Source organism: Alsobacter sp. P4_H11 (assembly GCF_056400925.1).
On the sequence record NZ_JBFUKI010000015.1, the window covers coordinates 53633 to 105451 of the forward strand.

The 51819-nt window shown below is 67.4% G+C and carries 69 protein-coding genes, 1 tRNA gene and 1 pseudogene (2 of these 71 only partly in view); 16 read left to right on the forward strand and 55 right to left on the reverse strand.

What is annotated here, in order from left to right; translation table 11 throughout:
- The 6 genes from AC1DSZ_RS22000 to AC1DSZ_RS22025 form a co-directional block, all read right to left on the reverse strand.
- A protein-coding gene (locus AC1DSZ_RS22000; protein WP_476840464.1) for a DnaJ domain-containing protein crosses the window boundary here: on the reverse strand, positions 1–102 show its 5' portion. Its footprint begins 615 nt before the window's first position; the window shows 102 of its 717 coding nt (coding positions 1–102); it begins with the start codon at positions 100–102; its stop codon lies off the left edge, out of view.
- 5 nt (positions 103–107) lie between these two features.
- The gene (locus tag AC1DSZ_RS22005; RefSeq protein ID WP_476840465.1) at positions 108–833 is read right to left on the reverse strand and encodes a vWA domain-containing protein; all 726 of its coding nucleotides are present in this window, start codon (positions 831–833) and stop codon (positions 108–110) included.
- Between the two features lie 77 nt (positions 834–910).
- Positions 911–1192, reverse strand: coding sequence for a hypothetical protein (locus AC1DSZ_RS22010; protein WP_476840466.1), 282 nt, complete (start codon positions 1190–1192; stop codon positions 911–913).
- Between the two features lie 95 nt (positions 1193–1287).
- A complete protein-coding gene (locus AC1DSZ_RS22015; RefSeq protein WP_476840467.1) occupies positions 1288–1725 on the reverse strand; it encodes a DUF1489 family protein in 438 nt (145 codons plus the stop codon).
- A 91-nt stretch (positions 1726–1816) separates the two neighbouring features.
- Complete coding sequence (locus AC1DSZ_RS22020; RefSeq protein WP_476840468.1) at positions 1817–3784, reverse strand: acetyl/propionyl/methylcrotonyl-CoA carboxylase subunit alpha; 1968 nt, start codon at positions 3782–3784, stop codon at positions 1817–1819.
- A gap of 20 nt (positions 3785–3804) precedes the next feature.
- Positions 3805–5412 (reverse strand): carboxyl transferase domain-containing protein, encoded by a 1608-nt coding sequence (locus AC1DSZ_RS22025; protein WP_476840469.1) that lies wholly within the window; start codon positions 5410–5412, stop codon positions 3805–3807.
- A 180-nt stretch (positions 5413–5592) separates the two neighbouring features.
- Here AC1DSZ_RS22025 and AC1DSZ_RS22030 point away from each other — a divergent pair, with 180 nt between their 5' ends.
- Positions 5593–5826: a hypothetical protein gene (locus tag AC1DSZ_RS22030; protein ID WP_476840470.1), complete on the forward strand. Its 234-nt coding sequence runs from the start codon at positions 5593–5595 to the stop codon at positions 5824–5826.
- Positions 5827–5844: 18 nt separating this feature from the next.
- Here the strand turns inward: AC1DSZ_RS22030 and AC1DSZ_RS22035 are convergent, their stop codons facing one another.
- Positions 5845–6258, reverse strand: coding sequence for a rhodanese-like domain-containing protein (locus AC1DSZ_RS22035; RefSeq protein WP_476840471.1), 414 nt, complete (start codon positions 6256–6258; stop codon positions 5845–5847).
- Between the two features lie 144 nt (positions 6259–6402).
- Here AC1DSZ_RS22035 and AC1DSZ_RS22040 point away from each other — a divergent pair, with 144 nt between their 5' ends.
- Both AC1DSZ_RS22040 and AC1DSZ_RS22045 read left to right on the forward strand, forming a co-directional pair.
- The gene (locus AC1DSZ_RS22040; RefSeq protein WP_476840472.1) at positions 6403–7101 is read left to right on the forward strand and encodes a DUF599 domain-containing protein; all 699 of its coding nucleotides are present in this window, start codon (positions 6403–6405) and stop codon (positions 7099–7101) included.
- Positions 7102–7132: 31 nt separating this feature from the next.
- Entirely contained in the window at positions 7133–7423 is a 291-nt protein-coding gene (locus tag AC1DSZ_RS22045; protein ID WP_476840473.1) for a DUF3253 domain-containing protein, read from the forward strand.
- A 12-nt stretch (positions 7424–7435) separates the two neighbouring features.
- Here AC1DSZ_RS22045 and AC1DSZ_RS22050 read toward each other — a convergent pair whose 3' ends face one another.
- From AC1DSZ_RS22050 to mgtE, 5 genes are all read right to left on the reverse strand, one after another.
- Positions 7436–8224, reverse strand: a complete 789-nt coding sequence (locus tag AC1DSZ_RS22050) for a YdcF family protein (RefSeq protein ID WP_476840474.1) — start codon at positions 8222–8224, stop codon at positions 7436–7438.
- A 33-nt stretch (positions 8225–8257) separates the two neighbouring features.
- A complete protein-coding gene (locus AC1DSZ_RS22055; RefSeq protein WP_476840475.1) occupies positions 8258–8968 on the reverse strand; it encodes a ribonuclease activity regulator RraA in 711 nt (236 codons plus the stop codon).
- A 104-nt stretch (positions 8969–9072) separates the two neighbouring features.
- Positions 9073–9906 carry an aldo/keto reductase gene (locus AC1DSZ_RS22060; RefSeq protein ID WP_476840476.1) on the reverse strand — a complete coding sequence of 278 codons (834 nt, stop codon included), beginning with the start codon at positions 9904–9906 and terminating at the stop codon, positions 9073–9075.
- Positions 9907–10305: 399 nt separating this feature from the next.
- On the reverse strand, positions 10306–11220 hold the full coding sequence (locus AC1DSZ_RS22065) for a glycoside hydrolase family 25 protein (protein ID WP_476840477.1): 915 nt from the start codon (positions 11218–11220) through the stop codon (positions 10306–10308).
- Positions 11221–11314: 94 nt separating this feature from the next.
- A complete protein-coding gene (mgtE, locus tag AC1DSZ_RS22070) occupies positions 11315–12724 on the reverse strand; it encodes a magnesium transporter (protein WP_476840478.1) in 1410 nt (469 codons plus the stop codon).
- A 149-nt stretch (positions 12725–12873) separates the two neighbouring features.
- Here mgtE and AC1DSZ_RS22075 point away from each other — a divergent pair, with 149 nt between their 5' ends.
- Positions 12874–13737 (forward strand): polysaccharide deacetylase family protein, encoded by an 864-nt coding sequence (locus AC1DSZ_RS22075; protein ID WP_476840479.1) that lies wholly within the window; start codon positions 12874–12876, stop codon positions 13735–13737.
- A 76-nt stretch (positions 13738–13813) separates the two neighbouring features.
- Here the strand turns inward: AC1DSZ_RS22075 and AC1DSZ_RS22080 are convergent.
- Both AC1DSZ_RS22080 and AC1DSZ_RS22085 read right to left on the reverse strand, forming a co-directional pair.
- Positions 13814–13900, reverse strand: a tRNA-Leu gene (locus AC1DSZ_RS22080).
- A gap of 119 nt (positions 13901–14019) precedes the next feature.
- Positions 14020–14274, reverse strand: a complete 255-nt coding sequence (locus tag AC1DSZ_RS22085) for a FliM/FliN family flagellar motor switch protein (RefSeq protein ID WP_476840480.1) — start codon at positions 14272–14274, stop codon at positions 14020–14022.
- Between the two features lie 151 nt (positions 14275–14425).
- Here AC1DSZ_RS22085 and lipB point away from each other — a divergent pair, with 151 nt between their 5' ends.
- The 5 genes from lipB (at position 14426) to AC1DSZ_RS22110 (ending at position 18791) form a co-directional block, all read left to right on the forward strand.
- A complete protein-coding gene (gene lipB, locus AC1DSZ_RS22090) occupies positions 14426–15139 on the forward strand; it encodes a lipoyl(octanoyl) transferase LipB (RefSeq protein ID WP_476840481.1) in 714 nt (237 codons plus the stop codon).
- Positions 15140–15341: 202 nt separating this feature from the next.
- Positions 15342–17426: an excinuclease ABC subunit UvrC gene (uvrC, locus tag AC1DSZ_RS22095; RefSeq protein WP_476840482.1), complete on the forward strand. Its 2085-nt coding sequence runs from the start codon at positions 15342–15344 to the stop codon at positions 17424–17426.
- Between the two features lie 37 nt (positions 17427–17463).
- On the forward strand, positions 17464–18060 hold the full coding sequence (gene pgsA / locus AC1DSZ_RS22100; protein WP_476840483.1) for a CDP-diacylglycerol--glycerol-3-phosphate 3-phosphatidyltransferase: 597 nt from the start codon (positions 17464–17466) through the stop codon (positions 18058–18060).
- Between the two features lie 10 nt (positions 18061–18070).
- A complete protein-coding gene (moaD, locus tag AC1DSZ_RS22105) occupies positions 18071–18322 on the forward strand; it encodes a molybdopterin converting factor subunit 1 (RefSeq protein WP_476840484.1) in 252 nt (83 codons plus the stop codon).
- A gap of 1 nt (position 18323) precedes the next feature.
- Entirely contained in the window at positions 18324–18791 is a 468-nt protein-coding gene (locus AC1DSZ_RS22110; protein WP_476840485.1) for a molybdenum cofactor biosynthesis protein MoaE, read from the forward strand.
- Between the two features lie 57 nt (positions 18792–18848).
- Here AC1DSZ_RS22110 and AC1DSZ_RS22115 read toward each other — a convergent pair whose 3' ends face one another.
- A complete protein-coding gene (locus AC1DSZ_RS22115) occupies positions 18849–19724 on the reverse strand; it encodes an S-methyl-5'-thioadenosine phosphorylase (RefSeq protein WP_476840486.1) in 876 nt (291 codons plus the stop codon).
- Between the two features lie 12 nt (positions 19725–19736).
- Entirely contained in the window at positions 19737–20216 is a 480-nt protein-coding gene (locus AC1DSZ_RS22120) for a methyltransferase family protein (protein ID WP_476840487.1), read from the reverse strand.
- 116 nt (positions 20217–20332) lie between these two features.
- Here AC1DSZ_RS22120 and AC1DSZ_RS22125 point away from each other — a divergent pair, with 116 nt between their 5' ends.
- The 4 genes from AC1DSZ_RS22125 to AC1DSZ_RS22140 all read left to right on the forward strand — a co-directional run bounded on the left by AC1DSZ_RS22125 (position 20333) and on the right by AC1DSZ_RS22140 (position 23055).
- Entirely contained in the window at positions 20333–21505 is a 1173-nt protein-coding gene (locus tag AC1DSZ_RS22125) for an isovaleryl-CoA dehydrogenase (protein WP_476840488.1), read from the forward strand.
- Positions 21506–21536: 31 nt separating this feature from the next.
- Entirely contained in the window at positions 21537–22157 is a 621-nt protein-coding gene (locus AC1DSZ_RS22130; RefSeq protein ID WP_476840489.1) for a glutathione S-transferase family protein, read from the forward strand.
- Positions 22158–22307: 150 nt separating this feature from the next.
- Positions 22308–22733 carry a hypothetical protein gene (locus tag AC1DSZ_RS22135; protein ID WP_476840490.1) on the forward strand — a complete coding sequence of 142 codons (426 nt, stop codon included), beginning with the start codon at positions 22308–22310 and terminating at the stop codon, positions 22731–22733.
- A 67-nt stretch (positions 22734–22800) separates the two neighbouring features.
- Complete coding sequence (locus tag AC1DSZ_RS22140) at positions 22801–23055, forward strand: hypothetical protein (RefSeq protein ID WP_476840491.1); 255 nt, start codon at positions 22801–22803, stop codon at positions 23053–23055.
- Positions 23056–23097: 42 nt separating this feature from the next.
- Here the strand turns inward: AC1DSZ_RS22140 and AC1DSZ_RS22145 are convergent, their stop codons facing one another.
- The 3 genes from AC1DSZ_RS22145 to AC1DSZ_RS22155 form a co-directional block, all read right to left on the reverse strand.
- The gene (locus AC1DSZ_RS22145) at positions 23098–23559 is read right to left on the reverse strand and encodes a gamma-glutamylcyclotransferase family protein (protein ID WP_476840492.1); all 462 of its coding nucleotides are present in this window, start codon (positions 23557–23559) and stop codon (positions 23098–23100) included.
- A 122-nt stretch (positions 23560–23681) separates the two neighbouring features.
- Positions 23682–25685, reverse strand: coding sequence for an acetyl-CoA carboxylase biotin carboxylase subunit (locus AC1DSZ_RS22150; RefSeq protein ID WP_476840493.1), 2004 nt, complete (start codon positions 25683–25685; stop codon positions 23682–23684).
- Positions 25686–25829: 144 nt separating this feature from the next.
- On the reverse strand, positions 25830–26273 hold the full coding sequence (locus AC1DSZ_RS22155; protein ID WP_476840494.1) for a hypothetical protein: 444 nt from the start codon (positions 26271–26273) through the stop codon (positions 25830–25832).
- Positions 26274–26493: 220 nt separating this feature from the next.
- Between AC1DSZ_RS22155 and AC1DSZ_RS22160 the strand changes: the two genes are divergently transcribed.
- The gene (locus AC1DSZ_RS22160; protein WP_476840495.1) at positions 26494–27456 is read left to right on the forward strand and encodes a glycosyltransferase family 8 protein; all 963 of its coding nucleotides are present in this window, start codon (positions 26494–26496) and stop codon (positions 27454–27456) included.
- Here the strand turns inward: AC1DSZ_RS22160 and AC1DSZ_RS22165 are convergent.
- The 5 genes from AC1DSZ_RS22165 to AC1DSZ_RS22185 form a co-directional block, all read right to left on the reverse strand.
- Entirely contained in the window at positions 27453–28109 is a 657-nt protein-coding gene (locus AC1DSZ_RS22165) for a hypothetical protein (protein WP_476840496.1), read from the reverse strand. The two genes, AC1DSZ_RS22160 and AC1DSZ_RS22165, sit on opposite strands and share 4 nt — an antisense overlap.
- Positions 28110–28224: 115 nt before the next feature.
- On the reverse strand, positions 28225–29757 hold the full coding sequence (locus AC1DSZ_RS22170; protein ID WP_476840497.1) for an acyl-CoA carboxylase subunit beta: 1533 nt from the start codon (positions 29755–29757) through the stop codon (positions 28225–28227).
- A 136-nt stretch (positions 29758–29893) separates the two neighbouring features.
- Positions 29894–30319, reverse strand: coding sequence for an organic hydroperoxide resistance protein (locus AC1DSZ_RS22175; RefSeq protein WP_476840498.1), 426 nt, complete (start codon positions 30317–30319; stop codon positions 29894–29896).
- 94 nt (positions 30320–30413) lie between these two features.
- Positions 30414–31205 (reverse strand): ATP12 family chaperone protein, encoded by a 792-nt coding sequence (locus AC1DSZ_RS22180; RefSeq protein ID WP_476840524.1) that lies wholly within the window; start codon positions 31203–31205, stop codon positions 30414–30416.
- A gap of 41 nt (positions 31206–31246) precedes the next feature.
- Positions 31247–31906 carry an HAD-IA family hydrolase gene (locus tag AC1DSZ_RS22185; protein ID WP_476840499.1) on the reverse strand — a complete coding sequence of 220 codons (660 nt, stop codon included), beginning with the start codon at positions 31904–31906 and terminating at the stop codon, positions 31247–31249.
- A gap of 203 nt (positions 31907–32109) precedes the next feature.
- Here AC1DSZ_RS22185 and AC1DSZ_RS22190 point away from each other — a divergent pair, with 203 nt between their 5' ends.
- Entirely contained in the window at positions 32110–32286 is a 177-nt protein-coding gene (locus tag AC1DSZ_RS22190) for a Flp family type IVb pilin (RefSeq protein ID WP_476840500.1), read from the forward strand.
- A gap of 57 nt (positions 32287–32343) precedes the next feature.
- Positions 32344–32517, forward strand: coding sequence for a Flp family type IVb pilin (locus tag AC1DSZ_RS22195; protein WP_476840501.1), 174 nt, complete (start codon positions 32344–32346; stop codon positions 32515–32517).
- Between the two features lie 25 nt (positions 32518–32542).
- Here AC1DSZ_RS22195 and AC1DSZ_RS22200 read toward each other — a convergent pair whose 3' ends face one another.
- The 31 genes and pseudogenes from AC1DSZ_RS22200 to AC1DSZ_RS22350 all read right to left on the reverse strand — a co-directional run.
- On the reverse strand, positions 32543–33916 hold the full coding sequence (locus tag AC1DSZ_RS22200) for an RluA family pseudouridine synthase (RefSeq protein WP_476840502.1): 1374 nt from the start codon (positions 33914–33916) through the stop codon (positions 32543–32545).
- The gene (gene crcB, locus AC1DSZ_RS22205; protein ID WP_476840503.1) at positions 33913–34296 is read right to left on the reverse strand and encodes a fluoride efflux transporter CrcB; all 384 of its coding nucleotides are present in this window, start codon (positions 34294–34296) and stop codon (positions 33913–33915) included. The genes AC1DSZ_RS22200 and crcB overlap by 4 nt, the downstream gene beginning before the upstream one ends.
- 80 nt (positions 34297–34376) lie before the next feature.
- A complete protein-coding gene (locus AC1DSZ_RS22210) occupies positions 34377–35684 on the reverse strand; it encodes a replication-associated recombination protein A (RefSeq protein WP_476840504.1) in 1308 nt (435 codons plus the stop codon).
- 43 nt (positions 35685–35727) lie between these two features.
- Complete coding sequence (locus AC1DSZ_RS22215; RefSeq protein ID WP_476840505.1) at positions 35728–37146, reverse strand: DegQ family serine endoprotease; 1419 nt, start codon at positions 37144–37146, stop codon at positions 35728–35730.
- A gap of 153 nt (positions 37147–37299) precedes the next feature.
- Entirely contained in the window at positions 37300–37722 is a 423-nt protein-coding gene (rplQ, locus tag AC1DSZ_RS22220) for a 50S ribosomal protein L17 (RefSeq protein WP_188518749.1), read from the reverse strand.
- 102 nt (positions 37723–37824) lie between these two features.
- Entirely contained in the window at positions 37825–38841 is a 1017-nt protein-coding gene (locus AC1DSZ_RS22225; RefSeq protein WP_476840506.1) for a DNA-directed RNA polymerase subunit alpha, read from the reverse strand.
- A gap of 124 nt (positions 38842–38965) precedes the next feature.
- A complete protein-coding gene (gene rpsK / locus AC1DSZ_RS22230) occupies positions 38966–39355 on the reverse strand; it encodes a 30S ribosomal protein S11 (protein ID WP_188518751.1) in 390 nt (129 codons plus the stop codon).
- Positions 39356–39537: 182 nt separating this feature from the next.
- Positions 39538–39906, reverse strand: coding sequence for a 30S ribosomal protein S13 (gene rpsM / locus AC1DSZ_RS22235; RefSeq protein WP_476840507.1), 369 nt, complete (start codon positions 39904–39906; stop codon positions 39538–39540).
- Between the two features lie 201 nt (positions 39907–40107).
- A pseudogene (locus AC1DSZ_RS22240) lies at positions 40108–40571 on the reverse strand (DUF2269 family protein).
- On the reverse strand, positions 40571–41164 hold the full coding sequence (locus tag AC1DSZ_RS22245) for a DoxX-like family protein (RefSeq protein ID WP_476840508.1): 594 nt from the start codon (positions 41162–41164) through the stop codon (positions 40571–40573). Before AC1DSZ_RS22245 ends, AC1DSZ_RS22240 begins: the two are co-directional and overlap by 1 nt.
- Positions 41165–41284: 120 nt before the next feature.
- The gene (locus tag AC1DSZ_RS22250) at positions 41285–41866 is read right to left on the reverse strand and encodes an NAD(P)H-binding protein (RefSeq protein ID WP_476840509.1); all 582 of its coding nucleotides are present in this window, start codon (positions 41864–41866) and stop codon (positions 41285–41287) included.
- 136 nt (positions 41867–42002) lie between these two features.
- Positions 42003–42584 carry an adenylate kinase gene (locus AC1DSZ_RS22255; RefSeq protein ID WP_476840510.1) on the reverse strand — a complete coding sequence of 194 codons (582 nt, stop codon included), beginning with the start codon at positions 42582–42584 and terminating at the stop codon, positions 42003–42005.
- Complete coding sequence (gene secY, locus AC1DSZ_RS22260; RefSeq protein WP_188518754.1) at positions 42581–43915, reverse strand: preprotein translocase subunit SecY; 1335 nt, start codon at positions 43913–43915, stop codon at positions 42581–42583. The genes AC1DSZ_RS22255 and secY overlap by 4 nt, the downstream gene beginning before the upstream one ends.
- A 120-nt stretch (positions 43916–44035) precedes the next feature.
- Positions 44036–44518 (reverse strand): 50S ribosomal protein L15, encoded by a 483-nt coding sequence (rplO, locus tag AC1DSZ_RS22265; RefSeq protein ID WP_476840511.1) that lies wholly within the window; start codon positions 44516–44518, stop codon positions 44036–44038.
- 12 nt (positions 44519–44530) lie between these two features.
- Entirely contained in the window at positions 44531–44713 is a 183-nt protein-coding gene (gene rpmD, locus AC1DSZ_RS22270) for a 50S ribosomal protein L30 (protein WP_188518756.1), read from the reverse strand.
- 12 nt (positions 44714–44725) lie between these two features.
- Positions 44726–45295 (reverse strand): 30S ribosomal protein S5, encoded by a 570-nt coding sequence (gene rpsE / locus AC1DSZ_RS22275; RefSeq protein ID WP_476840512.1) that lies wholly within the window; start codon positions 45293–45295, stop codon positions 44726–44728.
- 161 nt (positions 45296–45456) lie between these two features.
- Positions 45457–45819, reverse strand: a complete 363-nt coding sequence (gene rplR / locus AC1DSZ_RS22280; RefSeq protein WP_476840513.1) for a 50S ribosomal protein L18 — start codon at positions 45817–45819, stop codon at positions 45457–45459.
- Between the two features lie 9 nt (positions 45820–45828).
- On the reverse strand, positions 45829–46362 hold the full coding sequence (rplF, locus tag AC1DSZ_RS22285; protein WP_476840514.1) for a 50S ribosomal protein L6: 534 nt from the start codon (positions 46360–46362) through the stop codon (positions 45829–45831).
- Between the two features lie 37 nt (positions 46363–46399).
- Positions 46400–46798 (reverse strand): 30S ribosomal protein S8, encoded by a 399-nt coding sequence (gene rpsH / locus AC1DSZ_RS22290; RefSeq protein ID WP_188518760.1) that lies wholly within the window; start codon positions 46796–46798, stop codon positions 46400–46402.
- Between the two features lie 12 nt (positions 46799–46810).
- Positions 46811–47116 carry a 30S ribosomal protein S14 gene (gene rpsN / locus AC1DSZ_RS22295; protein WP_476840515.1) on the reverse strand — a complete coding sequence of 102 codons (306 nt, stop codon included), beginning with the start codon at positions 47114–47116 and terminating at the stop codon, positions 46811–46813.
- 36 nt (positions 47117–47152) lie between these two features.
- The gene (gene rplE, locus AC1DSZ_RS22300) at positions 47153–47719 is read right to left on the reverse strand and encodes a 50S ribosomal protein L5 (RefSeq protein ID WP_188518762.1); all 567 of its coding nucleotides are present in this window, start codon (positions 47717–47719) and stop codon (positions 47153–47155) included.
- Positions 47712–48029 carry a 50S ribosomal protein L24 gene (rplX, locus tag AC1DSZ_RS22305; protein ID WP_188518763.1) on the reverse strand — a complete coding sequence of 106 codons (318 nt, stop codon included), beginning with the start codon at positions 48027–48029 and terminating at the stop codon, positions 47712–47714. Before rplX ends, rplE begins: the two co-directional genes overlap by 8 nt.
- Positions 48029–48397: a 50S ribosomal protein L14 gene (gene rplN, locus AC1DSZ_RS22310; RefSeq protein ID WP_188518764.1), complete on the reverse strand. Its 369-nt coding sequence runs from the start codon at positions 48395–48397 to the stop codon at positions 48029–48031. Before rplN ends, rplX begins: the two co-directional genes overlap by 1 nt.
- A gap of 168 nt (positions 48398–48565) precedes the next feature.
- The gene (gene rpsQ, locus AC1DSZ_RS22315; protein WP_476840516.1) at positions 48566–48808 is read right to left on the reverse strand and encodes a 30S ribosomal protein S17; all 243 of its coding nucleotides are present in this window, start codon (positions 48806–48808) and stop codon (positions 48566–48568) included.
- A 10-nt stretch (positions 48809–48818) separates the two neighbouring features.
- Entirely contained in the window at positions 48819–49034 is a 216-nt protein-coding gene (gene rpmC, locus AC1DSZ_RS22320) for a 50S ribosomal protein L29 (RefSeq protein ID WP_188518766.1), read from the reverse strand.
- Between the two features lie 10 nt (positions 49035–49044).
- Positions 49045–49458, reverse strand: coding sequence for a 50S ribosomal protein L16 (gene rplP / locus AC1DSZ_RS22325; protein WP_188518767.1), 414 nt, complete (start codon positions 49456–49458; stop codon positions 49045–49047).
- Between the two features lie 24 nt (positions 49459–49482).
- A complete protein-coding gene (gene rpsC, locus AC1DSZ_RS22330) occupies positions 49483–50190 on the reverse strand; it encodes a 30S ribosomal protein S3 (RefSeq protein ID WP_476840517.1) in 708 nt (235 codons plus the stop codon).
- A gap of 10 nt (positions 50191–50200) precedes the next feature.
- On the reverse strand, positions 50201–50581 hold the full coding sequence (gene rplV, locus AC1DSZ_RS22335) for a 50S ribosomal protein L22 (protein ID WP_188518769.1): 381 nt from the start codon (positions 50579–50581) through the stop codon (positions 50201–50203).
- A gap of 3 nt (positions 50582–50584) precedes the next feature.
- A complete protein-coding gene (gene rpsS, locus AC1DSZ_RS22340; protein ID WP_188518770.1) occupies positions 50585–50863 on the reverse strand; it encodes a 30S ribosomal protein S19 in 279 nt (92 codons plus the stop codon).
- 11 nt (positions 50864–50874) lie between these two features.
- The gene (gene rplB / locus AC1DSZ_RS22345; protein ID WP_188518771.1) at positions 50875–51714 is read right to left on the reverse strand and encodes a 50S ribosomal protein L2; all 840 of its coding nucleotides are present in this window, start codon (positions 51712–51714) and stop codon (positions 50875–50877) included.
- A 17-nt stretch (positions 51715–51731) separates the two neighbouring features.
- A protein-coding gene (locus AC1DSZ_RS22350; RefSeq protein WP_188518772.1) for a 50S ribosomal protein L23 crosses the window boundary here: on the reverse strand, positions 51732–51819 show its end. It continues 209 nt past the right edge of the window; the window shows 88 of its 297 coding nt (coding positions 210–297); its start codon lies off the right edge, out of view; it ends in the stop codon at positions 51732–51734.

Genomic DNA, 51819 nt, shown 5'->3' on the forward strand with positions numbered 1-51819 from the left:
CTTGCGGAAGATCTTGGCCAGAGCCTGCGGGCTGGCGGTCGCGTAGTTGTGGCCGACATACCAGAGGATGAACAGGACGGCGCCGCCGATCAGAAGTGCCACGCCGCTTACCTCATCTGCCCGAGCAGGCGCTGCGCGCCCGCGTCGCGTCGCGCGAGATCCTCCAGCGCCACCCTGCCCCCGGCCGCATAGGCGGCGGCGGCCCGCAGCAGCGCCGCAAGTTCGGCCGGCGCCGAGGCGTCGAAGCGCGCATAGGCGCCGCCGGTCAGCCGGGCGATGTCCTGGAAAGCGCGCGCCGCGGCGGGGTCGCTCCCCTCGTGGAACATGAAAGCCTTTACGCCCAGCAGCCCGATCTCGCCTGCGACCGCGCAGAGATCGTCCAGGCGTTCCTCCATTGCGTCGCCCACATAGACAAGCGCGTGCACGGCGGCGTCGCGCGTCTCGCCGCGCACATGCTCCAGCACCCGCCCGATCTGGGTATGGCCGCCGCGGCAATCGATGGAGCGCATCAGCCCGGTGAGGCTGCGCGGATCGGCGACGAAACGGGAAGCGCGGCATTCCGAGAAGCCGCGAAAATAGACGAGCTGGACGTCGAGCCCGCCGACGCGCGCCGCCTCTTCAAACATGCCGCCCTGCAAGCCGCAGGCGAGATCCCAGGTCGGCTGGCGGCTCATGGTGGCGTCGAGCGCAAACACCAATCGGCCCCGCTTGCCGTCGCGGCGCGGCGCCAGCGAGCGCGCGTCCTTGAGGAAGCTCTCGATGTCGCGCGATGGCGACGCAATCTCGCTTCCGCCAGAACGCGTGACCCCACCCTTGTTGCTGCCTGAGTTCATGCCGATTCCCTGCCGCTCTTTAGATTGGCGGGCCGGGACCGGAATGCAACGGGGGCTATCCGGGACCAGATGGCGACCTAGTGGCCCTTCTGCATCTCGAAGCGCGCGTGCCCGCCCATGCGGACTTCGGTGTTGCCGAAGCGCAGCGTGGCGGGGCGGCCGGTCATCAGCGGCGCAGGCGCGGGCGCGACTTCCTGGTAGGGCTGCGGGCGGTTGTCAAACACGTTGGAACAGGCGCCGGAGCGCATCTTCACGCCCGGCGCGACCTCGGTCACCGCGCAGGAGCGATCCATGGCCGCCGCGACCCCACAGGTCGCGAGCCCGCCTACCGCTCCAGCCATGACCACGAACAACCGCATGTATCGCCCCCCGATGCGTTGGGAAGAGGGAGCACGGCAACTGAGGAGATTCTGTGACGCAACCCTGGGCTCAGCCGTAGCTGCGTTGCTCGGTTTCAAAGCAGGCCCAGCTCGGCGAGCTCGCGCCGCAGCGTCTCCGGCAGCGTCATGAGGTCCGCCCCGAAGGAGCCGAGGTCGCGCGGGGCGGACTTGGGCTCAAGGTAGCGCCAGCCCTGGAACGGGCGGCAGGGGCGCGGGTCGACCGGCGTCACCAAGGGCTCGAGAACGAGGTGGCAACGCCCGATCCCGTCCGCATCCTTGAACGGCCGGATGTCCTGCAGCGGTTGCCGGCAGGCGATCTGGCCTTTTATGACCCAGAACAGCGATCCGCCGTCCAGGATCTCGGCGACGCGCTTGGGGACCATGCGGGTGGTGTGCTTCTGCTCGTGCGGCCGGTTGAGGCGGCGCGACAGGGCGGCGTTCTCGTCGATCCAGCCTTCGAGGTCGGCGATCGAATCGCAGCCGACGCAGAGCTTGAGCAGGTGCAGAGCCATGCGGCTGTGTTAGCGCGGGTCGCGCCGCCCGCCAACGTGGCGTTGCGGCGCGTTGTGGACAACCTCGGCCGTATCCCTCGGCGGACGATGCTCACTCCTCGCCGACCACCACGATGAGCTTGGCGCCCTCCGGCACCTGTTGGCCGGCTTCGGCCGCGATCTCCACCACCGTGCCGGCGCGTGGCGCAACGAGCGCGTGCTCCATCTTCATGGCTTCCACCACGGCGAGGCGCTGGCCCTTCTCGACCGCCTCTCCTTCGGTGACGAAGATCGCCACCACCTTGCCATGCATCGGGGCTTTCACGACACCGCCGGCGTCGTCATCGTCGCCCGCATGCGCCAGCGCGTCGTGGAGGCGCACGGAGGTCTGCCGCCCACGATCCAGCACGATCAGCCCATCGTCCGTCTCGACGATCGCGAGCGCGTGCTCGCCGACCGGCACGGGGTGGCCGGGGATCTCGACGCTGGCGCCATCCTCGTCCCAGCTCAGGATGCCGTCCTGGCGCTCGCCTTCCACGATCAGCGGCAGCCCGGTGCGGCGCTCGCCCGACAACTGGAAGCCATCCGCCACGTCCCAGGGCGACGGCCCGCCGCGGCGCGCCACAGCGGCCGCCTCCAGGCTGCGCTCGGTCTGCCGCGCCACCAGCGCCAGCGCGCCAGCCGCCGCCGCGGCGGCCGGGAAACTGCGCGGCGTAGCGCCCAGCGCCTCCAGATTGCGATCGATGAAACCGGTGTCGAAGCGCCCGGCGCGAAACTCCGGCGCTTCGCAGAGCGCCTTCAGGAACGCCACGTTGGAGCGCGGCCCCGCCACCACGGTGTCGCCCAGCGCCGCCGCAAGGCGGTCGAGCGCCTCCTCGCGGGTGTCGCCATGCGCGATCACCTTGGCGATCATCGGATCATAGAACGGCGTCACGCTGTCGCCCTCGACGACGCCCGTGTCCACCCGCAACCGGTCGGCCTGCGGGAAGCGCAGCGCCCAGAGCCGGCCGGTGGACGGCAGGAAGCCCTTCTCGGGATCCTCCGCATAGACCCGCGCCTCCACGGCGTGGCCCTGGATCTGAAGGTCGTCCTGCGTGAACGGCAGCTTCTCGCCTGAGGCGACCCGGAACTGCAACTCCACGAGATCGAGCCCGGTGATCGCCTCCGTGACGGGGTGCTCCACCTGCAAGCGGGTGTTCATCTCCATGAAGAAGAAGCCGTCCGGCCGCAGCCCGTTGGAGCCGTCCGCGATGAACTCCACCGTGCCGGCGCCCACATAGCCCACCGCCCGCGCGGCCTCCACGGCGGCCTTGCCCATGGCGGCGCGCACCTCCTCGGGCATGCCGGGCGCAGGCGCCTCCTCGATCACCTTCTGGTGGCGGCGCTGCAGCGAGCAATCGCGCTCGAACAGGTGCACGACGTTGCCGTGCCGGTCGGCGAAGACCTGGATCTCGATGTGCCGCGGCGAGCGCACATAGCGCTCCACCAGCACGCGCGGATCGCCAAACGCATTGGCGGCCTCGCGCTGGGCGCTCTGGAGCGCCTCCTCGAAGTCGAGCAGCCGGTCGACCCGCCGCATGCCCTTGCCGCCGCCGCCCGCCACGGCCTTGATCAGCACCGGAAAGCCGATATTGGCGGCGCGCTCGCGCAGAAAGGACGGGTCCTGCTTCGGCCCATGATAACCCGGCACCACCGGCACGTGGGCGCGCTCCACCAGCGACTTGGCGGCGTCCTTCAGCCCCATGGCGCGGATGGCCGAGGGCGGCGGGCCGATGAACGCCACGCCGGCCTTGCCACAGGCCTCGGCGAATTCGGCGTTCTCGGACAGGAAACCGTAGCCCGGGTGAATGCAGTCCGCCCCCGCGTCGCGCGCCACGTCGAGGATGCGCGAGCCGACCAGGTAGCTCTCCCGCGCCGGCGCCGGGCCGATCAGATAGGCCTCGTCGGCGTCATGCACGAACAGCGCGTCGGCGTCCGCCTCCGAATGCACCGCGATGGTGCGAAGGCCGAGCCGCTTGGCGGTGCGGATGATCCGGCAGGCGATCTCGCCACGATTGGCGATCAGGACGGAGGAGAACATGGACTTTTCCGATCGCTTCTTCACATCCGGAACACGCCGAAGCGCGTCTCCTCCACGGGGGCGTTGAGGCAGGCCGAAAAGGCCAGCCCGAGGACGCGGCGGGTTTCGGACGGGAGAATGATCCCGTCGTCCCACAGCCGCGCGGTGGCGTAATAGGGGTTCCCCTCAGTCTCGTATTGCGCCCGGATCGGGGCCTTGAAGGCCTCCTCCTCGCGCACCGGCCACTTGCGGCCTTCCGCCTCGATGTTGTCGCGCCGCACGGTCGCGAGCACGCTGGCGGCCTGCTCGCCGCCCATCACCGAGATGCGCGAGTTCGGCCAGCTGAACAGGAAGCGCGGCCCGTAGGCGCGTCCGCACATGCCGTAATTCCCGGCGCCGAAGGAGCCGCCGAGCAGCAGCGTGATCTTCGGCACCTTGGCGCAGGCCACCGCCGTGACGAGCTTCGCGCCGTCCTTGGCGATGCCGCCGGCCTCGTATTGCCGGCCCACCATGAAGCCCGAGATGTTCTGCAGGAACAGCAGCGGGATGCGGCGCTGGGCGCAAAGCTCGATGAAATGCGCGCCCTTCACGGCCGACTCGGAAAACAGGATGCCGTTATTGCCGATGATGCCGACCGGCATCCCCCAGATCCGCGCGAAGCCGGTCACCAGCGTGGTCCCGTAGAGCGCCTTGAACTCGTCGAAGCGCGAGCCGTCCACCAGCCGGCCGATCACCTCACGGATGTCGTACTGCTTCTTCAGGTCGGTCGGCACCAACCCCTCGAGCTCGTCCGGGTCGAGCAGCGGCTCCTCGGGCTCGGCGATCGCGAGGTCGTCGGGCTTGCGGCTGTTGAGGTTGGCGACGATGCGCCGGGCCAGCGCCAGCGCGTGGCTGTCGTCGGCGGCGTAGTGGTCGGCGACGCCCGAGATGCGGGCGTGCACGTCAGCGCCGCCGAGGTCCTCGGCCGAGACCTCCTCGCCGGTGGCGGCCTTCACGAGCGGAGGGCCGCCCAGAAAGATCGTGCCCTGCTTTCGCACGATGATGGTTTCGTCCGACATGGCCGGCACATAGGCGCCGCCCGCCGTGCACGAGCCCATCACCACCGCGATCTGCGGGATGCCGAGCGACGAAAGGTTCGCCTGGTTGAAGAAGATGCGGCCGAAATGCTCCTTGTCGGGAAACACCTCGGTCTGGTGCGGCAGGTTCGCGCCGCCCGAATCGACGAGGTAGACGCAGGGCAGGCGATTTTCGCGCGCGATCTCCTGCGCCCGCAGGTGCTTTTTCACCGTCATCGGATAATAGGTGCCGCCCTTGATGGTGCTGTCGTTGCAGACCACCATCACCTCGCGGCCTTCCACGCGGCCGATGCCCGCGATCATCCCGGCGCCATGGATGGCGTCGTCATACATGCCGTAGGCCGCAAGCGCGCCGATCTCCAGAAACGGCGAGCCCGGATCGAGCAGCCGCATCACCCGCTCGCGCGGCAGGAGCTTGCCTCGCGCGAGATGGCGCTCGCGCGCCTTGGGCGGCCCGCCGGCCGCGGCGGCTCCGCGCCGGTCGCGCAACTCGTCGGCGAGCTGGCGCCACTGCGCGGCGTTGCTCTCGAACTCCGGTGAAAAACGATCGACGACGCTCGAAAGGACGGCCACGCGAAACTCCCTGCGCCCGGAGTCGCACCGAGCGCGCAGATCATGCCGCAAGCGAGCCGGAAGGCAATCGCGAGCGGATGCACGCGGCGCCTTGGCGCGCCGTCACGAGCCTTGGAATCGCGCAGCGACGCAACGGATCGGGAACACCCTTGCGCTAAGCTCCCGCTTCAGGAGGGTGGCATGACGCATCAGATTCTGGCGCTCGCGATGGCGGCGCTCTGCGGCTGGGCCGGCTGGTCCATGCGCCGGCCCGGGGCCGGAACGGCGTCGCGCGTGCTCGGCCTGCTCGCATTCGGGGCGGCGTCTGCCTTGTTCGACGACGCGTTTGGCGGGCTGGTGCTCGGCTCCCTGACCTCGGGGTCCATGCCGGCCGGCGCGGAATCAAACATCGAGGAGTTGCTGGGAAAGCTCTGAGTCGACTCGCGAAAGCGTTCAGCCCTTGGGTCTTGGTTGAACCTGCTCCACCGGGCCGCCGGCTTCCTTCCAGGCCGTGAAGCCGCCGCCCACATGCGCCACCGGCTTCAGGCCCATCTCGCGCGCCGTGCGCGCCGCCAGCGCCGATCGCCAGCCGCCCGCGCACATGAACACAAAGCGCTTGTCCTCGGCGAAAACCGGCTTGTGGTAGGGACTTTCCGGGTCGATCCAGAACTCCAGCATGCCACGCGGGCAATGCACCGCGCCGGGCACGCGCCCTTCCCGCTCCAGCTCGCGCGGATCGCGCAGGTCCACCAGCACCACGTCGTCGCGGCCGAGAAGCCCAATCGCGTCGGCGGCCGGCACGGTGTCCACCACGGCGTTGGCCTCGGCGAGCAGGGCTTTGTAGCCCTTGCTGATGGTCTGCGGCATGCGTCTCTCCCATGACTTTCGAGGAGGATGGGTCGGCCTCCCGACCCGCGTCAACCGCGCGAGCGCAGCCTTGGCTGTGAGCCGCGGCTTCGCAGGCGGCCTGACGGCTTGCACGGCCCCGCCAGGCCGCGTCATGCTGCGGAGATGATCATCTCCAAGCTCGACCTCGCCGCCATCGCGTTTTTCCTGGTCGCCTGGATCGGCTACGTGCTGCTCGTGGAAGGCAACCGGCTCGGCCGGCGTAGCCTCAACGGCATCATGCACGAGTTCCGGCGCCGCTGGATGGAGCGGATGCTGAAGCGCGACGTGCGCATCATCGACACGCAGATCATGGCCAGCCTGCAGAACGGCTCGGCCTTCTTCGCCTCCACGTCCCTGCTGGCGGTCGGTGGGTCGCTGACGCTGCTGCGCGCCGCCGACGACGTGCTGCGCGTCTTCGGCGACCTGCCCTTCGGCATCGAGACCCAGCGCGGGCTGTGGGAAATGAAGGTCATCGGCCTGGCGGTGATCTTCGTCTACGCGTTCTTCAAATTCGCGTGGAGCTACCGCCTGTTCAACTACGCCGCCATCCTGCTCGGCGCGACGCCGCCCGTGGAGGCCGCAGACGACCCCGCCTCGCTGATGCACGCCCATAGCGTCGCCGGCATGACCACGGCGGCGGGACGGCACTTCAACCGCGGCCAGCGCGCGTTCTTTTTCGCGCTCGGCTATCTCGGCTGGTTCTGGTCGCCGACGGTATTCATCCTTTCGACATTTGCGGTCCTGGTCGTGATGGCATTGCGCCAGTTCAGGTCCGACGGCATGCGGGCGGCGCTGTCCGCCTCCGATGCGGGCGCGACTTGACCGGACAGGCGCTTGGGCGCACGCAAGCGCGATGACGACTCAACCGACTGCCCCCGCCAAGATCCCCGCCGAAACCCTGGAGGCCACGATCCTGTCGCTCGCCGGCGACCGCGGGGCCGAGAAGACGATCTGCCCATCAGAAGTGGCGCGCGAGCTCGGCGGTCCGCATCCGGACGGCTGGGGCCCGTTGATGGTCCCGGTGCGCCGCGCGGCCGTGCGCCTCGCCCATGCGGGGCAGATCGTGATCTACCGGAAAGGCAAGCCGGTGGATCCGGACGACTTCAAGGGCGTGTACCGCATCGGCCTTCCCCGGCAGGATTGAGCCCGCAAAAGCTCAGCCCGGGAACAACTCCCGGGTGTGCCCCGCGGCGCGCTCCACCACCAAGCCGATCCATTCGCGGGTCGCCGTCTCGAACCGCTTCAGCCCGTCGCCGACCGCGAGCGCCATCTTGTAGTCGCCCGGCCCGGCTGTGCGGTAATCCACCGGAACCGGCGCGACATCGAAGCCGGCCGCCCGGAACAAGCCCACCGAACGCGGCATGTGGTAGGCGGAAGTGACCAGCAGCCAGCGCTGGCCGGGCTGCGGTTTCACGAGATCGCGGGTGAACAGCGCATTCTCGTAGGTGTTGCGCGAGCGCCGCTCGAAGGTGATGCGCCCCGCCGCCAGGCCTAGCTCGCCGATATGCTGCTCCAGCACGGCGGCTTCGGTGCTCTCCTGGTCGATCAGATCGCCTGACCCGCCAGTGAACACCACCGGCTTATCCGGATAACGCCGCGCGAAATCCGCCATGGCGACGAGGCGCTCGGCGCCCTCGTTCATCAGCAATTGCCCGCGCCCGCGCGAATTCGCCGGCTCCGGCGCGCCGCCAAGCACGATCACGCCCGCAAACGGCTGGCCATCGTCTCGCCAGGCCGGGAAGCGCTGCTCGAGCGGCAGGATCAGGAACGTGCCGACCGGCAAGAGCCCGATCACGAGCAGCAACGACGCGCCGGCCACCGCAAGCGCCCGGCCCAAGCGCCGGAAACGCGTGAAGCCGAGCAGTCCGCCGGCGAGCGCCGCCAGGACGAGCAGGTTGGTTGGCCCGGCCAGGAGCCAGAGGACCTTGGAGAGAATGAAATACATCTGGCCCCCGCGCCCGGCGCTCGGCCCGGCGGCTCAGCCCTTGCTGGCCTTGAAAGCCTCGTACCGCGCCTTGGTCTCCGCATTGGCGGGATAAAGGCCCGGCAGCGGCACGCCGCGGCCCACCTCCGTCATGATCCAGGCCTCGAGCCGCTCCTGCTCGGGGCCTTCCTTCAGGACGGTGTCGAGATAGGCGGCCGGGATGCACACCGCGCCGTCCGCGTCCGCCACGATGATGTCGTCGGGGAACACCGCGACGCCGCCGCAGGCGATCGGCTCCTGCCAGCCCACGAAGGTGAGGCCCGCCACCGACGCCGGGGCGGCCGTGCCCTGGCACCACACCGGCAGGCCGGTCGAGAGCACGCCCGAGATGTCGCGCATCACGCCGTCGGTGATCAGCGCCGACACGCCGCGCTTGGCCATCCGGAAGGCGAGGATGTCGCCGAAGATGCCGGCGTCCGTGACCCCCATGGCGTCCACCACCGCGATGCAGCCTTCCGGCATCTCCTCGATGGCGGCGCGGGTGGAGCGCGGCGAAGACCAGGATTCGGGCGTCGCCAGGTCCTCGCGGGCCGGCACGAAGCGCATCGTGAAGGCCTTGCCGACGATGCGCTTGCCCTGCGCGGTGGGCAGCGGCATCGGCCCGCGCATCCAGAGCCGCCGCAGGCCCTTTTTCAGCAGCACCGTCGTGATGGTGGCGGTGGAAATCTCCTGGAAGGCGGCGAGCGTGGCGGCGTCGAGCGACATGGCTATTGAGTCCTGCGGGATGGGCGGCGGAGAGTGGCGCCGGGCCGGCCGGCGCGCAAGACGCGCTCGCGCGGGGTGGACGGCGCGGCGCGCATGGCTGCGGCTCAGCTATCCCACTGCGGGGCGAAGGCCGGGTTGATCATGCGCCCATCGGGCCGGGCCATACGCGAGATGGCGGCCATCTCCTCGTCCGAGAGCGTGAAGTCCCAGATGTCAAAGTTCTGCCGGATCCGGACCGGGTGCGAAGACTTCGGGATCGCGATCACGCCGTCCTGCTGCACGTGCCAGCGCAGCACCACCTGCGCGCCGGTCTTGCCATGCGCCACCGCGATCTCCTGGACGACCTTCTCCTCGGTGTCGGTTCCCTTGCCGATCGGCGAGTAGGAGGTGAACGCCAGCCCGTGGCGCCGCGCCTCGGCGAGCAGCCGGTGCTGGCTCAGGGTGGGATGGTACTCGCATTGCAGCGCCACCAGCGGCTCGCCACAGAGCCGCACGGCCTCGTTCAGCAGCGCCGTGGGGAAGTTGCAGACCCCGATGTGTTTCGCCATCCCGCGACGCTTGGCGTCCACGAGCGCGCCGAGCGAGTCCGCGAGCGGGACCTGCGGGTTCGGCCAGTGGATGTGGAGAAGGTCGACGTGATCCAGCCCGAGCTTCTTCAGGCTGGCCTCCGCCGACGCCTGGAGCGCGCCGGGCGCGATATCGGTCCACCACACCTTGGTGGTGACGAACACGTCGTCGCGCGGCAGGCCGGCGACGCGCAGCCCCTCCCCGACCTCGGCCTCGTTGCCATACATGGCGGCCGTGTCGACGTGCCGGTAGCCGACCTTGAGGGCTTCCGCGACCGCGTCGACGCAGTTCTGGCCTTCCGACCGGAAGGTGCCGAGACCCAGCGCGGGAATTCGTGCGCCGTTCGCTTCGACGATGATGGGCTGGGACATGCGGCGTTCCTCCGGGTTGTTGCCGGCCAATCTAGGCCGGCTCGCCCCGAAGTCACCCCGCGAAGCGCGCAGGGCGCCCGTGCGGTGCGGAGGTGTGGCCAGGCGCGGTGAGGCGTGCGCCTCGCCGTCATTGCGAGGAGCGAAGCGACGAAGCAATCCAGAGGTCAGGCGGAAGGCGCTATGCCTCTTGGCCCAGCATCAGCTGGATTGCTTCGCTGTCGCTCGCAACGACGGGAGTGGACCCGCCTCTCTCCGTCATAGCGGAGATCGTTCCGGCCAACCACGCCGGAGCCCAGCGCGTGGATCCCCGGGTCAAGACCGGGGATTACGGTAGAGGGATCGAGGGCCGATCCAGCAGCGCGACACGACGAGACGCTTTGGTGAAAGGCATCCTGCCGCTCAGAACGGCAGGTAGCTGCGCACCGAAGCGGTGGCTTCCACTTCCGCCACGGCGGCGGGCGGCGTAAGGCCGGGAGGCGCGCCGGAGGGCGGCGCCATGTCGGGCGCGATGCGACGCGCGGGCGCAGCGCCGGGGCGCTGGGTGGAATCAAGGAACGCCATCCACTGCTTCTCGCTGCCATGGAACGCGTTGCGGTCGACGTCGCCACGGATGCCCGGAACCCGGCCCGTCGTGGTCCACTGCCATAGCGCGTATTGGCGGTCCGAATAGCGCTCGTGCGGCTCGGCCGCGACGCTGCGGATCCAGAACGGGTACTCGTTCAGCTCGCCGCGCAGCACCTCCTCGTGGAAGGTGATGTCCGTGTAGATGATCGGCCGCTTGCCGGTGTGGCGCTCCATCTCGGCCAGCATGATCCTGATCTTTTCCAGCGCCACGTCGCGCGGCACCTTCTTGGGGCAGGTCTGCGAATGGCCGTTCCACTCCACGTCCAGCACCGGCGGCAGCGCGTCCGGATCGGTCGGGATGTGCTGCACGAACCACTTGGCCTGCTCGGCCGCCGGGCGGCACCAATACACGAAATGGTAGGCGCCCACCGGCACGCCGGCCGCCTTGGCGCCGGCCCAGTTGCGGCTGAAGGCCGGGTCGAGGTGGTCGCCGCCTTCCGTCGCCTTGATGAACGCGAACTTGGTGCCGGCGTCACGCACGGAATTCCAGTCCACCTCGCCCTGCCAGCGCGAGACGTCGATGCCGTGGATCGGCAACGTCTTCGCCCGCGCCACGCCGGGATGCGGCTTGACGTCCCCTTTGCGGGGATAGTTGTCGGGGGCCATCGTGCAGCCCGCAAGAAGAAGGGAGAAGGCGACAGCGACCGCGCCGAATACGCCGGTGGTCGTTCCGCGAGAAAGGATACGCATCAAAGCTCGCCGCTCGGTGGACGGGAACGCGATACCCAGCAAATCGACCAAAGGTCTTAAGAAACAGGAAACACTACACCGAAGCGTGTTGCAATCACCCCAGGCCGAACCAGAGCGTCGCAATCCCCAGAAACGAGAAAAACCCGACAACGTCCGTCACCGTGGTGACGAAGACGCCGGACGACACGGCCGGATCGGCCCCGACCTTTTCGAGCGTCAGCGGGATCAGGATGCCGCCCAACGCGCCCGCGACCAGGTTGACCAGCATCGCGATGCAGATCACCGCGCCGATGTTCCAATCCTGGAACCAGACCGACGCCACCACGCCGGTGAGGATGCCGAAGCCTATTCCGTTGAGCAGGCCGACGAGACTTTCGCGCAGCGTCACCCGGAAGGCGTTGCCGGCCCCGAGCTCGCGCACCGCCAGCGCCCGCACGGCCACCGTCATGGTCTGCGTGGCCGCGTTGCCGCCCTGGCTGGCCACGATGGGGGCGAGCACGGCGAGCGCCACCATCTTCTGCAACTGGCCCTCGAACAGCCCCAGCACCGCCGAGGCCACGAACGCCGTGATCAGATTCACGAACAGCCACACGAAGCGGCTACGCGCGATGGTCATCACGGTGTCGGAAATTTCTTCGTCCGAGCGCACGCCGCCGAGCGCCTTCACGTCCTCGTCGGCCTCTTCCTGGATCACGTCCACGACGTCGTCGATGGTGACGACGCCGACCAGACGCTCGGCCTCGTCCACCACCGGGGCGGAGACGAGATTGTAGCGCTCGAACAGGCGCGCCACCTGCTCCTGGTCCTCGGTGGCGTGCACGCGCCGCCGGTCCGTGCTCATCAGCGCGTCGACGCGCTCGATGCGCGGGCTGCGGACGAGCTTGTCGAGAAAGATCTGCCCGAGCAGGCGGTGGCCGGGATCCACCACGAACACCTCGAAGAAGCTTTCCGGCAGGTCCTCGGTGGCGTGCAGGTGGTCCAGCGTCTGGCCGGCCGTCCAGAACGGCGGCACGGCGACCAGCTCGGTCTGCATCAGGCGCCCGGCCGAGTCCTCCGGGTAGTCGAGGCTCTTTTGCAGCGCCACGCGCTCGGAGGCGGACAGGCCTTCGAGAATCTCGTTCTGCTCGTCCTTGTCGAGGTCCTCGAGAATGTAGACCGCGTCGTCCGACTCGAGGTCCTTCATGCCCTCGATGACGGTCTTGGTCGGCAGTTCGTCGAGCAACTCCTCGCGGATGCCGTCGTCGACCTCGGTGAGCGCGGCGAAATCGAAGACATCGCCGAGCAGCCCGATCAGGCGGGCGCGGGCATCGGCGGGCAGCGCCTCGATCAGGGCGCCCTGGTCGGCCTCGTGGAACGGCCGGACGAGATCGCGGACCCTCTCGGCGTCCCCGGCCTCCACGGCCTGCGCGACGGCGTCGACGTAGTCGCGGCTGACATCGCCCTCCTCATCGCGAAACGCGAGGATCCGCTCAGCCGACTTGGTCCCGTCGTCGAGGTCCAGCATGAGACATCCGTCCCCGAGTCAGTGGTGAGCCCGGGGCCTTGTATCACTCGCGACAGGCCGCGCAACGCGCGCGTAAGCCGTAACCCGGAGGCGACGGGCCGTTAGGGACCCGGCCCTATCCTCGACGCAGATCGGGTGGATGATTCGGCATGAACAAGCTCCTGGACCGGCGCGCCGTCTCGGCCGGGCTCCTGGCCGCGCTGGCGGCCCGCCCGGCCCTTGCCTCCGCCTGCGCACCCGACCGCCTCGGAACCGCCCGCACGCTCCCGGTGGGCACTCGGGGCGGCTTCCAGGTTGGCCTCAAGACATACCCGGCGGCCCTGCCGCTCGGTCCGCGCGAGGTGGTGCTGACCTTCGACGACGGCCCCTCCCCCGCAACCACGCCCCGCGTCCTCGACGCACTCGCGTGCGAGGACGCAAAGGCGACGTTCTTCCTGATCGGCCGCAACGCGCAGGCTCATCCCGCGCTGGTGCGGCGCATCCGGGACGACGGGCATACGCTGGCCTGCCACACCTGGTCCCACCCCTGGACCATGCGCAACCTGTCCGAAGCGGCCCAGATCCGCGAGATCGAGCACGGCTTCGCGGCCATTGCGGCCGCGCTCGGCGCGCCGGACGCAAAGCCCGGCCAGGGCGGCGTCGCGCCGTTTCTGCGCTATCCGGGCTTCGCCGACACCCCCGCCGCCAACGCCTGGGCGGCCGAGCGCGATGTCGGCGTCTTTGGCTGCGATCTCTGGGCCTCCGACTGGACGCCCATGACCCCCGGCTTCCAGCTTGCCCGCATGATGGACCGCCTGCGCCATGCCGGGCGCGGCATGATCCTGTTCCACGACACCCAGCCGCAGACCGCCGCGATGCTGCCGGCCTTCCTGCGCGCCCTGAAGGCGGAAGGCTACGCGCTGGTCCACCTGCAGCCCGGGTCGGGCCGGACGGAGCCCGCCGCCGCCCCGGCGGGATGGACCAGCGAGACGGAGCGGATCATCGCCGGGGTTCGGCGCCACCGGGGCGTTTAGGGCTGCCCAAAAACGAAACGGCGGCCCGGATCTCACGATCCTGCCGCCGTTCGGAGCCCATGGGCTCGAAGAGCACTGGTGCGGTCGAGAGGACTCGAACCTCCACAACGGTTAAGTTACTAGCACCTCAAGCTAGCGCGTCTACCAATTCCGCCACGACCGCAACGTGTTTCAGGTGGGCTTCCAAGGAGGTCGCCCGACCGGAACGGCGCTCCGTGTAACAGAAGGATTCCGGGTCCACAAGCGCCGTGTGTGCGGCGCGGCGGGAAAAGCGGGCGCCGATCAGCCCTGCACTTTCTCGCTCGGCGGGCGGCGCAGGAGTTCCTTGACCTCGACCGTGATCACGGCGCCGTTCACCACCACGTTGCCACGCGCGATCGGCATGTCGTTGGCGAGGATCTCGACCTCGTCGCCTTCGGCCGAATCGAGCGCGATCACGGCGCCGCGGCCCATGCGCAGCAGCTGGTGGATCGGCATCCGGGAGCGTCCGAGCACGATGGAGATGTCTACGCCGACAATGTCGAGACCGTTGGTCACTCAGCTGCTCCGGAACGACGCGAACGCGAAACCTGGGCGGGGCGCTGGTGGAAGCGGCGCTCCGCGGTGCATAGATGACGGGTGGGGCCCCGGTTGGGCCGGCGCTCCCGTCGCCTCGGTCTCAGTGAGCCAATAACAGGGTTAATGCGCGGTGAAGATCAGGGACGAACTGGTTGAGCGTTTCTGGCCGGCGGAGGGCGGCGCGCCCGTCGAGTGGGTCGTGACGCCGGGCCTCGTGGCCTACGAGGACGCCGTGCGGGTCATGGAGGCTCGCGCCGACGCCATCGCGGCCGGCGCCGCGACCGAGTGCGTCTGGCTGCTGGAGCATCCTCCCCTCTACACGGCGGGCACGTCCGCCCGCGACGCGGATCTCGTCGATGAGCGCTTCCCCGTGCATCGCACCGGGCGCGGCGGGCAGTTCACCTATCACGGCCCGGGTCAGCGCGTGGCCTATGTGATGCTGGACCTGAAGCGCCGCCGGCCCGACATACGCGCCTTCGTGGCGGCGCTGGAGGCCTGGGTGATCGACACGCTGGCGGCCTTCAACGTGCGCGGCGAAAGGCGCGAGGACCGCGTCGGCGTCTGGGTCCGAAGGCCCGAGAAGGCGCCGGGCGCCGAGGACAAGATCGCGGCTATCGGCATTCGGGTGCGGCGCTGGGTGACGTTCCACGGCATCAGCCTCAACGTCGAGCCGGACCTGTCGCATTTCGGCGGCATCGTCCCCTGCGGCATCGCCGAGGAGCTCTATGGCGTGACCAGCCTCGTGGATCTTGGCTTGCCGGTGACGCTGCACGACGCCGACGTGGCGCTGCGGGCCGCGTTCGAGGAGGTTTTCGGGCCGACCGCGACGTCGCAGGTGGGTTAGGACCACCAAACCAGAAGGCTTCCTTGCCTCGATCCTCTCGTTCTTCGAGACGCAGGCCCAAGCGGGCCTGCTCCTCAGGATGAGGGGTGTTGATGATGAGAGGGTAGGCGCAGGGAGAACCAGCGCTGTAGCCTTCTCCGAACCCGAGACCGCAAACACGCAGTGCTTTTTTCCGCCGCGTCTTCGTCCTACATCTCCCTCCATGGCTTCAACACCACGCACGACTCGCCCGGCCGCAGAGCCTGCGCCGGACGTCTTCGACGACGAGACCATCCAGGACGATCTCGACGCCGAGGCGGAGCTCGACCAGCTCGGCGAGCAGGACCTCGACGACGACATCGCCGAACAGGCCGGGCTCGACATCGATTTCGACGGGCCCACCGCGAATTCGCGCGTGAAGCACGGCGTGGAGGTGATCCGCGCCTTCTGGCAGACTCTGCCCAACGGCCCCGGCGTGTACCGGATGATCGACGCCGACGACGGCGTTCTCTATGTCGGCAAGGCCCGGAGCCTGAAGAAGCGCGTCGCCAGCTACGCGCGCGGCGTCGGCCACTCCACCCGCATTCTGCGCGTCATCGCCGAGACGGCGCGGATGGAATTCGTCACCACGCAGACCGAGACCGAGGCTCTGCTGCTGGAGGCAAACCTCATCAAGCAGCTGAAGCCGCGCTTCAACGTGCTGCTGCGCGACGACAAGTCGTTTCCCTACATCCTGCTGACGGGCGACCACGTCTCGCCCCAGCTCACCAAGCACCGCGGCGCGCGCAATCGGCCGGGCGACTATTTCGGCCCCTTTGCGAGCGTGTGGGCGGTGAACCGCACGCTAAACGCCCTGCAGCGCGCCTTTCTGCTGCGCTCCTGCACGGACAGCTACTACGAGAACCGCACGCGCCCCTGCCTGCTGCACCAGATCAAGCGCTGCTCCGGCCCGTGCACGGGCGAGGTCGGGCATGTGGAATACGCCCGCCTCGCCGCCCAGGCCCGCGACTTCCTGCGCGGCAAGAGCAAGGGCGTGAAGGCGCAGCTCGCCGCCGACATGCAGAAGGCCTCCGACGAGCTCGAATTCGAGCGCGCGGCGCGCTACCGCGACCGCCTCGCGGCGCTGTCGGCCATCCAGGGCTCGCAGGACATCAACCCGCAGAACACCGAGGAGGCGGACGTCTTCGCCCTCCACGAGGAGGCCGGGCAGTTCTGCGTGGAGGTGTTCTTTTTCCGCAATTTCCAGAACTGGGGCAATCGCGACTACTTCCCCAAGGCCGACAAGACGACGCCCGCCACCGAGGTGCTGGCCGCCTTCATCGCCCAGTTCTACGACGACAAGCCGCCGCCCCGCCTGGTGCTGCTCTCGCACGAGATCGACGAACGCACGCTGCTCGAGGAGGCGCTCACGGCCACGGCCGGCGGGCGCGTGGAGGTCAACGTGCCCAAGCGCGGCGAGAAGCGCGACCTCGTGGAGCACGCCGCCAAGAACGCCCGCGAGGCGCTGGGCCGGCGGCTGGCCGACACCTCCTCGCAGCAAAAGCTGCTCGGCGCCGTCGCGCAGGCGTTCGGCCTGCCCAGGGCGCCGCGGCGCGTCGAGGTCTACGACAACTCGCACATCATGGGGACCAACGCGGTCGGCGGCATGGTGGTGGCGGGCCCGGCGGGCTTCTCCAAGGCCCATTACCGGACCTTCAACATCAAGTCCGAGGAGCTCACGCCCGGCGACGACTACGGCATGATGCGCGAGGTGCTGAAGCGCCGGTTCTCACGGCTCATGAAGGAGAACCCCCGCGACGCAGGCGCCGCCGCCCAGGCCCCCGAGCGCGAGCGCGACCTGGGCGACATGCCGGCCTGGCCGGACCTCGTGCTGATCGACGGAGGGCGCGGCCAGCTCGACGCCGCGCGCCAGACCTTGGAGGAGATCGGCCTCACGGACGTGCCGCTGGTGGGAGTCGCCAAGGGCCCGGACCGCGACGCCGGCCGGGAAACCTTCTTCGTGCCGGGCCGCGACCCGTTCAAGCTCGCGCCGCGCGATCCGGCGCTCTACTTCATCCAGCGCCTGCGCGACGAGGCGCATCGCTTCGCCATCGGCACGCACCGGGCCAAGCGCAAGCGCGAGTTCACCAAGAGCCCGCTGGACGAAATCTCGGGCATCGGCCCGGCGCGCAAGCGCGCGCTGCTGCTGCATTTCGGCACCGCCAAGGCCATCGCGCGCGCCTCGCTGGACGACCTCGCCCGGACGCCGGGCGTCAACGCCGCGACCGCCAAGGCGGTCTATGATCACTTCCACGAGGGGCGCGGTTGACGCCCCTCCCCTCGGCATGTTTCCTCGGCCCCAACTGATGCTGGCGAGCGACATGCGGCGGGCGAACCCCCTCAATCTCCCGAATATCCTGACCTATGGCCGCGTGTTCGCGGTTCCCGTGGTCGTGGCCTGCATGTTCTGGCCAGAGGAATTCTGGATGCGGTGGACGGCGCTGCTCGTCTTCGCGGTCGCGGGAATCACGGACTTCTTCGACGGTTATTTGGCGCGCGCCTGGCAGCAGCAGTCGACGCTCGGCCGCATGCTGGACCCTATCGCCGACAAACTTCTGGTGTCGGCGACGTTGCTGATGCTGGTGGCGGACCGCACCATCACGAGCTGGTCGATCTGGGCCGCCATTGTGATCCTCTCGCGCGAGATCCTGGTCTCGGGCCTGCGCGAATATCTGGCCGAATTGCGCGTCAGCGTGCCGGTGTCCACCGTGGCCAAGTGGAAAACCACGCTGCAACTGATCGCGATCGGATTTCTGATCGTCGGCCCCGCCGGCGAGCACGTGCTGCCCGGCACGGTGGCGATCGGGCTTGGCCTGCTCTGGGTCGCGGCGATCCTGACGCTCTACACGGGCTATGATTATTTCCGCGCCGGCATTCACCACATCGTGGACCACGGCGCCTGAGGGCCGTTGCATGAAGATCGTCTACTTCGCCTGGGTCCGTGAGCGCATCGGCAAGCCCGAGGAAGAGCTGACCCCGCCCGAGAGCGTCAGGACGGTCGCGGACCTCGCCGGGTGGCTGGCGGGGCTGGGCGAGGAATACGCCTACGCGTTCGAGAACCCGGCCGTCGTGCGGGCCGCGATCGACCGCAAGCACGTGAAGCCCGAGACGCCCATCGCGGGCGCACGCGAGATCGCGTTCTTCCCGCCCATGACGGGCGGCTGAGATGGCGCAGGAGCCGCTCACCGTCCGCATACAGGCCGAGCCCTTCGACGTTGCGGCCGAACTGGCGCAGATCGCGGCGGGGCGCACGGACGTGGGCGCCGTGGTGAGCTTCACGGGCCTCTGCCGCGCCGAGGGCGGCGTGCTCGCGGCGCTGGAACTGGAGCACTATCCCGGCATGGCCGAGGACGAGATGCGCCGCGTCGCCGCCGAGGCCGCGGAGCGCTGGCCCCTGCAGGGCCTCGTGGCCATCCACCGGCACGGGAAAATCGCCCCGGGCGAGCCTATCGTGCTGGTCGTCACGGCCTCCGCCCATAGGGCCGCCGCCTTCGAGGCGGCCGAATTCCTGATGGACTACCTGAAGACCCGCGCTCCCTTTTGGAAGAAAGAGCATCGGGTGGACGGTTCGTCCGGCGATTGGGTCGAAGCCAAGGACGTGGACGACAAAGCCGCCGAGCGCTGGGCGCGCTAGGCGCGGACCGGAGCGAAGCGCCACTCTCCTCCTGAGGGGAAGGGTGTGGCTGCGGCCTTACTTTCCCAGCACTCGTCCAGCCACGGCGTCCAGCCTGGCCAGCACGGCCTGGTCGCGGGCCGACGGGGCCGTCATGATCGCAGTGTCGAGCGCCTTGTGTGAGCCAGCCGGGCAGTTCTCGCGCTCTCGGGGAAAATCAGCCGCGAGCCGGGCCACCACGCGGCGGGCCTTCTCAGTGTTGCGGTGCATGACCTTGATGACGTCCGCCACGTCCACGGCGTCGTGCTCGGGATGCCAGCAGTCGAAATCCGTTACCATCGCGAGCGTCGCGTAGGTGATCTCGGCCTCGCGGGCGAGCTTGGCCTCAGGCATCGCCGTCATGCCGATCACGTCGTAGCCGAGGTGTCGATAGGTGTTGGATTCGGCGTAGCTGGAGAATTGCGGCCCCTCCATGCACACATAGGTTCCGCCACGCCGGGAGGCCACGCCCTCGGCCTCGGCGGCCGCCGCCACCCTCGCGACGAGTCCCGGCCCCACGGGATGCGCCATGGATACATGCGCGACGCATCCTGCCCCGAAGAACGAGCTTTCCCGCCGGTGGGTGCGATCGACGAACTGATCGACGAGCACGAACAGCCCCGGCTGCAGGTCCGGCTTGAACGACCCGCAGGCCGAGAGCGAGACGAGGTCCGTCACCCCTGCCCGCTTCATGGCGTCGATATTGGCGCGGTAGTTGGTGTCGGAGGGCGAAAGGCGGTGCCCGCGTCCGTGCCGCGGCAGGAACACGATCGGCGTCTCGCCGATGCGGCCGAAGCGCAGGACGTCCGACGGCTCGCCCCAGGGCGTCGCGACGGCCTCTTCGCGCAGATCGACGAGGCCGGGCAGGTCATAGACGCCGGACCCGCCAATGACCCCGAGAACCGCCCTCGTCATGCTTCTGCCCCCTTAGATCCAGCGCCGCACCCGGGCGGCGTAGTCGCGCCAGTCCTGGCCGAAGCGGCGCTCCAGATGCGCCTCCTCGCGCGAAATCGCGAGCCAGTTCACGGCCGCGATCGTGACAGGAACCAGCAGAAGCAGCCACCCCCAGCGCAACGCCAGCGCGAAGCCCAGGAGCGCGACCGTATTGGCCACATAGATGGGATTGCGCGACCACCGATACGGCCCCGTGGTCACCAGCGCCTTGCTGGGCGCGTTGGGCAGCACGGTCGTGCCCTTGCGGCGCAGAACGATGAAGCAGCCGAAATCCGCCAGGATCGCGACCGCGAACAGCGCGATGCCGGCCCATTCGGGCACGACACGCAATTGCTGGTCGAGCCACACGAAGGGATCGACCTGCTCCAGGCCCCACGCCAGCAGCATGGCGGCGGAATAGATCAGCGGCGGCCACGGAATGGTGTTGGGCCTTTCGCCGATGTCCTGCGCCATGCCCATCCCCCTGCGGCTTTCGCCCAAACGCCTTTTGCGCGTCGCCCTCTACAAGCGGGCCGCGTCCGGGTTATCCTGCAGCAAACGGCTATCGCACAAGAGGAAACGCCAAGACCATGCTGGCCAACGCCCCACGTCCCTTCAACTTCGACCTCGGCGAAACCGCCGACGCCATTCGCGAGACGGTTGCGGGCTTTGCGCAAAGCGAGATCGCGCCGCGCGCCGACGCGATCGACAAGACCAACGAGTTCCCCCGCGACCTCTGGCCGCGGATGGGCGCGCTGGGCCTGCACGGCATCACCGTGGAGGAGGAATATGGCGGCTCCGGGCTCGGCTACCTCGAGCATGTCGTCGCCATGGAGGAGGTCAGCCGCGCGTCCGCGTCCGTCGGGTTGAGCTACGGCGCCCACTCCAACCTCTGCGTCAACCAGATGCGCCGCAACGGCTCGGAGGCGCAGAAGCGCAAATACCTTCCCGGGCTGATCTCGGGCGAGCATGTCGGCGCGCTGGCCATGTCCGAGCCCGGGGCGGGCTCCGACGTGGTATCGATGCGCACGCGGGCTGAGAAGAAGGGCGACCGCTACGTCCTCAACGGCTCCAAGATGTGGATCACCAACGGGCCGGTCGCCGAGACGCTGATCGTCTACGCCAAGACCGATCCCGAGGCTGGTCCCAAGGGCATCACGGCCTTCATCGTCGAGAAGGGCATGAAGGGCTTCACCACCGCGCAGAAGCTCGACAAGCTCGGCATGCGTGGGTCCGACACGTGCGAGCTCGTGTTCGAGGATTGCGAGATCCCCGAGGAAAACGTCCTCGGCCAGGTCGGCAAGGGCGTGAACGTGCTGATGTCGGGCCTCGACTACGAGCGCGCCGTGCTGGCCGCCGGCCCGCTCGGCATCATGCAGGCGGCGCTGGACATCGTGATGCCCTATGTCCACGAGCGCAAGCAGTTCGGGAGATCCATCGGCGAGTTCCAGCTCGTGCAGGGCAAACTCGCCGACATGTACGTCACCATGAACGCCTGCAAGGCCTATGTGTACGCGGTCGCCAAGGCCTGCGACCGGGGCGAGACCACCCGCGAGGATGCGGCCGGCGCCATCCTGATCGCGGCCGAGAAGGCGACCCTGATGGCGCTGGACGCCATCCAGCTGCTGGGCGGCAACGGCTACATCAACGACTATCCCACCGGCCGCCTGCTGCGCGACGCCAAGCTCTACGAGATCGGCGCCGGCACCAGCGAAATCCGCCGCATGCTGATCGGACGCGAGCTGTTCGCCAAGACGATGTGACCGCCTGCCCACCTCACCAAGGAAACCAAACATGCTCGTGATCTGGGGGCGTCTCAGCTCCGTCAATGTCCAGAAGGTCGTCTTCGCCGCCGATGCGCTCGGCCTCGCCTATGAGCGGCGTGAGGCGGGCGGCGTGCACGGCGTGGTCGACACGCCCGAGTACCGGGCCATGAACCCGAACGGCCTCGTCCCCACCCTGCAGGACGACGACATCGTGCTCTGGGAGTCCAACGCCATCGTGCGCTACCTCGCGGCCAAGCACGGCGCGGGCACGCTGTGGCCCGTCGATCCAGCCGCTCGCGCCCGGGCGGATCGCTGGATGGACTGGCAGCAGACCACGCTGAACCCGGCCGTGGGCCCGGCCTTCGTCAACCTCGTCCGCACGGCGCCGGAAAAGCGCGACCTGGCGGCCGTGGAGGCCTCGCGGGTCAAAACCAATCTGGTAACCAAGGTTCTGGATGCCCACCTGGCCGAGCGCCCGTTTTTGGCGGGCGACACCTTCACGATGGCCGAATGCGTCGTCGGGCCACAGGTCCACCGCTGGCTGAACATGCCCATCGAGCGCGAAAACCGGCCCAATTTGCAGGCCTGGTACGAGCGCCTAGCCTCAAATCCGGCCTCCAGAACCGCTTTTCCGCTGCCGATCACATGAGAGCGGCCAGCGGATGGTTTCCAGACGTGCTTAAAGGGTTAATGGCCATCCGACTCCCTCGGGTAACCAAGTGAGATGATCGCAATTCGCATCCGGTAGACCGGCTTTCATTGAAGCTGGAACAACGCGATGATTGGAAGCACGGAAGAATTGATCACAGGTGTTGCGGTGACGCTGGTCGGAGGCCACCACCTCAACGGAGCCGTCTACGGTTTTCCGATGGACGAGATGATGGAGTTGCTGGGCCAGCCGGCCGAGTTCGTGCAACTCGTCTTGGAAGATGGTGGGCTCGCTTATGTGAGCAAGAAGCAGATCGCCGTGCTGCGGTCGTCGAGCCGGCGGTCCGGCCTCAGAGCGCCGGCCCCGGCGGCGTCGCTGCACGAATTGCTCGACCTCCCGCTCGACGCAACGCCCGACGTGGTCCGGCTCACCTATCTCGACCGGGCGGCCCGCTACAACCCGGCGCAATATGGCGGCCTGACGCTGCCCGACGAGGTCAGGGACTACCTGGAAGCGATGCACGACGCCCTGCGCGACGCTTATCAGGCATATATCACGCCCAGACCGACGTCGTGATGCCCGCTGATCATCGTATCTAAACGTTCGTGGTCCAAAAGTGCTGGACCTCAGACAGTGGTGACCGATGTTCGCAAAAGACAACAAGCGCCTGCCCGTGACCCTGACCCTTGCGGACGGGCGAACCCTCGTGGGCGCTATTACGGCGGGACTATCCGCCAGCATCGCATCGGCGTTGAACCGCGAAGGCTTATTTCTCGAGTTCATCGCCGAGAACGGCGAACTGCTCTTCATCGGCAAGAACAGCATCATGATGGTGCGGGAAGGCGCCGTGGGCAGGTCCCTGGACGTTCCCGCTATCGCGATGACCCCGGGCGCTTGATCCACGACGGCAACCGCGCGGGGGCGCGCGTGTCGCCGGCGCTCACATCGGCGCCTTGAACAGCGGCGTCCCAGGCTTGCGGGGCGCCGGCTCGCCGTGATCGAGTTCATAGACGTATTCGGCCGGCAATCCGGCCGCCCGAGCGGCCGCGACCACGCCCTCGAGGTAGCCGGGCTTGGGCTTCCCGGGACGATCCGTACGGCCGACATACACCAGCGCGCGGCGGGCGCCGCCCGGCGTCACCACCGGCTGGTTGATCTTGGTGTAGAGGCCCGTGTGCAGGCTCTCGTACCGGTCGAGCGCCGGGATGTCCGAGAGCGCCAGATCCCACAACACGCCATGCACCGTGCGCCGCGGGTCCCGCACCACCGACGCATAGCCCTCCGCCATGATCATGAACCGATGCCGCGGCAGGCGCGCCAGGCCGACGATCGTCGACCGCGGACAGCGCTGCGCCATGGCGACGCTGTCCATGTTGGAGCCATAGGCGAAGTAGAGGGGCATGGGCGTCGCTTCCTGGACCGCGAGCCCCCGGCTCGCACCGCTTTGCCGCTGGAGCGCGCGCCTTCGGCTGCGAGCCTACAGCCCTTGGATGCGAGCCGGAGGCTCGCGGTCCATGGCGGCTCTTACCTGAACTCGATGATCACGGCGTCGACCGCAAGGCTGTCGCCTTCCTTGGCCAGGATCTTGGCCACGGTGGCGTCCTTCTCGGCGCGCAGCACGTTCTCCATCTTCATGGCCTCGACGATGCACAGCATCTCGCCGGCCTTGACCTCCTGCCCTTCGGCCACCGAGATCGCCTTCACGAGCCCCGGCATCGGGCAGAGCAGGAACTTGCCGGTGTCGGCCGCGACCTTCTCGGGCATCAGGGCCGCGAGTTCGGCCTCGCGGCGCGTATAGACCCGCGCGGCCGCGTAGGCGCCGGCATGCGACAGCGACACGCCGTTCAGCAAGGACCGCACCTGCAGGGCGACCTCGGTCCCGTCGACAGTGCCCTGCCACACGGGCTCGCCCGGCCGCCAGCCCGACGACACCTCGTGCGAGTGGCCTTCGCCGAAGCGCACCACGGTCGCATAGGCCATGTCCTCGATGGTCACGTCGAAGCGCTGGCCGCCAAGCATCACCACCCGCTCGGTCTCGAACTGCACGGGCGCGGCGGCGCGCAGCTGGCCCGAGATGCCGCGCTTGCGCTGGTTCAGCTTGTGGTCGATCGCGGCCGCGACGGCCGCCATCAGGTGCGCGGTCTCGCCCTCCGGGGCGATCGGCTTGAAGCCCTCGGGAAATTCCTCGGCGATGAAGCCGGTCGAGAGGCGCCCGGCCTTCCAGCGCTCATGCGCCATCAGGGCGGACAGGAACGGAATGTTGTGGCGAATGCCCTCGATCGCGAAGGCGTCCAGCGCCCTGCCCTGCGACTCGATGGCCTCCAGCCGCGTCGGCGCATGCGTCACCAGCTTGGCGATCATCGGATCGTAGTAGATCGAGATCTCGCCGCCCTCATACACGCCCGTGTCGTTGCGCACCGTCACGTCGCCGGTGCGGCCCTCGGCCGGCGGGCGGTAGCTCACGAGCCGGCCGGTGGACGGCATGAAGTTGCGCGTCGGGTCCTCGGCATAGACGCGGCTCTCCACCGCCCAGCCGTTCAGCTTCACGTCGTCCTGCGTGATCGAGAGCTTCTCGCCCGCCGCGAGGCGGATCATCTGCTCTACGAGGTCGACGCCGGTGATCATCTCGGTGACCGGATGCTCCACCTGCAGGCGCGTGTTCATCTCGAGGAAGAAGAACGAGCGGTCCTGCCCGGCCACGAACTCCACCGTACCGGCGGAATCATAGCCCACCGCCCGGGCCAGCGCGCAGGCCTGCTCGCCCATGAGGCGGCGGGTTGCCTCGTCCAGCAGCGGCGACGGGGCCTCCTCGATCACCTTCTGGTTGCGGCGCTGAATGGAGCACTCGCGCTCGCCGAGATAGATGACGTTGCCGTGCTTGTCGCCCAGCACCTGGATTTCGATGTGGCGCGGGTCGACGATGAACTTCTCGACGAAGACCCGGTCGTCGCCGAACGAGGACGCGGCCTCCGACTTGGCGCGCGCGAAGCCTTCCGCCACCTCGTCCGCCGAATAGGCGATGCGCATGCCCTTGCCGCCGCCGCCGGCGGAAGCCTTGATCATGACCGGATAGCCGATCTCGTCCGCGATCGTCACCGCGTGAGCGGGATCCTCGATCACGCCGAGATGCCCCGGCACGGTGGACACCTTGGCGGCGTTGGCGAACTTCTTTGATTCGATCTTGTCGCCCATCGCCTCGATGGCTTTGGGATTGGGACCGATGAACACGATGCCGGCCGCTTCGAGCGCCTTCGGAAAGGCGGCGCGCTCGGACAGGAAGCCGTAGCCTGGGTGAACCGCCTCGGCGCCTGTGGCCTTGCAGGCCTCGACGATCTTCTCGATCAGCAGGTAGGACTGGGCCGCGGCGGGCGGGCCGATATGGACGGCCTCGTCGGCCATCTCGACATGCAGCGCGTCCCGATCGGCGTCCGAATAGACCGCAACGGTCTTGATGCCCATGCGGCGCGCTGTCTTGATGACGCGGCAGGCGATTTCGCCGCGGTTGGCGATCAGGATTTTGTTGAACATGCCCGTCCCGAGATCGAAGCCACGCTGGATTCGAGATCGTTTCTAGGCTGCGGGCGCGGGGTCGTCCACTCACCGAAGGACTGAGACGCGAACGGGCGCAGCCTTGCGGCCACGCCCGTCTGTCTGTCGAACTGAAGCTGTAGCTCAGGCGGCGCGGCGCACCAGCGCGACTTCCGGGTCCTGCAGGGCGCGCAAGCCGCGGTTTTCCTCGAGAGCGAGCGCGATCACGGCGTGGTCGACCCGCTCGGCTTCGCGAACCAGGTTGATCAGGAGCGGGCCGACATTCAGGGCCGGGCCGCTGCGCGCCATCTGCAGGCACGTGATCAGCCAGGCGGCGTCCTCGTCGCGGATGTAGCCGGTGGGGCGGCGCTCCCAGACCAGGTGGGCGGTCAACGCCTCGACGAAAAACTCGGCCCAGGCGTCGCAGGCGTTCGCGACCATGCGCTCCATGCGGATCAGCCCCTCGGCCTCTTCCTTCGAGATCCCGGCATCGTCGATCAGCCGCTGTATTTCGCGGACGTCATCCAGAGCAATCGATTGCTTCTCGATGGTCCGGATCACGACGTTCTGGATGCGGTTGGCGTTCATCTGTTTGACCTCCGCGGCTTTATTGTCGCCGCTCTTCTCTCTTTCGTGCAGTAATCATTGATCCACACGTATGGAGCGCAAGTTAAAGGACGATGTCCTAACGAGCATTCAGGTTAAACAGGCCTGATCACGCATGCTTACTTGAAGATGAATCCCAAGGCGGGCTATTCACAGCAGTCGTTCCGCAGGCTAGGCAGGAGGCCCACCTGCGGAACGCGTCATGACCGCTCCCCTGCCCGTCTGCTTCACGCCGGACGCCCTGTATTTCCGCCCTGCGGTGTTCACGGCCGCGACGCTGCTGGCCCAGCCGGACGCCGAGCGGCTCGACATCCTGTTCCTCTGCGAGGACCGCGACGTCGCTAAGGGCTTCGAGGATCTCGACCCCACCTTGCGCGGCCGCATCACCCTGCTGCCGGTGGACTGGGCCCGGCACGTCGCGGACCTGCCCACGCGCGGGCATTTCACCTCGGCGGTGAACCGGCGCCTTGCGCTGCATCGCGTCCTGCCCGAGCGCTATGAGCGTTTCGTCTCGATGGACGCCGACATGCAGGTCGTCCGCCCGGGCCTCGCGCGTTTGGCCGGGCTCGATCTGGGTGGGCGCGCCCTGGCGGCCGCCTATGACATGATCTTCCTGAAGGACTTCGAGGACGGCCCGCTCACGGCCGAGTTCCGCGCCTATCGGGCTGAGCTCGGGCTCGCGCCGGATACGCCCTACTTCAACAACGGGCTGACGTTGATCGACCGGCATGCGTGGACGCTGGCCGGCGTCGCCGAGGAGGCGGCCGCAAGGCTGCGGTCCGCGCCGGCGCGCTTCCCGTTTCTGGAGCAAAGCGCGCTGAACAGCGTCATCCAGGGCGCCTTCGCGCCGCTTTCGCCGCGCTACAATTTCATGGGCGACTTCCTGCTGCTCGACATTGAGGACGAGATCGAGCCCGTGGTCCGCCATTTCGTGAACCGCCCGAAGCCGTGGGAAGCCGGCTACCCGGGCGCGCCTGCGCACGCGGAGGCTTACGCCGCGTGGTTCGCGGCGTCTCCCTGGCCTGGATATGCCGTCGAGCCTGCCGCGCCCCAGCCTGACGATCCAACGAAAAAGGCCCGCATGGCGCCCTTCCGGGAGCGCCTGCGGGCCGTTCTTGGAACATTGAGCTTCGTGGACGGCTGGCGCCCGCGAGCGTCGGCTTAGGCCGCCTTGGCGACCGCGCCTGCAGGCGTGAGATCGCAGCACGGCTTCAACACCGCGACCAGCAGCGCTTCCGCCCTCGAAAGCGCCGCGCTGCGCCGGCCGAGGCGCTCCGCGACCCAGCTGCGAGCCGGGTCCGCCGCCCGCGTAACGGCCTGCAATGTGGCGTCGGACGCGCCGCGCGCGACCCAGCCTTCGCAGGCGCTCACCCGCTCCTCGGTGAGAGCGGCGGTCACCACCTGCGCGAACAACGACGGCGCCGTCACGCCGCTCTGCGCGGACGCCAGCACGGTTTCGTCGAGCCAGAAGCTCCGGGCGAAGATCGAGGCCTCCGCCGCGCCTGCGCCGGCCGAAAGCAGATGATTGGCCACCGCAGCCGCAAGCAGCGCCGCAAAGTCGGCCGACGCGCCTTCGCGCGTGGTTTCGGCGATGTCGAACAGCGCCTCGGCCTCGCGACGGGTCACCGCCCGGTCGGCATGCGCCATCAGCACCTTGCGAACGCGGTGGGCCACGGCCGCGCCACCGAGCGCCTCCGTGCGGAGCGCCCGGAGCTCGGCCAGGTGGACGGCCTCCGGATCACCGGCCGCTTGCCGCTTGGGAATACAAAAGTCGGGATCGAACGCCGAGAACACAGGCAACTCCACGCCAAGGGCCATTGCGGCCAATTTGGCGCTAATTGCTGTGAGCCGCCTTAACGAGAGGTTGCGATCGCGCCGCATGCTTGAGGGCCCGTAAAGGCCCGCAACCGCGAAAACAACCTGGCCGAGCCGATCAGAGCGGCAGGTTGTCGTGCTTGCGCCAGGGCTGCTCGGCCTTTTTCTCCGCCAGCATCGCGAGCGCGCGCGCCACCCGGCGACGCGTGCCATGCGGCATGATGACTTCGTCGATAAAGCCGCGCTCGGCCGCCACGAAGGGCGACAGGAAGCGCTCCTCGTATTCCTTGGTGCGCGCCGCGATCTTTTCGGCGTCGCCGATGTCCTGGCGGAAGATGATCTCCACCGCGCCCTTGGCGCCCATCACGGCGATCTGGGCGGTGGGCCAGGCGTAATTCACGTCGGCGCCGATGTGCTTGGACGCCATCACGTCATAAGCGCCGCCGAACGCCTTGCGGGTGATCACCGTCACCAGCGGCACAGTGGCCTGCGCATAGGCGAAGAGCAGCTTTGCGCCGTGCTTGATGAGGCCGCCATATTCCTGCGCGGTGCCGGGCAGGAAGCCTGGCACGTCCACGAGCGTCACGATCGGGATGTTGAAGGCGTCGCAGAAACGGACGAAGCGGGCCGCCTTGCGGGAAGCGTCCGCGTCGAGCACGCCGGCGAGCACCATCGGCTGGTTGGCGACCACGCCGACGCTGCGGCCCTCGATCCGGGCGAAACCCGTGACGATGTTCTTCGCGTAGCTCTCCTGGATTTCGAAAAAGTCGCCCTCGTCGGCAAGCTTCGCGATCAGCTCCTTCATATCGTAGGGCTTGTTCGGATTGTCCGGCACCAGCGTGTCGAGCGACATCTCGACCCGGTCCTCGGCGTCGAAGCTCGGCCACACCGGCGCACCCTGCGTATTGTTGGCCGGCAGGAAGTCCATGAGGCGGCGCACCTGCAGCAGCGCCTCGAGGTCATTGTCCCAGGCACCGTCGGCCACAGAGGACTTCGTGGTGTGGACCTTGGCGCCGCCGAGCTCCTCGGCCGTCACGGTCTCGTTGGTGACGGTCTTCACCACGTCAGGGCCGGTCACGAACATGTAGCTCGTGTCGCGCACCATGAAGATGAAGTCCGTCATCGCGGGCGAGTAGACGTCGCCGCCCGCGCACGGGCCCATGATCACGGAGATCTGCGGAATGACGCCTGACGCCTGGACGTTGCGGCGGAACACCTCGCCATAGCCGCCCAGCGCCGCCACGCCCTCCTGGATGCGGGCGCCGCCCGCGTCGAACAGGCCGATGATCGGGGCGCGCATCTTCAGCGCCATGTCCTGGATCTTGGTGATCTTGGCCGCATGCGTCTCCGACAGAGAGCCGCCGAACACCGTGAAGTCCTTGGCGAAGATGAAGACCGTGCGGCCGTTGATGGTGCCCCAGCCGGTCACCACGCCGTCGCCCGGAACCTTGTTGGCCTCCATGCCGAAATCGGTGCAGCGATGCTGCACGAAGGTGTCGAATTCCTCGAAGGAGCCCTTATCGAGCAGCAGCTCGACGCGCTCGCGCGCCGTCAGCTTGCCGCGCGCATGTTGCGCCTCGATGCGCTTCTGCCCGCCGCCAAGCTTGGCTTCCGCGCGCCGATCGTCGAGCCTTTCGAGAATGTCCTTCATGCGATCGTGCCTCCGTGGCCCGGCCGAGTCGGCCGCCCACAAAAAAACCTGCGTCCGGCTGCTTAGCATGCGCCGGACGCAGGTTGGAACTCGACGGATGGGGGAGACGGCGCAAAGCCCTCCCCGCACCTCTGTCTTATTCGACGGTCAGGCTGACCTCGACATTGTTGCGGGTCGCGTTGGAATACGGGCAGACGATATGGGCGTCATGCACGAGCTGCTCGGCCTGCTGCCGCTCAATGCCGGGCAGCGAAATGTGAAGGTCGACCTTGATCGCGAAGCCGGTCGGGATCGGGCCGATGCCGACGTCAGCCGAAACCTTGGCGTCGTCCGACACCTTGACGTTGCTCTTGCGCGCCACCGCCTTGATGGCGCCCAGGAAGCAGGCCGAATAGCCGGCCGCAAAGAGCTGCTCCGGGTTCGTGGCCTCACCGCCGGCCCCGCCCATCTCCTTCGGCACCGAGAGCTTCACGTCGATCACGCCGTCAGACGACACGGCGCGGCCATCGCGCCCGCCGGTCGCGGACGCATGGGCGGTATAGACGACCTTGGGTTGGTCCATGGGGGGATCTCCTGGTTGGCGGCGCGCGCCGCGAAACATTGACCTGGAGATCATAGGGCGTGCGGCCGCCAAGGCAGCCCCACCGGCGCTCCGCCTAAGCAGAATGGATCAGGCGCAGCAGCGTGGCGGCCGCGTCCATCTCGGCCCAGCGCTTCGCCCGACGCTCTAGCGCGTCGTCGTCGAGGCCCCAGACTTCCATCTGGAAGTCCTCGTCCACATGCGCGGCAGCCCAGGCCTGCGCCGCCGAGAGCCGCCCGCGCGCCACCGCAACGGCCAGCAGCGAGGACCCGGTAAGGCTCGTGATGGTGGAGAGCGCCGCAAGGGCGATCGGATCGCGCACCGCCTCGACCTCCCGCCGAACCGCATCCAGCGCGCCCGAGGGCTGCTCGATGAACATGACGCCTTCGGCCAGGAAAAAACGCGCGCCCAGATCCTCGCGCGCCCATTCCAGCACGGGATCCCACGCCTCGGCCTGGCGCTGCACCAGGCGGGGCGGCTCCCCGGCTCTGTAACAAAGCAGGTCCGATCCGGCGTAGCGGACGATTTCGTCCACGACGTCGTCGCGCATCCGCGCCACGCCATCGATGCCGCTGTTGGCGAGCTTGGTCATCGGCATGGTGGCGGGATTGATCTCGGCGCCTTGCGCGGCCCATTCGCCGGCCACCGCCTCGCCGGCAGGACGGTTCGGCAAGGCGAGCGGCGCCTTGGCGGGCGTGCGGGCCGGGCGTCCGTCCAGGGTGAGGACGAAGCCGCCATCCTTCTCGGCCACGCCCGCCTCCTTATAGAAGCGCCGCGGCAAGGACGGCGCCGCGGAGGCCGATCGCGCGGCGCGGACTGGATCGTGGCCGTTGGCGTCAGGGAACCAGGCGTTCTGATCGTTCGACATCGCCGGGACATGGCGTCCCCGGGCGACGTTGTCCAGCCTGATCACCGCTGCGCGCCATCCAGAAGCAAGGATTCGAGTTCGGCGAAACTCTCGACCACCGTCTCCGCCCCGGCCTCCACGAGCGCGCCGGGCGGATGATGCCCCCAGCTCACGCCGATGGCCCGCGCGCCCGCGGCCCTGGCCATCAGCATGTCGAAGGTAGTGTCGCCGATCACCACGGTTTCGTCGGGCCGGGCTTCGGCCGCCGCCATGGCTTGAAGCGCCATCCCGGGATGCGGCTTCGAGGGCGCATCGTCTGCCGTCTGGATGGTGGCGAAGAGCTCGCCCCAACCATGTCCGGCCAGGATGCGATCTACACCGCGCCGCGATTTGCCCGTCGCGACGCCGAGCGTGACCTGCGGGTCGGCGGAGAGGCTCCGCAGGATCTGGTCGGCTCCGGTGAAAACCGCTTCCCGGTACCCCGGCGCGGACACACGCCTCCGGAACGCCTCGCGGTACAGATCGACGAGTTGGTCGACGGGTCCATCGTCGCCGACGAGCCGCAGGAACGTCGGCCGTAGCGACAACCCCACCAAGGCCAGCAGTTCAGCGTCCGCCGGCAATGCCAGGCCTGCCGCTGTGAACGCCTCCCAATGAGACGTCAGGATCGACTCCCGGCTGTCCACCAAAGTGCCGTCCATATCAAACAACGCGAAAAGCAACGTGGGCACCTCCGAATCCACCGAAAGTGGTTGTGGTCACAACCTCGATGCAACCTAAAGTATATTTACAATTAACTCACCACAAATCAGCCTGAACCCACAGAAACACATCAGGCAAGCTCCTGGATACGATCGGTTAAAGGCTCATACCTATAGTCAACTCGTGCCACAACGAATGGCAGATGCAAACAGGAGCTAACGAAATGACCAAGTTTTTCAGGTCCTTCCTCCGTAACGAGTCCGGCGCGACTGCCATCGAGTACGGCCTGATTGCCGCTGTTCTGGGCCTCGGGATTCTGACGGGCGCCAAGACCCTGCGCAACGCCGTAAGCGATCAGTTCACGCAGGTCGGCACCGACCTTAAGGCGATCAAGAACTAAGACAGCATCCGCCTGCATGGGGCCAAGCCCCATGCAGGCATGTTTCGGACGGAGCCCATGTACGCCATATTTAAGCAATTCGTTCAGGACGAGTCGGGGGCGACCGCCATCGAGTATGGACTGATTGCACTGCTTGTCGGACTCGGAATCCTGACCGGAGCTCGAACGCTGCATAACAGCATCGAAGAGCAATTCAAGGCGACGGCAAACAGCGTGAAGACGATCAACTGAACACCGCTCGTCCAAGTCTTTCGCCTCACATCTCCGGCGCGTCCTCGATCGGATCATACCTCGCCGTATCGAATCCGAGCAGGTTCCAGCTCTGCCGCATGTGCGGCGGCAACGGCGCCGTGACGTCCACCGGCTTGCCCGAGCGCGGATGCGGGATCACGATCCGCCGCGCCAGAAGATGCAGCCGGTTCTGGATGCCGCCCGGCAACTCCCAGTTCTCGATGTCGAAATACTTCGGATCGCCCACGATCGGATGCCCGATATGCACCGTATGGGCGCGCAGCTGATGCGTGCGCCCCGTCACGGGCTTCAGCGACAGCCAGGCGAGCTTCTGCGCCGCCGTCTCCACCACCGCGTAATATGTCACCGCATGCGTCGCGCCCTCGGCGCCGTGCTTGGCGACATGCATCTTGGCGTCGCCCTCCTCGTCCTCGCCCTTGGCGAGATAGGTCGAGATCCGCCCCTGCTTGACGCGGGGCACGCCCGCCACCAGCGCCCAATAGGTCTTGCGCGTGTCGCGGGAGCGAAAGCTCTTGGCCATCGCGGCCGCTGCAAAACGCGTCTTGGCGATCACCAGGCAGCCTGACGTGTCGCGATCGAGCCGGTGCACCAGCCGGGGCGTCTGGCCCTTGGCGTCGGTGAGAGCCTCCAGCATTTTGTCGACATGGTTGGTCATGCCCGAGCCGCCTTGCACGGCGAGGCCCATCGGCTTGTCGATCACCAGCATGTCGTCATCCTCGTAGAGGGTGATCGACTTCAGGTAGGCGCGTGTTTCGTCATCCGCCTTGGAGGCGCGCGGGCCGGTCTTGGGCGGCGTCAGCGACAACGGCGGAATGCGCACCGCCTGCCCTTCCTCCAACCTGTCCTTGGTCTCGACGCGCTTGCCGTTGACGCGCAGCTCGCCCTTGCGGACTACGCGCTGGATATGGCTGAAGGACAGCCCCGGAAAGCGCGCTTCCAGAAAGCGATCGATCCGCATGCCGGCCTCGTCCGCCGTCACCGTGACGGTCTGGACCTTGGTCATCACCGCGTCTTCGGCGACGGCGGCGACCTCGGCCGGAGCCTGCGGCTCCGCCTCGATCTCGACCGCCCTTTCCCGGGCCCGCCGTTCGGTCCGGGCCTGGTTCTGCGATGGGGCCCATCCCTTCGTGCGCCGCGGCGCCTGCCCCTCGGTCGGCATGTCTCGCGCGGCGGCGGCGTCCGGCGCGAAGCTCTTGGCTCGCCCGGCGTCCGGTCCCGTCCTGCGGGGCGGGCGACCCGTGGGGGCGCCAGCGGTCCCGCGGGGCGCCGGACGCGCCGGACGCGGGCCGCCCGCAGCCGTGCGGGAGCCGGAGCCGGGCTTCACGCGCCCTGCACGGCCGCCCGTGGCGCCGGGACGCTTGGGTCCGCCCTTGCTCATGTGAAACTCCTGATGAGGGCAAGGCCGCCTGCGAGGCCCAGAATGGACAAGATCACCGAAGCGCCCACATAGGCGGCGGCCGCGCCACCGGCGCCGCGCTCCCAGAGAACGACGGCGTCAAGCGAGAAGGCCGAAAAGGTCGTGAACCCGCCGCAGATGCCGGTGGTGAGAAACAGCCTTGCCGGCTGCGACCATGACGCGTCGGTCCGAAACGCCAGCCAACCGACCAAAAGGCCCATCGCGACCGACCCCGCCACGTTGATCAACAGCGTGTGCCACGGAAAGGCCGTTCCTGCCACGCGCGTGATCGCCATGTTCACGCCATGCCGCAGGGCGGCGCCGATGCCGCCGCCGAGGAAAACGAGAAGGGTCGATTGCATGGGAGGTCCATTCCGGCGCCTGGCGCTCAGGAGGGTCCTAGCAAAGTTGGGGCGGTCTGAACACCCCAGGGGCCAGGCGCCTACTCGCCGCGCTCGGCGCGCAGCTTGCGCCACCACTCCATGCGCTTGCCGATCTCACGCTCGAAGCCGCGCTCCACGGGCTCGTAGAACTGCTGCCGGCCGAGTTTATCCGGCCAATAATCCTGCCCCGAAAAGGCGTCCGGCTGATCGTGGTCGTAGCGATAGCCCGCGCCGTAATCTTCCTGCTTCATCAGCTTGGTCGGCGCGTTCAAAATGGTCTTAGGCGGCGTGAGCGAGCCATGCTCCTTGGCGGCGCGCAGCGCGGCCTTGTAGGCCGTGTAGACGGCGTTCGATTTGGGCGCAGTCGCCAGATAGACGGTGGCTTGCGCGAGCGCGAGCTCACCCTCCGGCGAGCCGAGATAATCGTAGGCGTCCTTGGCGGCGTTGCAGATCACCAGCGCTTGCGGGTCCGCCAGCCCGATATCCTCCACGGCCATGCGCACGAGGCGGCGGCCGATATAGAGCGGGTTCTCACCGGCGTCGAGCATGCGGGCGAGGTAGTAGAGCGCCGCGTCCGGGTCGGAGCCCCGCACCGTCTTGTGGAGCGCGCTGATGAGATTGTAGTGCCCGTCCTGGCCCTTGTCGTAGATTGGGGCCCGGCGCTGCACGATCCGCGACAGGCCGGCGGCGTCGAACACCTCCCCGGGCTTGGCGGCGCGCCAGATTTCCTCCGCGAGCGTCAACGCCGCGCGGCCGTCCCCATCCGCCATGCCGACCAGCGCCACGCGGGCGTCTTCGTCCAGCGGCAGCTTGCGGCCTTCGACCTCCTCGGCGTGCGCGAGCAGCCGCGCCACGGCATCCTCGTCCAGCGAGCGGAACGTGAGCACCCGGGCGCGCGAGAGAAGCGCCGCGTTGAGCTCGAAGGATGGGTTTTCGGTGGTGGCGCCCACCAGCGTAATGGTGCCGTCCTCCATCACGGGCAGGAAGGCGTCCTGCTGCGAGCGATTGAAGCGATGGATTTCGTCCACGAACAGGAGCGTGCCGCGCCCGGTGGAGCGACGGCCGCGCGCCGCCTCGAACACCTTCTTGAGGTCGGCGACGCCGGTGAAGATCGCCGAGATCGGTTCGAAATGCAGCGTGGTCTCATGCGCGAGCAGCCGCGCCACGGTGGTCTTCCCGGTGCCGGGCGGGCCCCAGAAGATCAGTGATCCCAGCGAGCCCGACTCGATCAGCCGCGTGAGCGCGCCGTCCGGCCCGACCAGATGGTCCTGGCCGACGACCTCGCCGAGCGTCGTCGGCCGCAGCCTGTCGGCCAGCGGGCGGGGCGCGCCTTTCTCCAGGCCGGCGGCTTCGAAGAGGTTAGACATCCCGCAGAGATAACGACGCCAGGCGGCGCGCGCCAGCGCGGCGTCAGCCGCCGACCGCCGTCGTCAACACCTCGCCGCCGCGCTGCACCACCAGCTTCCAGTAATATTGCCGCGGCTTGGCCAGCTTCTCGAGGTCGCGCGAGGTCGCAACCTTGTTCTCGTCGACCTCCAGGATCACGTCGCCCTTCTTGAGGCCGAGTTCGGCCGCCGGGGAACCCTGCGCGATGTCGGCCACGATCACGCCGTTGACGCCGATCTCGGCCGACAATTCCTCGGCGACGGCCGGCGAGGCGTTCATCACCGTGGCGCCCGCGAGCGGCCAGCGGCCCTTCAGCACGACAGTGTCGCGCGGTCGGGTTTCCGGGGCGACGCTCAACTTCACCGGGACGGTCAGCTTCTTGCCCCCGCGCAGCACGGTGAGGGTCGCGGTCCCGCCCAACGGCTTCGTGGCGAATCGGAAGCCGAAGCCGTCTGGATCGTCAACCTCCTGCCCGTCGACGGACAGGATCACGTCGCCGGCCTTCAAGCCTGCTTCGGCGGCCGGGCTCTTGTCGACCACGGAGGCGACCAGCGCGCCGATCGGGCGGTCGAGCCCGAGGCTCTCGGTCAGGTCCGACGAGACGGCCTGCAGCTTGCCGCCGAACCAGGGGCGTCGCACGCTCTTGCCGCCGCTCCGCGCCGAAGCGACCACGACCCTGACCATGTTGGACGGGATCGCGAAGCCAATGCCGTGGCTGCCGCCCGACTGTGAGAAGATGGCCGTGTTGACGCCGATCAGCCGGCCGTTGACGTCCACCAGCGCGCCGCCGGAATTGCCCGGATTAATGGCCGCGTCGGTCTGGATGAAGAACTGGTAGTCGGAGACGCCGACCTGCGTGCGCGCCAGCGCCGACACGATGCCGGACGTCACCGTCTGGCCGACGCCGAACGGATTGCCGACCGCCAGCACGAGGTCGCCGACCTCCAGCGCGTCGGAATCGCCGAGATCCAGCGCCGTGAAGGGCTCGGACGCCTTGATCTTCAGAATCGCGAGATCCGTGCGCGGGTCGCGCAGGACGATGTCAGCCTCGAACTCCCGCTTGTCCGAGAGCGCGACCTTCACCTCCGTCATGCCCTCGATGACGTGCTGGTTCGTGACCACGAAGCCGCTCGGATCGACGATCACGCCCGAGCCCAGCGAACGCTGCGTCCGCTCGCGCGGCGCGCCCTGGTCGCCGCCGCCGAAGAACCGGCGGAAGAAGGGATCGTCCATCAACGGATTGCGCGGCATCTTTTCCACGCGGCTCGCATAGACGTTGACGACGGCCGGCTTCACGCGGTGGACGAGCGGCGCAAAGCTCATCTTCATCTGCGCCTGCGAATCCGGGATCCGGCCCTGCGGCGCGATCGTCTGGCCTTGGGCGCCCCCGGCCGCCACGCCGAGCGCCGCCAGCGCAAGCAAGGCCTTGATCATCGTGCGCATCGGCTGCTTCCCGTCCAGGGTTGATGGTGAGGCGGATATAGCGAGGCGCCCGGCCAGGAGAAAGGGTCTTGGCGCACACCGCGCGAACCCCGTCCAAACGCAAACGGGCGGCCCGAAGGCCGCCCGCGAAGCTATCGCATAACGCAGAGGCGCTTACGCGGCCTCTTCGACCGTCTCGGTCAGCATGCTGGGGCCCGAATCCTGGCCGCGCGCGTCGACGTCGCGATCCACGAACTCGATGACCGCCATGTCGGCGTTGTCGCCGAAGCGAAAGCCGGCCTTCATGATGCGCGTGTAGCCGCCCGGACGCTCCTTGTAGCGCGGGCCGAGCACGTCGAAGAGCTTCTTGACGAGCTGCACGTCCTTAATCTGCGCGATCGCCTGGCGGCGGGCGTGCAGGTCGCCGCGCTTGCCGAGCGTCACCAGCTTCTCGATGACCGGACGCAGGTCCTTGGCCTTCGGCAGCGTGGTGATGATCTGCTCGTGCTTGATCAGGGCCTGGCACATGTTCGCGAACATGGCCTTGCGATGCTCGGCCGAGCGGTTGAACCGGCGGCCTCTAAATCCATGGCGCATAGGATCTCTCCTTGTTGGTTCAGCCGCCGTGCCACGGGTCGGCTGTCTTCATGAGGGTCAGGCGACGGTTGATCCGCCGCCCGCCCGGCAGAACGGTGTGGCTCAGTAGTGCTCTTCGAAGCGCTTGGCGAGCTCTTCGATGTTCTCCGGCGGCCAGCCGGCGATTTCCATGCCGAGATGCAAGCCCATGCCCGCGAGCACTTCCTTGATCTCGTTCAGCGACTTGCGGCCGAAGTTCGGGGTGCGGAGCATCTCCGCCTCCGTCTTCTGGATCAGGTCGCCGATATAGACGATGTTGTCGTTCTTCAGGCAGTTCGCCGAGCGGACCGAAAGCTCCAGCTCGTCCACCTTCTTGAGCAGCGCCGGGTTGAAGGCGAGCTCCGGCATCGCGGTCTTTTCTTCCTCGCGACGCGGCTCCTCGAAGTTCACAAACACTTCGAGCTGGTCCTGCAGGATGCGGGCGGCGTAGGCCACCGAATCCTCAGGAGACACGCCGCCATTGGTCTCGATGACCAGCGTCAGCTTGTCATAGTCCAGGATCTGGCCCTCGCGGGTGTTCTCGACCCGGTAGCTGACCTTCTTGACGGGCGAATAGAGGCTGTCGACCGGGATCAGGCCGATCGGCGCGTCTTCCGGACGGTTGCGGTCGGCCGCAACATAGCCCTTGCCCATCTTGACCGTGAACTCCATGCGGATCTCCGCGCCCTCGTCGAGGGTGCAGATCACGAGCTCGGGGTTCAGGATCTGGCAGTCGCCGGGGGTCTGGATGTCGCCGGCCTTGACCTGGCCGGGGCCCTGCTTGCGCAGCGTCAGGCGCTTCATGCCCTCGGCCTGCATCTTGATCGAGATCGCCTTGATGTTCAGGACGATGTCGGTGACGTCCTCACGCACGCCCGGAATGGACGAGAACTCGTGCAGCACGCCGTCGATGTGGACGGAGGTGATCGCCGCGCCCTGCAGCGAGGAGAGGAGGATGCGGCGCAGGGCGTTGCCCAGCGTCACGCCAAAGCCGCGCTCGAGCGGCTCGGCCACGAGCGTGGCCACCCGCTTGCCGTCGTCGCCCGGAGTGACTTCGAGCTTGCCCGGCTTGATCAGGTCTTGCCAATTCTTCTGGATCACGGGTGTTGTCCCTCATGAAAGAGCGCGAGGCATATCGGTCCGTCGACCCTGGCCCCGCGTTCACGATGACGCATGGAAACGCCTCCCCGGCCCGTCGGACGGGGAGACGCAGACTTTGAGAAAATCAGACGCGACGACGCTTGCGCGGACGGCAGCCGTTGTGCGGGATCGGGGTCACGTCGCGGATCGAGGTCACCGTGAACCCGGCGGCCTGCAGCGCGCGCAGCGCCGACTCACGGCCGGAGCCGGGACCCGTCACTTCGACTTCGAGGGTGCGCATGCCGTGCTCGGCGGCCTTGCGGCCGGCGTCCTCGGCGGCCACCTGGGCGGCGTACGGGGTCGACTTGCGCGAGCCCTTGAAGCCCATCATGCCGGCCGACGACCAGGCGATGGTGTTGCCCTGCGCGTCCGTAATCGTGATCATCGTGTTGTTGAACGAGGCGTTCACGTGAGCGACGCCCGACACGATGTTCTTGCGTTCGCGACGACGAACGCGTGTTGCTTCCTTGGCCATGGTCTTGATCCTTCTTGCGCGCCCGTCATGCCAGGCGCTCGGGATGGAGGTGGTCGGGAATTCGGACCGCGAGCCCTCAGGCTCGCAGCCCTTCATGGATTGCGAACCTCAAGGCTCGCGGTCCAGATCGGCGACCCCGGCCGAAGCCGGAGACGATCAGGCGGCCCGAAGGCGCCCGAGAATTACTTCTTCTTGCCGGCGATCGGCTTGGACTTGCCCTTGCGGGTGCGCGCGTTGGTGTGCGTGCGCTGGCCGCGGACCGGCAGGTTGCGGCGATGGCGCAGGCCGCGGTAGCAGCCGAGATCCATCAGGCGCTTGATGTTCATCGCGACTTCGCGACGAAGATCGCCTTCGACCGTGTAGTCGCGGTCGATCATTTCGCGGATCTGCAAGACCTCGTTGTCGGTCAGCTGCGCGACGCGACGCTCGGCCGGGATGCTGAGGGCGGTGGTGATCTCTTCCGCCTTCTTCGCGCCAATGCCGTGAATGTACTGAAGCGCGATGATGACGCGCTTGTTCGTCGGGATGTTGACGCCAGCGATACGTGCCATTTCGGCCGTCTCCATAATGCGCCGCCGAAGCGGCCAACTCAAAACCCCCGCGTCCGGTGGAGGCCGGCCCATGCGGGGTGAGACACACGCGTTTTCCTGAAGCCCCGAAAACATCGGGACCCCGGGAACGCAAGCGATCTCGGGTGAAGTCGCGCTTTTATGGGATGGACGGCGCTGCGTCAAGCGCTCGCCTCCTGCCCGTCAAGGCTTCGCGACCATGAGCCAGACGATGGCGAGCACCAGCGGAAATGCAATCGATCCGCACAGGACCCAGATACGGAACAACCGGTGATAGGCCGGCGGGAGCCCCTCCCCGCTCGCGACGGCCGCGCGCGCCAGATTGCGCATCCGTATCTGGATCGCGACGACAGGCAGCCATAGAGCGCCCACGACGCAATAGAGCGCGAGCGCGGCGCCGATCCAGCCGGACAGCAGCGGCAGCCGAGCTGATGGGCAAGCGCCGCCCCGGTGAGCGGCTGCGCCAATGCGGCGGTTGCGGTGAAGATGGCGTCGGCCAGCACCACTATGCCGGCGGTGCGCGCCACGAACGCCGCGTCGCCGCTGAGGTGCGCCATGAGCATGAAGAACGCGATGCCCGCGCCCGTGCCGAGCAGCACCGCCGCCCCGATGACATGCAGCGTCTTGAGCGCGAAATAGACCTCCATCACCGATCGTCCATCAAGGCGAGCAGGGTCGCGGCCAGCGCGGTCGCCGGAATGATCTTCGCGTAGGCGCCGAGCGGGTCGAGCCAGAGGTCGGGCCGCACGAGGGTTCCGAGCACGAGATATCCGAAAGCCGTCGCAATCGCCCCCAGCAGCGCCAGCCGGGCTGTAGACCTGAAAGTCAGCGCTGCGCCGATGAGCACGTCGATCACCGCGCCGGCCAGCACGGCGGCATTGGCCGCTCCGCTGCTCCAGCCGGCCTGGGTCAGCACGGACGCCGCAGCCGCAAGGGAGAATGCGCCGCAAAGGCCGCTATAGATCCAGAACGCCGACAGTGTGAAAAGCCCCAGCGGCTTGGCGAACCAGGCGCGCGCGAACCAGCGCTCCTGAACGCCGGCCGGGTGCGCCGCCAGCATGGCGTCGAGCGATTGCGGCTCGATGCCGAACGCCGCCCGCCAAGGCCCGCCATCACCCGCCACGCCCTCCTCGAGCTGGCGGACCGATGTGCTCCGCATCGAGCTCTTCCATCCCAGATAGGCGAGGCCGTCCGCCCCCATCGCCGCCGCGCGGGCGACGATCATCGGGAGCACGATCACGGGCGCATCCGGAAACCCGAGCCACGCCCGCAGGCGACGCAGGATCGAGGGGAGCGACAGTTGCTCATCGTCGACGAGGTCGTAGCTGCCGCGCGCCGGCGCGCCGGGAAGAAGCGCCCGCTACACGGTTTCGGCCACGTCATCGGCCGAGACGACTTGGATGCGGGACTGCGTCCGAATGGCCGGAATGAACAGCGGAAACCCGGCCAGGCCGCGCAGCAGCGCGGTGCCGCCATAAGCCTGCGGAGCCAGAACCAGGCCCGGCCGCAGGATCACGCCGTCGAGGTCCGACGCCAGGAGCGCCTTCTCGGCCGCCGACTTGGTCTGGAAGAAACGCGTCGAACTGTCCGGCGCAACACCCGCAGCAGATACGTGAATTATCCTCCGGACGCCAACCTGTTGGCAGGCTCGGAACAAGGCCGCCGGCGCGGCGTCGTGCACGGCCGCGAGGTCATCGCGCGGGTTGTCCTGCAGCGCGCCGGCGCAGTTCACGACGGCGTCGATCCCTTCGAGCAGGTCGAGCCACGTTTCCGGCGTGGTCAAGTCGCGCAGGTCGCGCTCCACCCAGGTAATGTCCGGCCGGCTGCGGCGCGCCCGCGCCACGTCCCGCCCGACGCCGACCACGGCCCAGCCGCCGGCCCGCAACCGCGCGCAAACGACCGAGCCGATGAGCCCGTAGGCTCCAATCACCAATATGCGCAAAGCCAGCCCCCAGGATGCACGAACCTAGCGTGCTCACATTGAGGTTCGCTGAACGGAGCTTGGCGACCGTGGCGCTGCCGCCAAAAAACGAAAGGCCGGGCATCGGCCCGGCCTCGTAGCGCAGTCTGGCTGAGCGTCAGCCCCCGATCGCGTCCTTCACGGCCTGCGTGACGCTGTCGATCGGCTGCATGCCATCGATGCGCTTCAGGCGGTTCGTCTCCTCGTAATAGGGAGACACCACGGCGGTGTCGCGGTTATAGGCCGCGAGCCGCGTCTTGAAGACCTCCGGGTCATCGTCCTTGCGCACCGGCAGGCCGGCCGCGGCCGTCTCCTCGGCGCGCTTGACGATGCGGTGCACCAGCGCGTTCTGGTCAACGACGAGCTCCACGACCGCGTCCAGCTTGAGGCCCTTGGCCTCTAGCATGTCATCCAGCGCCTGCGCCTGCGCGACCGTGCGCGGGAAGCCGTCCAGGATGAATCCCTGCTTGGCGTCCGCCTCTTCGATGCGGTCGGCCACGATGCCGATGACGATGTCGTCCGAGACGAGCCCGCCCGACTCCATTACCGCCTTGGCCTTGAGCCCGATCGGCGTACCCGCCGAAACCGCCGCGCGCAGCATGTCGCCGGTCGAGAGCTGGGGAATGCCCAGCCGATCCACCAGCCGCACCGCCTGTGTGCCTTTGCCCGCCCCCGGCGGCCCCAACAGAATCAGTCTCAACGACGCCTCCCCCGCAGCTTCGCCTTCTTCACCAAGCCCTCATACTGATGGGCCAAGAGATGGCCGTGGACCTGCGCCACGGTATCCATCGTCACGCTCACCACAATGAGAAGCGACGTGCCACCGAAATAGAACGGCAGAGCGAATTGCGAAATTAGCAGTTCAGGCAACATGCAGATGATGACGAGGTAGCCGGCGCCCAGAACCGTGATGCGGGTCAGCACCTTGTCAATGAAATCGGCCGTGCGCTCGCCGGGCCGGATGCCCGGGATGAAGCCGCCGTGCTTCTTCAGGTTGTCCGCGGTCTCCTGCGGGTTGAACACGATCGCGGTGTAGAAAAACGCGAAGAAGATGATCAGCGCCGCGTAGGCCAGCATGAACAGCGGCCGGCCATGGCCGAGATAGGCGGAGACATTGGCCAGGAAGCCGGTGCCGCCCTGCTGGGCCGAGAAGCCCGCGATGGTGGTCGGCAGCAGCAGCAGCGACGAGGCGAAGATCGGCGGGATCACGCCCGACGTGTTGAGCTTCAGCGGCAGAAACGAGGTCTGCCCCTCGTAGACGCGGTTGCCGACTTGGCGCTTCGGATAGTTGATCAGCAGCCGGCGCTGCGCCCGCTCCATGAACACGATGAAGGCGATCACGGCCGCCGACATCACCAGCACGCCAAGGATCAGCAGCGTCGAGACCGCGCCCTGGCGGCCGAGCTCGAGGGTGCCGACGATCGCGGAGGGCAGCTCCGCCACGATGCCGGCGAAGATGATCAGCGAAGAGCCGTTGCCGATGCCGCGCGCCGTGATCTGCTCGCCAAGCCACATCAGGAACATCGTGCCGCCGACCAGCGTGATCGTGGTCGAGACCTCGAAGAACAAGCCGGGATCGGCCACCACGTTGCCCGAGCCCTGCAGGCCCTTTGCGATGCCGTAGGCCTGGAACGTCGCGAGCACGACCGTGAGGTAGCGCGTGTACTGGTTGATGATCTTGCGGCCGCCCTCGCCTTCCTTCTTCAGCGCTTCCAGGCTCGGGACGATGGACGTCAGGAGCTGGATGATGATGGAGGCCGAGATATACGGCATGATGTTCAGCGCGAAGATCGCGAGGCGGCCCACGGCGCCGCCGGAGAACATGTTGAACAGCCCCAGCACGCCCTGCTGCTGCTGCTTGAAGATGTCGTTCAGCGCATCGATGTTGATGCCCGGCAGCGGGATGTAGGTGCCGAGCCGATACACGATCAGCGCGCCCAGCGTGAACCAGATCCGCTTCTTGAGCTCGTCGGCCTTCGCCAGGGCTCCGAAATTCAGGTTCGCTGCAAGCTGTTCAGCCGCGGATGCCATACTGCGCTCCGATATCGGAAAAGGAGTGGGGACACGCGGTCCCCGAAAATGCAAACGCCGGGCGATGCGGACATGGTCCGCCGCCCGGCGTTCTCAATCACGAGCTGATCCTAGATAGGATCAGGCCGCCGATTCCGCCACGGCGGCCGCGAGGATCTTCAGCGATCCCCCAGCCTTCTCGATGGCGGCCTGCGCAGACTTCGACGCGCCGAACACTTCGAAGGAGAGCTTGGTGGTGAGCTCGCCCATGCCGAGGATCTTCACGCCGTCGCGTGGCTTGGAGACCACGCCGGCGGCGACGAGCGCCTCGACGGTGACGGGCTGGCCGGCGTCGAGCTTCTTGGCGTCGACCGCCTCCTGGATCCGGCCGAGGTTGACCTCGTTCAGATCGTTGGAGAAGGGGTTCCAGAAGCCGCGCTTGGGCAGGCGACGATAAAGCGGCATCTGGCCGCCCTCGAAGCCCTTCACGGCGACGCCGGTGCGGGCCTTCTGACCCTTCACGCCGCGTCCGCCGGTCTTGCCCTTGCCGGAGCCGATGCCGCGTCCAACGCGCATACGGCCCTTCTTGGCGCCTTCGTTATCGGAGATTTCGTTGAGCTTCATGGTCCGCGCTCCTCACTCGACGACGCGCACGAGGTGCTTGACCTTCTCGATCATGCCGCGCACCGAAGGGGTGTCGGTCAAGGTCGAGCGGCGGCGGATCTTGTTCAGCCCGAGGCCCACGAGAGTCGCACGCTGCGACGCCTCGCGACGGATCGGGGAACCGGTCTGTTCGACCGTTACGGTCTTGTCAGCCATGGATACCTCCCCTTACGCGTCGGCGCCGGCGCCGTCAGAATCGCCGCGGCGAGCCTGGAGGACGCTGACCTTGAGGCCGCGGCGAGCCGCGACCGAACGCGGCGAGTCTTCGCTCTTGAGAGCGTCGAACGTCGCGCGGACGAGGTTGTAGGGGTTGGACGAGCCGAGCGACTTCGACACGACGTCGTGCATGCCGACCGCCTCGAAGACGGCGCGCATCGGGCCGCCCGCGATGATGCCCGTACCGGCCGGAGCCGCGCGCAGGATCACCTTGCCGGCGCCATGCCGACCGTGGACGTCATGATGCAGGGTGCGGCCTTCACGCAGCGGAACGCGGATCAGCGCGCGCTTGGCGGCTTCCGTGGCCTTGCGGATGGCTTCCGGCACTTCGCGAGCCTTGCCGTGGCCGAAGCCGACTCGGCCCTTCTGGTCGCCGACGACGACGAGAGCGGCGAAGCCGAAGCGACGGCCGCCCTTCACCACCTTGGCGACGCGATTGATGTGGACGAGGCGGTCGACAAACTCGGAATCGCGCTCTTCGCGATCCCGGCCGCCCTGACGCCCGTGGGGTTCTCTAGCCATTTGGTCTCTCTCACTTGCGCGGACGAACCCTCCGGGCCCGCCGCTCGCTCGATTGATGGTCGCACCCTTTACAGGGCCCGACGTCGGAAGCCACCCTCTTCGGGTGGCCATCGCGCATTTCCCGATGATGCCGCATGCGGACCCGAAGGCCAGCGCCCGGATCAGAACTCCAGGCCGCCCTCGCGGGCCGCCTCGGCGAGCGCCTTGACGCGGCCGTGGTACATGTAGGACCCACGGTCGAACACGACCTTCTCGACGCCCGCAGCCTTGGCGCGCTCGGCGACGAGCTTGCCCACGGCGGCGGCGGCGGCCGAATCGGCGCCCGTCTTGAGGCCCGACTTCACGTCCTTCTCCATCGTCGAAGCAGCCGCGAGGGTGACCCCGTTGGCGTCGTCGATGATCTGGGCGTAGATCTGCTTCGAAGAGCGGAAGACCGACAGGCGCGGACGCCCGTTCGCGACCTTCTTGAGGGAGCGGCGCACACGAGCCAGACGGCGCTCGGCGGCCTCGATGTTCTTAGGCATGGCCGATCCTTACTTCTTCTTGCCTTCCTTGCGGAAGATGAACTCGCCCGAGTAACGAACGCCCTTGCCCTGGTAGGGCTCCGGACCGCGGAAGTCGCGGATCTCGGCGGCGGTCTGTCCCACGCGCTGCTTGTCGATGCCGGTGACGACGATTTCCGTCGGCTTGGGCGTCACGATCGCGATGCCGGCCGGGATTTCGTAGTCGATGTCGTGGCTGTAGCCGAGCGAGAGCTTCAGCACCTTGCCGGCGACAGCGGCCTTGTAGCCCACGCCGGTGATGTCGAGCTTCTTCTCATAGCCCTTGCTCACGCCCTCGATGAGGTTCGCGACCTGCGAGCGGGACATGCCCCACATCGCGCGGGCGCGCTTCGTCTCGGTGCGCGGCGTGACCGAGATCGCGCCGTCGTCGAGCGTGACGGTGACGTCCTCGGGAGCCTGGAAGGACAACTCGCCCTTCGCGCCCTTGACCTTCACCAGGTTGCCGTCGAGGCTGGCCGTAACACCGGCCGGCACCGCAACGGGCTTCTTTCCAATACGAGACATTGTGGTCTCCCCGTGACTGCGTTGCGCCTGAAGCCGATCAGAAGACCGTGCAGAGCACTTCGCCGCCGACGTTCTTCTCCCGGGCCTCATGATCGGCCATGACGCCCTGCGGCGTGGAGATGATCGTGATGCCGAGGCCATTGGCCACGCGCGGCATCGCGTCGACTGCGGAGTACACGCGACGGCCAGGCTTCGAAACGCGAGCGATTTCGCGGATCACCGGGGCGCCGTCGAAATACTTGAGCTCGATCTCGAACTCCGTACGGCCATTGCCGTACTCGGTCGTCGAATAGCCGCGGATATAGCCTTCCGACTGCAAGACATCGAGAACGCGCGCGCGGAGCTTGGAGCCGGGCGTGTTCACCGAGCCCTTGCGGCGCAGCTGGGCGTTACGGATGCGGGTGAGCATGTCACCAACGGGATCATTGATCGCCATGGTCGGTCCTCCTCACCAGCTCGACTTGGTCAGACCCGGGATCACGCCCTGCGAGCCAAGCTCGCGCAGCGCAATGCGGGACATCTTCAACTTGCGATAATAGGCGCGCGGACGGCCCGTGATCTCGCAGCGGTTGCGCACGCGGGTCGGATTCGCGTTGCGCGGCAGCTCGGCGAGCTTGAGGCGCGCCTCGAAGCGCTCCTCCATGGACTTGGAATCGTCGTTCGCGACTTCGAGAAGGCGCGTCCGCTTGCCCGCGAACTGCTTCACGAGGCGCATGCGGCGCTTGTTCTTCTCGACAGAGCTCTTCTTGGCCATCTGTTTCTCCTGGTTTCCGCGTTTAAGAGCGAGCTCTTACTGCCGGAACGGGAAGTTGAAGGCGCGCAGCAGGGCGCGAGCCTCGTCGTCGGTCTTGGCGGTGGTGCAGACGATGATGTCCATGCCCCACACGGCCTCGGCCTTGTCGTAGTTGATCTCCGGGAAGATGATGTGCTCCTTGATGCCCATCGCGTAGTTCCCCCGGCCGTCGAACGACTTGGGGTTCAGGCCCCGGAAGTCGCGGACGCGCGGCAGGGCGATGTTCACGAGACGGTCGAGGAACTCGTACATCCGCACCTTGCGGAGCGTGACCTTGGCGCCGATCGGCATGTTCTCGCGGACCTTGAAGGTCGCGATCGCCTTACGCGCCTTGGTGATCACCGGCTTCTGGCCGGCGATGAGGGCGAGATCGGCCGCGGCCGACTGCACCTTCTTGGTGTCCTGGGTGGCTTCGCCAACACCCATGTTCAGCACGACCTTCTCGATGGTCGGCACTTCCATGATGTTCTTGTAGCCGAACTCCTCGATGAGCTTCGGCCGCACCACTTCGGCGTAGATCTTGCGCAGACGGGGCTCGTCGCCCGCAATGTTCACGTTAGCCATCGATCAGATCTCCCGAACGCTTGGCGAAACGCACCTTGCGCCCGTCCTCGAGCACCTTGAAACCAACCCGGGTCGGCTTGCCGTCCTTCGGGTCGACGACCGCGAGGTTCGACAGGTGGATGGTCGCCTCTTTCGAGATGATCCCGCCTTCCTGGTTCGCGGTCTGGCGCTGATGCTTCTTCACCAGGTTGACGCCGCGCACGATGGCCCGGGTCTCCTTCGGCATGACCTGCACGACTTCACCAGTCTTGCCCTGGTCACGGCCGGTGATGACGACGACCTTGTCGCCCTTCTTGATCTTCGCGGCCATCACAACACCTCGGGCGCGAGTGAGATGATCTTCATGTGGTTCTTGGCGCGGAGCTCGCGGGGCACCGGTCCGAAGATGCGGGTGCCGATCGGCTCCTTCTGGTTGTTGATCAGCACGGCCGCATTGCGGTCGAAGCGGATCACCGAACCATCGGGACGCTTGATGTCCTTCGCGGTGCGCACGACGATCGCCTTCATGACGTCGCCCTTCTTCACGCGGCCGCGCGGAATCGCCTCCTTCACGGAGACGACGATAACGTCACCAACTCCAGCGTACTTGCGCTTGGAGCCGCCGAGGACCTTGATGCACATCACACGACGGGCGCCCGAATTATCGGCGACGTCGAGATTCGTCTGCATCTGGATCATGGTCTTGATCCTTTCTGTGTCTCAGACCGGTTTCCGGCGATCTCAGGCTCGCCGGACTTCGCCTGACGGGGATCTGCGTCCCCCGTTTGTGCGTGCTTCCAAGAGCATTTTTCCGCGCCGAAGGGAACCCCTCAGCGCGGCGAAATGTCAGGAAAATCGGATTTAGTTTTAGGACGCGGTCGCTTCGTCGACCACGATCCAGGTCTTCAGCTTCGAGATCGGCTTCGATTCCTCGATACGGACCTCGTCGCCGGTCTTGTACTTATTGGATTCGTCGTGAGCGTGATAGTTCTTCGTCCGCCGCACCGTCTTCTTGAGAAGCGGATGCGTGAAGCGGCGTTCCACCTTCACGACGACGGTCTTGTCCTGCTTGTCGCTGACGACGACGCCCTGCAGAATGCGCTTCGGCATCGGTCTCTCCTCAAGCCTTGCCAGCTTCGGCCAGCTTCGCAGCCGCCGTGGTCTTGATCCGCGCGATGTCGCGACGGACCTCCTTGATGCGGCCCGTGTTCTCCAGCTGGCCGGTGGCCTTCTGGAAACGCAGGTTGAACTGCTCTTTCTTCAGCTTCAGGAGTTCGTCCTGAAGCTGGTCCTTCGACATCGCGGTGAGGTCGGAGAGCCTCTGCTTCTGTTTCATGTCGCCCTCCTTACTCGGCGATGCGCTGGATGAAGCGCGTCTTGATCGGCAGCTTCGCGGCCGCCAACGTCAGCGCCTCGCGAGCCGTGTCGACCGGCACGCCGTCGATCTCGAACATGATGCGGCCGGGCTTGACGCGGCACGCCCAGAATTCGGGAGCGCCCTTGCCCTTACCCATACGCACTTCGGTCGGCTTAGACGACACCGGCACGTCCGGGAACACGCGGATCCAGACGCGACCAGCGCGCTTCATGTGACGGGTGAGCGCACGGCGGGCGGCCTCGATCTGGCGAGCCGTCACGCGCTCCGGTTCCATGGCCTTCAGGCCGAACTGGCCGAAGTCCAGGTTCGTTCCGCCCTTCGCAGCGCCGCTGATGCGACCCTTGAACTGCTTGCGGAACTTGGTCTTCTTGGGCTGAAGCATTTCTGTGTTTCCTCAACCAATCCGTCAGGCCGCGTGATCGCGGCGACCGCCGGACCGCTGGCCACCCTCGTCGGCCATGCGCTTGTCCTGAGCCATCGGGTCGTGCTCGAGGATCTCGCCCTTGAAGATCCACACCTTGATGCCGCAGGTGCCGTAGGTGGTGAATGCCGTCGCCACCCCGTAATCCACGTCCGCACGCAGCGTGTGCAGCGGAACGCGGCCCTCGCGATACCATTCCTGGCGCGCGATTTCGGCCCCGCCAAGGCGGCCGGAGCAGTTGATGCGGATGCCTTCCGCGCCCAGACGCATCGCCGACTGAACGGCGCGCTTCATGGCGCGGCGGAACGCCACGCGACGCTCGAGCTGCTGGGCGATCGAGTCGGCCACCAGGGTGGCGTCGACCTCGGGCTTGCGCACCTCGACGATGTTGATGACGACCTCGGAGTTCGTCATCTTGGTGACGGACTTCCGCATCTTCTCGATGTCGGCGCCCTTCTTGCCGATCACGACGCCCGGACGAGCCGAGTAGATCGTGACGCGGCACTTCTTGTGCGGACGCTCGATGACGATCTTGGAGATCGCGGCCTGCTTCAGCGACTTCATCAGCGCCTTGCGGATCGCGATGTCCTCGTGCAGCAGACGGCCGTACTCGCCCTTGCTGGCGACCCAGCGGCTGTCCCACGTGCGGTTGACGCCGAGGCGCAGGCCGATCGGATTGACCTTCTGACCCATCTGTCTCTCCTCAGGCCTTGGCTTCGGTTTCGCGCACGATGATCGTGAGGTTCGAGAAAGGCTTCTCGACACGACCGGCGCGACCGCGGGCGCGGGCGTGGAAGCGCTTCATCACCAGCGCCTTGCCAACGAAGGCCTGGGAGACGACGAGATCGTCGACGTCCAGGTCATGGTTGTTCTCGGCGTTCGCGATGGCGCTCTCCAGGCACTTCCGGACGTCCTTGGCGATACGCTTCCTCGAGAATTCGAGATCGGCGAGCGCCGTGGCGACCTTCTTGCCCCGGATGAGACCGGCGACCAGGTTCAACTTCTGCGGCGACACCCGGAGCATCCGGGCGACGGCCTTCGCTTCATTATCCGGAAGCGCGCGGGGTGTTGCAGCCTTGCCCATGGCTTAGCGCCTCTTGGCCTTCTTGTCCGCCGCATGCCCGTAGAAAGTACGGGTAGGCGCGAACTCGCCGAACTTGTGGCCGACCATCTCCTCGGAAACGTTCACCGGGATATGCTTCTGGCCGTTGTAGACGCCGAAGGTGAGGCCGACGAACTGCGGCAGGATCGTGGAACGACGGCTCCAGATCTTGATCACCTCTGAGCGGGTCGAGGCCCGCGCGGCATCCGCCTTCTTCAGGAGGTAACCGTCGACGAACGGGCCCTTCCAAACGGAACGAGTCATCGTGGACCCCCTTACTTCTTCTTACGGGCGTGGCGGGACGACACGATGAAGGTGTCGGTCCGCTTGTTCGAACGCGTCTTCTTGCCCTTGGTCGGCTTGCCCCAGGGCGTAACCGGATGACGGCCGCCCGAGGTGCGGCCTTCGCCGCCGCCGTGCGGATGGTCGATCGGGTTCATGGTCACGCCGCGGTTGTGCGGACGCCGGCCGAGCCAACGCTGCCGACCGGCCTTGCCGATCGAGGTGTTCATGTGGTCCGGGTTCGACACCGCGCCGACCGTCGCGAAGCAGCCGCCATGGATCAGCCGCTGCTCGCCCGAGTTCAGGCGAACGATGACGTAACCCTGGTCGCGGCCCACGATCTGGGCGTAGGTGCCGGCCGAACGCGCCATCGCGCCGCCCTTGCCGATCTTCATTTCCACGTTGTGCACGATCGTGCCCACCGGGATGTTGCCGATCGCCATGGCGTTGCCAGGCTTGATGTCGGCCTGCTCGGCCGAGATCACCTCGGAACCCACTGCCAGGCGCTGCGGCGCCAGGATGTAGGCGACCGTATCGTCGGCGTAGCGCAGCAGGGCGATGAAGGCCGTGCGGTTCGGATCATACTCGATCCGCTCCACCTTGGCCGCCATACCGAGCTTCTCGCGACGGCGGAAGTCGACGATGCGGTAGGTCTGCTTGTGGCCACCGCCGCGGAAGCGGACGGTGATGCGACCCGTGTTGTTGCGGCCGCCCGCGGAAGACTTGCCCTCGGTCAGCGTCTTGACCGGCTTGCCCTTGTAGAGCTCGCTGCGGTCGACGATGACGAGCTGGCGAAGGCTCGGCGTAGTCGGCTTGAAGGTTTTGAGCGCCATTGTTCCTTACCTCTCGCTCAAAGCCCGGTCGTGACGTCAATCGACTGACCATCGGCCAGGGTCACGACGGCCTTCTTCACGTCCGACTGCGTGCCGACCGTGCCC

Bases quoted from the DNA above. Each gene is read 5' to 3' on its own strand.
- secY (WP_188518754.1), bottom strand. From the start codon at position 43,915: ATGGCATCCGCGGCTGAACAGCTTGCAGCGAACCTGAATTTCGGAGCC.
- crcB (WP_476840503.1), bottom strand. From the start codon at position 34,296: ATGCAATCGACCCTTCTCGTTTTCCTCGGCGGCGGCATCGGCGCCGCC.
- AC1DSZ_RS22110 (WP_476840485.1), top strand. From the start codon at position 18,324: ATGGCGCAGGAGCCGCTCACCGTCCGCATACAGGCCGAGCCCTTCGAC.
- rpsE (WP_476840512.1), bottom strand. From the start codon at position 45,295: ATGGCTAGAGAACCCCACGGGCGTCAGGGCGGCCGGGATCGCGAAGAG.
- rpmD (WP_188518756.1), bottom strand. From the start codon at position 44,713: ATGGCTGACAAGACCGTAACGGTCGAACAGACCGGTTCCCCGATCCGT.
- rpmC (WP_188518766.1), bottom strand. From the start codon at position 49,034: ATGAAACAGAAGCAGAGGCTCTCCGACCTCACCGCGATGTCGAAGGAC.
- AC1DSZ_RS22050 (WP_476840474.1), bottom strand. From the start codon at position 8,224: ATGTATTTCATTCTCTCCAAGGTCCTCTGGCTCCTGGCCGGGCCAACC.
- AC1DSZ_RS22130 (WP_476840489.1), top strand. From the start codon at position 21,537: ATGCTCGTGATCTGGGGGCGTCTCAGCTCCGTCAATGTCCAGAAGGTC.
- AC1DSZ_RS22160 (WP_476840495.1), top strand. From the start codon at position 26,494: ATGACCGCTCCCCTGCCCGTCTGCTTCACGCCGGACGCCCTGTATTTC.
- AC1DSZ_RS22075 (WP_476840479.1), top strand. From the start codon at position 12,874: ATGAACAAGCTCCTGGACCGGCGCGCCGTCTCGGCCGGGCTCCTGGCC.
- rpsN (WP_476840515.1), bottom strand. From the start codon at position 47,116: ATGGCCAAGAAGAGCTCTGTCGAGAAGAACAAGCGCCGCATGCGCCTC.
- AC1DSZ_RS22175 (WP_476840498.1), bottom strand. From the start codon at position 30,319: ATGGACCAACCCAAGGTCGTCTATACCGCCCATGCGTCCGCGACCGGC.
- rpsC (WP_476840517.1), bottom strand. From the start codon at position 50,190: ATGGGTCAGAAGGTCAATCCGATCGGCCTGCGCCTCGGCGTCAACCGC.
- AC1DSZ_RS22190 (WP_476840500.1), top strand. From the start codon at position 32,110: ATGACCAAGTTTTTCAGGTCCTTCCTCCGTAACGAGTCCGGCGCGACT.
- rplV (WP_188518769.1), bottom strand. From the start codon at position 50,581: ATGGGCAAGGCTGCAACACCCCGCGCGCTTCCGGATAATGAAGCGAAG.
- rpsQ (WP_476840516.1), bottom strand. From the start codon at position 48,808: ATGCCGAAGCGCATTCTGCAGGGCGTCGTCGTCAGCGACAAGCAGGAC.
- AC1DSZ_RS22115 (WP_476840486.1), bottom strand. From the start codon at position 19,724: ATGACGAGGGCGGTTCTCGGGGTCATTGGCGGGTCCGGCGTCTATGAC.
- mgtE (WP_476840478.1), bottom strand. From the start codon at position 12,724: ATGCTGGACCTCGACGACGGGACCAAGTCGGCTGAGCGGATCCTCGCG.
- rplR (WP_476840513.1), bottom strand. From the start codon at position 45,819: ATGCCTAAGAACATCGAGGCCGCCGAGCGCCGTCTGGCTCGTGTGCGC.
- AC1DSZ_RS22030 (WP_476840470.1), top strand. From the start codon at position 5,593: ATGACGCATCAGATTCTGGCGCTCGCGATGGCGGCGCTCTGCGGCTGG.
- AC1DSZ_RS22035 (WP_476840471.1), bottom strand. From the start codon at position 6,258: ATGCCGCAGACCATCAGCAAGGGCTACAAAGCCCTGCTCGCCGAGGCC.
- rpsS (WP_188518770.1), bottom strand. From the start codon at position 50,863: ATGACTCGTTCCGTTTGGAAGGGCCCGTTCGTCGACGGTTACCTCCTG.
- AC1DSZ_RS22005 (WP_476840465.1), bottom strand. From the start codon at position 833: ATGAACTCAGGCAGCAACAAGGGTGGGGTCACGCGTTCTGGCGGAAGC.
- AC1DSZ_RS22055 (WP_476840475.1), bottom strand. From the start codon at position 8,968: ATGTCGCTCGACGCCGCCACGCTCGCCGCCTTCCAGGAGATTTCCACC.
- rplQ (WP_188518749.1), bottom strand. From the start codon at position 37,722: ATGCGCCATGGATTTAGAGGCCGCCGGTTCAACCGCTCGGCCGAGCAT.
- rplF (WP_476840514.1), bottom strand. From the start codon at position 46,362: ATGTCTCGTATTGGAAAGAAGCCCGTTGCGGTGCCGGCCGGTGTTACG.
- rpsH (WP_188518760.1), bottom strand. From the start codon at position 46,798: ATGGCGATCAATGATCCCGTTGGTGACATGCTCACCCGCATCCGTAAC.
- moaD (WP_476840484.1), top strand. From the start codon at position 18,071: ATGAAGATCGTCTACTTCGCCTGGGTCCGTGAGCGCATCGGCAAGCCC.
- rplE (WP_188518762.1), bottom strand. From the start codon at position 47,719: ATGGCTAACGTGAACATTGCGGGCGACGAGCCCCGTCTGCGCAAGATC.
- AC1DSZ_RS22180 (WP_476840524.1), bottom strand. From the start codon at position 31,205: ATGTCGAACGATCAGAACGCCTGGTTCCCTGACGCCAACGGCCACGAT.
- AC1DSZ_RS22045 (WP_476840473.1), top strand. From the start codon at position 7,133: ATGACGACTCAACCGACTGCCCCCGCCAAGATCCCCGCCGAAACCCTG.
- AC1DSZ_RS22120 (WP_476840487.1), bottom strand. From the start codon at position 20,216: ATGGCGCAGGACATCGGCGAAAGGCCCAACACCATTCCGTGGCCGCCG.
- rplO (WP_476840511.1), bottom strand. From the start codon at position 44,518: ATGAAGCTCAACGAAATCTCCGATAACGAAGGCGCCAAGAAGGGCCGT.
- rpsM (WP_476840507.1), bottom strand. From the start codon at position 39,906: ATGGCACGTATCGCTGGCGTCAACATCCCGACGAACAAGCGCGTCATC.
- AC1DSZ_RS22145 (WP_476840492.1), bottom strand. From the start codon at position 23,559: ATGCCCCTCTACTTCGCCTATGGCTCCAACATGGACAGCGTCGCCATG.
- AC1DSZ_RS22015 (WP_476840467.1), bottom strand. From the start codon at position 1,725: ATGGCTCTGCACCTGCTCAAGCTCTGCGTCGGCTGCGATTCGATCGCC.
- AC1DSZ_RS22155 (WP_476840494.1), bottom strand. From the start codon at position 26,273: ATGAACGCCAACCGCATCCAGAACGTCGTGATCCGGACCATCGAGAAG.
- AC1DSZ_RS22065 (WP_476840477.1), bottom strand. From the start codon at position 11,220: ATGCGTATCCTTTCTCGCGGAACGACCACCGGCGTATTCGGCGCGGTC.
- AC1DSZ_RS22210 (WP_476840504.1), bottom strand. From the start codon at position 35,684: ATGTCTAACCTCTTCGAAGCCGCCGGCCTGGAGAAAGGCGCGCCCCGC.
- AC1DSZ_RS22170 (WP_476840497.1), bottom strand. From the start codon at position 29,757: ATGAAGGACATTCTCGAAAGGCTCGACGATCGGCGCGCGGAAGCCAAG.
- AC1DSZ_RS22010 (WP_476840466.1), bottom strand. From the start codon at position 1,192: ATGCGGTTGTTCGTGGTCATGGCTGGAGCGGTAGGCGGGCTCGCGACC.
- rpsK (WP_188518751.1), bottom strand. From the start codon at position 39,355: ATGGCCAAGGAAGCAACACGCGTTCGTCGTCGCGAACGCAAGAACATC.
- rplX (WP_188518763.1), bottom strand. From the start codon at position 48,029: ATGGCCGCGAAGATCAAGAAGGGCGACAAGGTCGTCGTCATCACCGGC.
- AC1DSZ_RS22125 (WP_476840488.1), top strand. From the start codon at position 20,333: ATGCTGGCCAACGCCCCACGTCCCTTCAACTTCGACCTCGGCGAAACC.
- AC1DSZ_RS22215 (WP_476840505.1), bottom strand. From the start codon at position 37,146: ATGCGCACGATGATCAAGGCCTTGCTTGCGCTGGCGGCGCTCGGCGTG.
- AC1DSZ_RS22060 (WP_476840476.1), bottom strand. From the start codon at position 9,906: ATGTCCCAGCCCATCATCGTCGAAGCGAACGGCGCACGAATTCCCGCG.
- rplB (WP_188518771.1), bottom strand. From the start codon at position 51,714: ATGGCGCTCAAAACCTTCAAGCCGACTACGCCGAGCCTTCGCCAGCTC.
- AC1DSZ_RS22165 (WP_476840496.1), bottom strand. From the start codon at position 28,109: ATGGCCCTTGGCGTGGAGTTGCCTGTGTTCTCGGCGTTCGATCCCGAC.
- AC1DSZ_RS22140 (WP_476840491.1), top strand. From the start codon at position 22,801: ATGTTCGCAAAAGACAACAAGCGCCTGCCCGTGACCCTGACCCTTGCG.
- AC1DSZ_RS22020 (WP_476840468.1), bottom strand. From the start codon at position 3,784: ATGTTCTCCTCCGTCCTGATCGCCAATCGTGGCGAGATCGCCTGCCGG.
- AC1DSZ_RS22040 (WP_476840472.1), top strand. From the start codon at position 6,403: ATGATCATCTCCAAGCTCGACCTCGCCGCCATCGCGTTTTTCCTGGTC.
- AC1DSZ_RS22150 (WP_476840493.1), bottom strand. From the start codon at position 25,685: ATGTTCAACAAAATCCTGATCGCCAACCGCGGCGAAATCGCCTGCCGC.
- AC1DSZ_RS22200 (WP_476840502.1), bottom strand. From the start codon at position 33,916: ATGAGCAAGGGCGGACCCAAGCGTCCCGGCGCCACGGGCGGCCGTGCA.
- uvrC (WP_476840482.1), top strand. From the start codon at position 15,342: ATGGCTTCAACACCACGCACGACTCGCCCGGCCGCAGAGCCTGCGCCG.
- AC1DSZ_RS22195 (WP_476840501.1), top strand. From the start codon at position 32,344: ATGTACGCCATATTTAAGCAATTCGTTCAGGACGAGTCGGGGGCGACC.
- rplP (WP_188518767.1), bottom strand. From the start codon at position 49,458: ATGCTTCAGCCCAAGAAGACCAAGTTCCGCAAGCAGTTCAAGGGTCGC.
- pgsA (WP_476840483.1), top strand. From the start codon at position 17,464: ATGCTGGCGAGCGACATGCGGCGGGCGAACCCCCTCAATCTCCCGAAT.
- rplN (WP_188518764.1), bottom strand. From the start codon at position 48,397: ATGATCCAGATGCAGACGAATCTCGACGTCGCCGATAATTCGGGCGCC.